The organism is Sporosarcina highlanderae (assembly GCF_030433715.1).
Taxonomy (GTDB): Bacteria; Bacillota; Bacilli; order Bacillales_A; family Planococcaceae; genus Sporosarcina; species Sporosarcina highlanderae.
The window spans coordinates 1-57,671 of the sequence record NZ_JAROCC010000001.1 but is presented as its reverse complement, the minus strand read 5'-3'; the positions used below and the strand labels follow the sequence as shown (position 1 = coordinate 57,671).

Annotated in this window: 56 protein-coding genes and 2 pseudogenes (1 of these 58 running past the window's edge); 42 read left to right on the top strand and 16 right to left on the bottom strand. The window is 38.4% G+C overall.

What is annotated here, in order from left to right:
• Positions 1–54, top strand: the 3' portion of a protein-coding gene (locus tag P5G49_RS00275) for a transposase (protein ID WP_301241403.1). It extends 525 nt beyond the left edge of the window; only the last 54 of its 579 coding nucleotides appear in the window; its start codon lies off the left edge, out of view; the stop codon is at positions 52–54.
• Between the two features lie 309 nt (positions 55–363).
• The gene (locus P5G49_RS00270; RefSeq protein WP_301241402.1) at positions 364–684 is read left to right on the top strand and encodes a DUF2442 domain-containing protein; all 321 of its coding nucleotides are present in this window, start codon (positions 364–366) and stop codon (positions 682–684) included.
• A 146-nt stretch (positions 685–830) separates the two neighbouring features.
• On the opposite strand, the gene P5G49_RS00265 is transcribed toward P5G49_RS00270, so the two are convergent.
• On the bottom strand, positions 831–1,628 hold the full coding sequence (locus P5G49_RS00265; RefSeq protein WP_301241401.1) for a helix-turn-helix domain-containing protein: 798 nt from the start codon (positions 1,626–1,628) through the stop codon (positions 831–833).
• A gap of 178 nt (positions 1,629–1,806) precedes the next feature.
• Positions 1,807–2,322 (bottom strand): competence protein ComK, encoded by a 516-nt coding sequence (locus tag P5G49_RS00260; protein ID WP_301241399.1) that lies wholly within the window; start codon positions 2,320–2,322, stop codon positions 1,807–1,809.
• A 250-nt stretch (positions 2,323–2,572) separates the two neighbouring features.
• On the opposite strand from P5G49_RS00260, the gene P5G49_RS00255 reads away from it, so the two are divergent.
• From P5G49_RS00255 to P5G49_RS00245, 3 genes are all read left to right on the top strand, one after another.
• On the top strand, positions 2,573–3,070 hold the full coding sequence (locus P5G49_RS00255) for a sigma-70 family RNA polymerase sigma factor (protein ID WP_301241398.1): 498 nt from the start codon (positions 2,573–2,575) through the stop codon (positions 3,068–3,070).
• Between the two features lie 335 nt (positions 3,071–3,405).
• Complete coding sequence (locus P5G49_RS00250; protein ID WP_301241396.1) at positions 3,406–4,428, top strand: hypothetical protein; 1,023 nt, start codon at positions 3,406–3,408, stop codon at positions 4,426–4,428.
• Positions 4,418–5,155, top strand: coding sequence for a hypothetical protein (locus tag P5G49_RS00245; RefSeq protein ID WP_301241395.1), 738 nt, complete (start codon positions 4,418–4,420; stop codon positions 5,153–5,155). Before P5G49_RS00250 ends, P5G49_RS00245 begins: the two co-directional genes overlap by 11 nt.
• 72 nt (positions 5,156–5,227) lie before the next feature.
• On the opposite strand, the pseudogene P5G49_RS17535 reads toward P5G49_RS00245, so the two are convergent.
• A pseudogene (locus P5G49_RS17535) lies at positions 5,228–5,314 on the bottom strand (DUF7713 domain-containing protein); the annotation flags it as partial.
• A 1,855-nt stretch (positions 5,315–7,169) separates the two neighbouring features.
• On the opposite strand from P5G49_RS17535, the gene P5G49_RS00240 reads away from it, so the two are divergent.
• From P5G49_RS00240 to P5G49_RS00225, 4 genes and pseudogenes are all read left to right on the top strand, one after another.
• Positions 7,170–7,439, top strand: a complete 270-nt coding sequence (locus tag P5G49_RS00240; protein WP_301241394.1) for a hypothetical protein — start codon at positions 7,170–7,172, stop codon at positions 7,437–7,439.
• Positions 7,440–7,562: 123 nt separating this feature from the next.
• Positions 7,563–8,021 (top strand): DUF2441 domain-containing protein, encoded by a 459-nt coding sequence (locus tag P5G49_RS00235; protein ID WP_301241393.1) that lies wholly within the window; start codon positions 7,563–7,565, stop codon positions 8,019–8,021.
• 584 nt (positions 8,022–8,605) lie between these two features.
• A pseudogene (locus P5G49_RS00230) lies at positions 8,606–8,737 on the top strand (UDP-glucose 6-dehydrogenase); the annotation flags it as partial.
• A 134-nt stretch (positions 8,738–8,871) separates the two neighbouring features.
• Positions 8,872–9,711 carry a TIR domain-containing protein gene (locus P5G49_RS00225; protein ID WP_301241392.1) on the top strand — a complete coding sequence of 280 codons (840 nt, stop codon included), beginning with the start codon at positions 8,872–8,874 and terminating at the stop codon, positions 9,709–9,711.
• A 1,292-nt stretch (positions 9,712–11,003) separates the two neighbouring features.
• On the opposite strand, the gene P5G49_RS00220 is transcribed toward P5G49_RS00225, so the two are convergent.
• Positions 11,004–11,258, bottom strand: coding sequence for a hypothetical protein (locus P5G49_RS00220; protein WP_301241391.1), 255 nt, complete (start codon positions 11,256–11,258; stop codon positions 11,004–11,006).
• Between the two features lie 670 nt (positions 11,259–11,928).
• On the opposite strand from P5G49_RS00220, the gene P5G49_RS00215 reads away from it, so the two are divergent.
• Together P5G49_RS00215 and P5G49_RS00210 are read left to right on the top strand one after the other, a co-directional pair.
• Positions 11,929–12,171: a hypothetical protein gene (locus tag P5G49_RS00215; protein WP_301241390.1), complete on the top strand. Its 243-nt coding sequence runs from the start codon at positions 11,929–11,931 to the stop codon at positions 12,169–12,171.
• Complete coding sequence (locus P5G49_RS00210; RefSeq protein WP_301241389.1) at positions 12,168–12,386, top strand: hypothetical protein; 219 nt, start codon at positions 12,168–12,170, stop codon at positions 12,384–12,386. The genes P5G49_RS00215 and P5G49_RS00210 overlap by 4 nt, the downstream gene beginning before the upstream one ends.
• Before the next feature lie 405 nt (positions 12,387–12,791).
• On the opposite strand, the gene P5G49_RS00205 is transcribed toward P5G49_RS00210, so the two are convergent.
• The 3 genes from P5G49_RS00205 to P5G49_RS17470 form a co-directional block, all read right to left on the bottom strand.
• Positions 12,792–14,516 carry a CAP domain-containing protein gene (locus P5G49_RS00205; protein WP_301241388.1) on the bottom strand — a complete coding sequence of 575 codons (1,725 nt, stop codon included), beginning with the start codon at positions 14,514–14,516 and terminating at the stop codon, positions 12,792–12,794.
• Between the two features lie 417 nt (positions 14,517–14,933).
• Positions 14,934–15,485, bottom strand: coding sequence for a DUF7713 domain-containing protein (locus P5G49_RS00200; protein WP_301241385.1), 552 nt, complete (start codon positions 15,483–15,485; stop codon positions 14,934–14,936).
• A gap of 81 nt (positions 15,486–15,566) precedes the next feature.
• Complete coding sequence (locus P5G49_RS17470) at positions 15,567–15,902, bottom strand: beta-eliminating lyase-related protein (protein WP_363322149.1); 336 nt, start codon at positions 15,900–15,902, stop codon at positions 15,567–15,569.
• Between the two features lie 748 nt (positions 15,903–16,650).
• Between P5G49_RS17470 and P5G49_RS00195 the strand changes: the two genes are divergently transcribed.
• From P5G49_RS00195 to P5G49_RS00185, 4 genes are all read left to right on the top strand, one after another.
• Positions 16,651–17,298: a hypothetical protein gene (locus tag P5G49_RS00195; protein WP_301241383.1), complete on the top strand. Its 648-nt coding sequence runs from the start codon at positions 16,651–16,653 to the stop codon at positions 17,296–17,298.
• 784 nt (positions 17,299–18,082) lie between these two features.
• On the top strand, positions 18,083–18,316 hold the full coding sequence (locus P5G49_RS00190) for a restriction endonuclease (RefSeq protein WP_301241382.1): 234 nt from the start codon (positions 18,083–18,085) through the stop codon (positions 18,314–18,316).
• The gene (locus P5G49_RS17465) at positions 18,316–18,585 is read left to right on the top strand and encodes a restriction endonuclease (RefSeq protein ID WP_363322148.1); all 270 of its coding nucleotides are present in this window, start codon (positions 18,316–18,318) and stop codon (positions 18,583–18,585) included. Before P5G49_RS00190 ends, P5G49_RS17465 begins: the two co-directional genes overlap by 1 nt.
• A gap of 5 nt (positions 18,586–18,590) precedes the next feature.
• The gene (locus tag P5G49_RS00185; RefSeq protein ID WP_301241380.1) at positions 18,591–20,144 is read left to right on the top strand and encodes a PDDEXK family nuclease; all 1,554 of its coding nucleotides are present in this window, start codon (positions 18,591–18,593) and stop codon (positions 20,142–20,144) included.
• Between the two features lie 796 nt (positions 20,145–20,940).
• Here the strand turns inward: P5G49_RS00185 and P5G49_RS00180 are convergent.
• The gene (locus P5G49_RS00180) at positions 20,941–21,870 is read right to left on the bottom strand and encodes a DMT family transporter (protein WP_301241378.1); all 930 of its coding nucleotides are present in this window, start codon (positions 21,868–21,870) and stop codon (positions 20,941–20,943) included.
• A 158-nt stretch (positions 21,871–22,028) separates the two neighbouring features.
• Here P5G49_RS00180 and P5G49_RS00175 point away from each other — a divergent pair, with 158 nt between their 5' ends.
• From P5G49_RS00175 to P5G49_RS00140, 8 genes are all read left to right on the top strand, one after another.
• Entirely contained in the window at positions 22,029–23,066 is a 1,038-nt protein-coding gene (locus P5G49_RS00175) for a LacI family DNA-binding transcriptional regulator (protein ID WP_301241375.1), read from the top strand.
• A 103-nt stretch (positions 23,067–23,169) separates the two neighbouring features.
• Positions 23,170–23,787, top strand: a complete 618-nt coding sequence (locus tag P5G49_RS00170) for a bifunctional 2-keto-4-hydroxyglutarate aldolase/2-keto-3-deoxy-6-phosphogluconate aldolase (RefSeq protein WP_301241371.1) — start codon at positions 23,170–23,172, stop codon at positions 23,785–23,787.
• A 93-nt stretch (positions 23,788–23,880) separates the two neighbouring features.
• Positions 23,881–25,002: a glycoside hydrolase family protein gene (locus tag P5G49_RS00165; protein ID WP_301241370.1), complete on the top strand. Its 1,122-nt coding sequence runs from the start codon at positions 23,881–23,883 to the stop codon at positions 25,000–25,002.
• 31 nt (positions 25,003–25,033) lie between these two features.
• Positions 25,034–25,984 carry a sugar kinase gene (locus P5G49_RS00160; protein WP_301241369.1) on the top strand — a complete coding sequence of 317 codons (951 nt, stop codon included), beginning with the start codon at positions 25,034–25,036 and terminating at the stop codon, positions 25,982–25,984.
• Between the two features lie 21 nt (positions 25,985–26,005).
• Entirely contained in the window at positions 26,006–26,533 is a 528-nt protein-coding gene (locus tag P5G49_RS00155; protein WP_301241368.1) for a TRAP transporter small permease, read from the top strand.
• A 30-nt stretch (positions 26,534–26,563) separates the two neighbouring features.
• On the top strand, positions 26,564–27,565 hold the full coding sequence (locus P5G49_RS00150; RefSeq protein ID WP_301241367.1) for a TRAP transporter substrate-binding protein: 1,002 nt from the start codon (positions 26,564–26,566) through the stop codon (positions 27,563–27,565).
• 38 nt (positions 27,566–27,603) lie between these two features.
• Entirely contained in the window at positions 27,604–28,890 is a 1,287-nt protein-coding gene (locus P5G49_RS00145; RefSeq protein ID WP_301241365.1) for a TRAP transporter large permease, read from the top strand.
• 310 nt (positions 28,891–29,200) lie between these two features.
• Entirely contained in the window at positions 29,201–29,833 is a 633-nt protein-coding gene (locus P5G49_RS00140; protein WP_301241362.1) for an S-layer homology domain-containing protein, read from the top strand.
• Between the two features lie 105 nt (positions 29,834–29,938).
• Here the strand turns inward: P5G49_RS00140 and P5G49_RS00135 are convergent, their stop codons facing one another.
• The 4 genes from P5G49_RS00135 to P5G49_RS00120 all read right to left on the bottom strand — a co-directional run bounded on the left by P5G49_RS00135 (position 29,939) and on the right by P5G49_RS00120 (position 32,935).
• A complete protein-coding gene (locus P5G49_RS00135) occupies positions 29,939–30,064 on the bottom strand; it encodes a hypothetical protein (protein ID WP_301241360.1) in 126 nt (41 codons plus the stop codon).
• A 153-nt stretch (positions 30,065–30,217) separates the two neighbouring features.
• Positions 30,218–31,312, bottom strand: coding sequence for a CAP and S-layer homology domain-containing protein (locus tag P5G49_RS00130; protein WP_301241358.1), 1,095 nt, complete (start codon positions 31,310–31,312; stop codon positions 30,218–30,220).
• A 511-nt stretch (positions 31,313–31,823) separates the two neighbouring features.
• Positions 31,824–32,156 carry a helix-turn-helix domain-containing protein gene (locus P5G49_RS00125; protein WP_301241356.1) on the bottom strand — a complete coding sequence of 111 codons (333 nt, stop codon included), beginning with the start codon at positions 32,154–32,156 and terminating at the stop codon, positions 31,824–31,826.
• A 20-nt stretch (positions 32,157–32,176) separates the two neighbouring features.
• Positions 32,177–32,935, bottom strand: a complete 759-nt coding sequence (locus tag P5G49_RS00120; RefSeq protein WP_301241354.1) for a helix-turn-helix domain-containing protein — start codon at positions 32,933–32,935, stop codon at positions 32,177–32,179.
• A gap of 345 nt (positions 32,936–33,280) precedes the next feature.
• On the opposite strand from P5G49_RS00120, the gene P5G49_RS00115 reads away from it, so the two are divergent.
• From P5G49_RS00115 to P5G49_RS00075, 9 genes are all read left to right on the top strand, one after another.
• Complete coding sequence (locus tag P5G49_RS00115) at positions 33,281–33,829, top strand: competence protein ComK (protein ID WP_301241849.1); 549 nt, start codon at positions 33,281–33,283, stop codon at positions 33,827–33,829.
• 31 nt (positions 33,830–33,860) lie between these two features.
• Positions 33,861–34,424, top strand: coding sequence for a GNAT family N-acetyltransferase (locus tag P5G49_RS00110; protein ID WP_301241352.1), 564 nt, complete (start codon positions 33,861–33,863; stop codon positions 34,422–34,424).
• 113 nt (positions 34,425–34,537) lie between these two features.
• Positions 34,538–35,065 (top strand): hypothetical protein, encoded by a 528-nt coding sequence (locus P5G49_RS00105; protein WP_301241350.1) that lies wholly within the window; start codon positions 34,538–34,540, stop codon positions 35,063–35,065.
• A gap of 190 nt (positions 35,066–35,255) precedes the next feature.
• The gene (locus P5G49_RS00100; protein WP_301241348.1) at positions 35,256–36,116 is read left to right on the top strand and encodes a MurR/RpiR family transcriptional regulator; all 861 of its coding nucleotides are present in this window, start codon (positions 35,256–35,258) and stop codon (positions 36,114–36,116) included.
• Positions 36,117–36,317: 201 nt separating this feature from the next.
• Entirely contained in the window at positions 36,318–37,001 is a 684-nt protein-coding gene (locus P5G49_RS00095; protein ID WP_301241344.1) for an RraA family protein, read from the top strand.
• Between the two features lie 17 nt (positions 37,002–37,018).
• Complete coding sequence (locus P5G49_RS00090) at positions 37,019–37,906, top strand: DUF1932 domain-containing protein (RefSeq protein WP_301241343.1); 888 nt, start codon at positions 37,019–37,021, stop codon at positions 37,904–37,906.
• A 21-nt stretch (positions 37,907–37,927) separates the two neighbouring features.
• The gene (locus P5G49_RS00085) at positions 37,928–38,899 is read left to right on the top strand and encodes a tripartite tricarboxylate transporter substrate binding protein (protein ID WP_301241342.1); all 972 of its coding nucleotides are present in this window, start codon (positions 37,928–37,930) and stop codon (positions 38,897–38,899) included.
• Between the two features lie 40 nt (positions 38,900–38,939).
• Positions 38,940–39,386 (top strand): tripartite tricarboxylate transporter TctB family protein, encoded by a 447-nt coding sequence (locus P5G49_RS00080; RefSeq protein WP_301241341.1) that lies wholly within the window; start codon positions 38,940–38,942, stop codon positions 39,384–39,386.
• 14 nt (positions 39,387–39,400) lie between these two features.
• Positions 39,401–40,906 (top strand): tripartite tricarboxylate transporter permease, encoded by a 1,506-nt coding sequence (locus P5G49_RS00075; protein ID WP_301241340.1) that lies wholly within the window; start codon positions 39,401–39,403, stop codon positions 40,904–40,906.
• A 120-nt stretch (positions 40,907–41,026) separates the two neighbouring features.
• On the opposite strand, the gene P5G49_RS00070 is transcribed toward P5G49_RS00075, so the two are convergent.
• Both P5G49_RS00070 and P5G49_RS00065 read right to left on the bottom strand, forming a co-directional pair.
• Entirely contained in the window at positions 41,027–41,359 is a 333-nt protein-coding gene (locus P5G49_RS00070; protein WP_301241338.1) for a helix-turn-helix domain-containing protein, read from the bottom strand.
• Positions 41,360–41,945: 586 nt separating this feature from the next.
• A complete protein-coding gene (locus tag P5G49_RS00065) occupies positions 41,946–42,368 on the bottom strand; it encodes a hypothetical protein (protein ID WP_301241337.1) in 423 nt (140 codons plus the stop codon).
• Positions 42,369–42,802: 434 nt separating this feature from the next.
• On the opposite strand from P5G49_RS00065, the gene P5G49_RS00060 reads away from it, so the two are divergent.
• Positions 42,803–43,738, top strand: coding sequence for a hypothetical protein (locus P5G49_RS00060; protein WP_301241336.1), 936 nt, complete (start codon positions 42,803–42,805; stop codon positions 43,736–43,738).
• Between the two features lie 356 nt (positions 43,739–44,094).
• Entirely contained in the window at positions 44,095–45,930 is a 1,836-nt protein-coding gene (locus P5G49_RS00055; RefSeq protein WP_301241335.1) for an S-layer homology domain-containing protein, read from the top strand.
• A 167-nt stretch (positions 45,931–46,097) separates the two neighbouring features.
• On the opposite strand, the gene P5G49_RS00050 is transcribed toward P5G49_RS00055, so the two are convergent.
• Positions 46,098–46,754 (bottom strand): TetR family transcriptional regulator, encoded by a 657-nt coding sequence (locus tag P5G49_RS00050; protein WP_435877162.1) that lies wholly within the window; start codon positions 46,752–46,754, stop codon positions 46,098–46,100.
• Between the two features lie 287 nt (positions 46,755–47,041).
• On the opposite strand from P5G49_RS00050, the gene P5G49_RS00045 reads away from it, so the two are divergent.
• The 5 genes from P5G49_RS00045 to P5G49_RS00025 all read left to right on the top strand — a co-directional run bounded on the left by P5G49_RS00045 (position 47,042) and on the right by P5G49_RS00025 (position 52,390).
• Positions 47,042–48,139, top strand: a complete 1,098-nt coding sequence (locus P5G49_RS00045) for a BCCT family transporter (protein WP_301241331.1) — start codon at positions 47,042–47,044, stop codon at positions 48,137–48,139.
• Positions 48,136–48,543: a BCCT family transporter gene (locus tag P5G49_RS17530; RefSeq protein WP_301241329.1), complete on the top strand. Its 408-nt coding sequence runs from the start codon at positions 48,136–48,138 to the stop codon at positions 48,541–48,543. The genes P5G49_RS00045 and P5G49_RS17530 overlap by 4 nt, the downstream gene beginning before the upstream one ends.
• A gap of 27 nt (positions 48,544–48,570) precedes the next feature.
• Positions 48,571–50,619, top strand: coding sequence for a CocE/NonD family hydrolase (locus tag P5G49_RS00035; protein ID WP_301241328.1), 2,049 nt, complete (start codon positions 48,571–48,573; stop codon positions 50,617–50,619).
• Positions 50,620–50,719: 100 nt separating this feature from the next.
• Positions 50,720–51,853, top strand: a complete 1,134-nt coding sequence (locus tag P5G49_RS00030; protein ID WP_301241326.1) for a M24 family metallopeptidase — start codon at positions 50,720–50,722, stop codon at positions 51,851–51,853.
• A gap of 24 nt (positions 51,854–51,877) precedes the next feature.
• Entirely contained in the window at positions 51,878–52,390 is a 513-nt protein-coding gene (locus P5G49_RS00025) for a DUF2179 domain-containing protein (protein ID WP_301241325.1), read from the top strand.
• Between the two features lie 178 nt (positions 52,391–52,568).
• Here the strand turns inward: P5G49_RS00025 and P5G49_RS00020 are convergent, their stop codons facing one another.
• Entirely contained in the window at positions 52,569–53,165 is a 597-nt protein-coding gene (locus P5G49_RS00020) for a TetR/AcrR family transcriptional regulator (RefSeq protein WP_301241323.1), read from the bottom strand.
• A gap of 155 nt (positions 53,166–53,320) precedes the next feature.
• Here P5G49_RS00020 and P5G49_RS00015 point away from each other — a divergent pair, with 155 nt between their 5' ends.
• From P5G49_RS00015 to P5G49_RS00005, 3 genes are all read left to right on the top strand, one after another.
• The gene (locus P5G49_RS00015; RefSeq protein WP_301241321.1) at positions 53,321–54,652 is read left to right on the top strand and encodes a short-chain fatty acid transporter; all 1,332 of its coding nucleotides are present in this window, start codon (positions 53,321–53,323) and stop codon (positions 54,650–54,652) included.
• A 31-nt stretch (positions 54,653–54,683) separates the two neighbouring features.
• Positions 54,684–56,201, top strand: a complete 1,518-nt coding sequence (locus tag P5G49_RS00010; RefSeq protein WP_301241320.1) for a class I adenylate-forming enzyme family protein — start codon at positions 54,684–54,686, stop codon at positions 56,199–56,201.
• Between the two features lie 74 nt (positions 56,202–56,275).
• A complete protein-coding gene (locus P5G49_RS00005) occupies positions 56,276–57,457 on the top strand; it encodes a thiolase family protein (RefSeq protein ID WP_301241848.1) in 1,182 nt (393 codons plus the stop codon).
• Positions 57,458–57,671 lie beyond the last annotated feature (214 nt).

Sequence of the window (57,671 nt, the reverse complement as noted above, 5' to 3'; positions counted from 1 at the left end):
GAATATGCGAGGTATTGTCGGGAGAGGGGGGAGGAGTTGTCAGAGTCTCGCTGAATTTTTGTCATATACTAGAAGGTGGTGTACGATGTTGCCTAAAATTAGTAAATTTGGTGGCGTTACAGTAGTGCTATATTACAACGATCATGACCCGCCACATTTTCATGTTGTCGGGGAATATAGAACAAGAATTGAAATTGCAACTGGGAATACCTGAAAGGTGATAGCCCATTACCTTCAAGTAAAGACAATGATGTGGTAAAATGGCTGGAAAAATGGCGAGATGATATTATGAAAGGGTGGAACGATTGCCGTGATGGGAAAGCACCCAACAAAATTCCACCACTCTACTGAGGAGGTTTTAAAATGGTTTTAGTCAAATCGGTAAAACCACTTCCTGACGGCTGGCTATATATCACCTTTGACAACGAAGAGAAGAAGATTGTTGATATAAAGCCTCATATGAAAGGTGTACTGGAAAAACTTAAGGACTCTGAGTTCTTTAAACAGGTATTTGTTGACCCGGAGCTTGAATCAGTTAGCTGGCCAGAAGAAATAGACCTCGACCCGGACAATCTTTACAAGCAAGGCATTAACATAGGTGTAATTGAAAATTTATCTAAGATCTTGTCTAAAGAAAAATTAGCAGGAAAGATAAAGCATAATCGAGTACCAGGTTCTCATTGAATTCGGAATTGTTTCAGAACCTGGTACCTTTTTTAATGTTTTAGATGATGGGTCATGTTAACTCCTCCTTCACCTCTTATATAGATAGCAGAAGGTAAAAAGGATAATCCCTGAGAAAGTTTTTTATAAATAAGCCCAAATACCCATTAAGGACAATCAAACTCCTGCACCGGCACATCATACAGCATGAAAATATTATTGAAATATTTATCATCGATTAACTTGTCCAACACACCTTTAAAATACCCCGGCAAGTTGTGGATTGATTTCTTTTTTGTTGCCATGACAGTGATCATCAGCGCACGATAGGCAAGGTCCTCGAACACATGCTTGTCGTCCTTATAAATCTCAAATTTCAACATCCGTCCTGAAATGGCTCTGTGGATTCCATAGAATTCACGGGCTAATTTTTTCTCTCCGATTGTTCCGGCAAGGAAATCTTTCATCCGACTGAATAGGCTTGTGGATAACTTTTGCGACTCCACTGGAGACGTGTTTGTAAGATCTTTAGGTTTTAATAGAGATTTAGAAAGAAGAGCTTGGTCCTTGGACATCTCCTTGTTTTCCTCATCGTCATGCGGTTTATTGTCATCATCCCGACTGACCATTATCCCCTGGTCATCGAAGGGTAAAATGGTGTAGATGTTGGCTCCAACCCCGCTCATTACTGGGCGGATGTAGCGGACTTTTTCGATGATGCCAAGCTGGACAAGTTTCCGGATGGCGCGTCTGACAGTGATGTTTGATTTACCTGTGGCGGCCTCAATCGTTTCATGCTTCAAATGGGCTGCTCCGTATTTGACTGAATAGCGGCGGATGATCTCTAACACTTGGCGATTCGATTTCGTCATTTCATGCCAGTGGCGTGTGACATGCTGCTCTGCGACTGCGTCCAATTCTTCGGTTGTGTTGAAACGAGAGTGTTGTTTTAAGTAATGTAACATTTAGATATCCCCCTTCACCTTCTATATAGATGTGTGGGGGCGAAAGGGATACTGTGTGGAAGAATTTATTTTAAAAAGTTGTTTTTGGGGAGTAGGAAAGTGATTTACAACATAAAAAAGAGGCATTACAGATTTTGGTGGACTGTAGTGCCTTTTCCTATTGGATTATGAATAAATATTAATTGGCGGCATTGTATTTTGAATTTGGGTCATTTACAACAAACATTGGCTGTTCGGATATGTATTGACGTTTGGATTGTTGTACATGGCTGAGTAGTGTGTGGAGCCGCAACTTCTGTTTTTTGATTGTGTAGAGAGATTCTTTTACATTTATGGTCATTCCATTTTTGAAAGTAAGTTTCGTATTCTTTTTATCCACCATTTCTGTAGCAAAAAAATGACCAAAGATCCAAACGCAATCAGGATGTTTTGAAGCCTTTGTCGGAAACACACCTACTTCGTCTGAGATGAGGAATGGTGGTTTCTTGCCGAAGTCCATAAGTGTTCTAACTGCCTCCTTGCGCCCTTTCTTGGTTGAGTGGTAGCGCAAGCATGCCCTGTTAAGTAGTTCGATAGGACATGTTTCCGATAAATAGATTCCGTGCAATGTAATAATCTTGGACAGATACTTCCCTGAGCTGACTTTTTCAAGTGCCAAAGCCCGATGATCAAGTAGTAAACTATCATCTATCATGCTATATCCTCCTTTCTAATCACTTCACCTTTTATTTTATCTTATTGCTTTATAGAATAATAGTCTAAAAATGTCGAAAATACATATTTATTTTAAAAATTGTCTACAAAAGACCTTGAATGCCCTATTTATATACCAAGTATGGTAAGCCAAACGTCATAAATGCTCATTGGTGTCTATAGTTCGTTCCTTCTATGATGGAGGTACCCGGGAATAAACTGAATCGTGCACGATCGGAAAGGTCAACCAAGTGTTGAATTTTGAAGACGTGTTAACTCAATATGAACCAATGATTTCCGCTTGTATTCGACAGTTGAATATTTATCGCGGGCATGAACAATTTCGGCAAACGGGAAGGGTTGCCCTTTGGCTGGCATGGGAACGGTTTGATGACGAGAAAGGGGATTTCACACCGTTCGCCTATCGGTCGATTCGTGGTGCGATGATGGACGAGATGAGGAAGGAAAACCGATTTGAGGAACATCACATGCCTACTGGAGTTGATAAGTTGACTTATTTGATCGATGTGAATGAGACGGAGGAGAATTGTGGGATTGGACGTCTCGAGAATGTGATTGAATCACTAACAGAAAACGATAGGAAATTACTTCAATGGCTGTTTATAGATGCATGCAGTCAGGCTGAATGTGCAAAGAGATTCGGCATTTCGGTGCCTGGAGTGAAGAAGCGAAGGGAGCGGGTGTTGCAGAAGATTAGGGAGTTGTTGGAGAGGGGGAAGGGCTTTTGAGGTACCTGTGCGTGGTTGAATTCAGTTAATTTGCTACAATAATCATGGGTGTCCACTGCGCATGCATTGACACAAAATACCCAGCAACCGAGTTGATTATGTTGCTGGGTAATTTAATGCGGGATCGTTACTTCGCATATCCTTCAGACTGTATTTTTATTATGGGAGGATTTTCACCTTTCTTGGCGAATAGTGTCAATAGGAGATGAGAAAAAGTCCGAAGGCAGCGAACATTCGCCACTAATCATGATACCTTGCCAACACCATCACTATTGTACAAAAGCAATTGCTATAAGGAGAAATTCTACAGGTAAACCAAACAAGGATGTGTAGATATGAACAAGTCTGAATTTATTAATGGGATAAAAAGTTTAAATAAGCAATCGTCTTGGCAGGAAATTCAAGACTATCTTCTATTTGATATGAAGAAATTGGCTATCCTAGATAAAAGTAAGTTGGAGTTAAAGAAAGATTACTTTAAAGACTCCCAGATAACTCTTGAGTACCAAGATGAGAAGACGGAATTTATTAATAACTGGTTGCGTTATAAAATCGCCACCAAACCCAAATTAAGTCTATACACAACTTCATTTGATTGTGATACTACGGAGGTAGTGAAAACAGTTTTATTTGAATCTTTGATTACAGAAGTCGATAGTTTGCAATATAACGGAATTAGGGGATTCATAATTAATGATGAAATTAACTTAGAAACAGACACTATGCATTCATTCGCTACTACATTTAATAGTTTTCTTAGAGACGTCCTAAAATATGTGGAGCCGTATTGGGTGGAAAACTATATAAAGAAATATGAATTAACTGAAACGGAAGATGTTTATAGAGATATTTATTTTCTGGAAAACATCAATAGATGGTATGAGGAAATGAGTTTAAAGGACAAATCAATTTATAAAGCATTAGAAAAGTTCGCCGAGCACTCACATACAATTGGGAATTTTATAATGGTGCCAAAAGGATATAATGCAGGTCGTTACTCAAGAACAGGTGATTACTGGGATTTAACATTAATAGATCTTAAAAAAATTATAGCCCAGGAAAATTGTAATCTCGATTATAAATGGTATGCGGAAAATTATCATTTATTTAATTTGGAGAAATACTTCAAGAAAAACGTGAGTGAATATACTATTGAAGAAAATGAGCCAATACTCTTATTTGAAAATCATTCATTCCAGCATAAAAAACCTATTGGAGAAGAAGTTAAAGAGTTTGCAAGTAATGTTACTTCTTTAATTAGTGATAGAGGTTTAAGTCTTTTGATGAAAATCAATCCATCCCTTATGGATAATAAAGCAGTATTATCAAATTTAAAGGAGAGAAATTATGCAAGATAAAATTAAAGCTTTACTGTTTGATTTTACTGAAGATAATTTGAATGTCCATCAAGCAAGTAAAGCAGATATAATATCCGGAAGAAATATTTTAAAAGATGGCATACAAATTATAAACGGTGAATTTAGCGATACTCCCTTTGTTCAGATAATTGAAATAGATAGTTTTGTTCCTGATAAGGTGGAAAATGTCCAAATGAGTAATATTCTTGGGATAGATGAAAGTGAACTTTGTGTCTACTCTATTTATTCTCGTACTTTCAAAGAATCTCGTTCATTTACAAGAGGTGAATTAAGTTCGGGGTATCCTGGGGATTTTACTATTCTCACAAATAAAGCAATGTTTGAAAAAGCTAATCCAATCTTTGAGATACGTTTTAAAAAAAATGAGAAATGGTCTTCCTGGCAAGCAATAGCCGGGAAATTTATTGTTGCACAGAACTATAAATTTGGTCCTGGAGGAATAGCGGAGGTTTATAGTTCAATGTCTGAAAAGGTAATAGAAACGTTTAGTCATGATTTTCAAATCCGATATAGTGGATCTGGCGTATCGGAATTTGGGATGGTAAATTCGCTTCATAGAATTATTAAAGATCCGATTCATAGCGATATTAGAAAAATTATTGATCCATTCACCTTTCAGATTCTATTTGATTCCCAACTCATTCAAGAACTTTCAAGTGAAAAAAGCATTGAAGCTTGGAGGAAATTTGAAGAGCGTTATTGTTGATCGTGAATGATATAGGATACCAGGTTCACAGTGAATTCGGAATAGTTTTAGAGCCTGGTACCTTTTTTCATTTCATTCGTCCCACTCATCCGTCAAATCCTTCATTTCGATCTTTACCTGAAAGCCTTCAAATGCCTGCAAAAGACGGCCGACTTCTTTCCATGTATATGGGGTTTGCCGTCTATGATGACGAGCGGTGCTTCGCTGTGGGTTTCACGATAGGACAGCACGCCTTTCAAGTGATCGCCTTTGACAGTGATGTACGGCACGCCACTTAGATACTCTCTTGTTTTGAGATAAGTCTTCGACAGGCCCCGTTTGGTCTTTTCTTCATTTAATTCGGAGTTGTTTCAGAGTCTGGCACCTTGTTTAGTATTACATAGTGAAGGAAGATGTCGAGGAAACGACAAAACACTATGGTGTTACTACGGATATGATTAGAATTAATTTCGGGTACCAGGTTCTCAATGATTTTAGAATTATTCCAGGTCGAGTAGGTCGGGTCCTTTTCCATATGGAATTGGACACCTTCCTCTAACAGAACTTATCCCGACTTTTTTTTATAAGCTATCAAAAACAAGGAAATAATATATGTTTTTGATGGCCTATAGATTGAATCCTCGGAATAATTTCAAGTACCATGTTCTCAATGAATTCGGAATCGCTTCAGAACCTGGTACCGTTTTTAATCTGAATTAACATAAATGTTTCTCGTACAGATACCTTTACAATTTCATAAGGTGGGAATTGCTACTATAAATAGAATGGAGCAGCTGAACGAATCTGAAAACATCTTAGGCACATTAACGAAATAGAAACATACTGGGGAAGTCCAGGGAATACCTTCTTATAATATTGAAGTGTCTGGCAGAAAAATGTAGTCGACATTGCAAGAGTAGTAGCAAGCAGCTAAGAAAGAGCAACTTGCTATAGTTTAAAGTGACACTCACTTTTATTTGCTTAGGAGATAAAAGGGATAAACCTAATTAAAGAAGAATGGAGGAGATTTATTATTCTGCCTATACCTTTAAGACACTTGGATATTATCTGAACGAAAGGTGAGTGCTATACATTTTTTGAATTTGGTAATAATTGCGGCTGTGGTTTATGGGGCATATTTGTTTAGACGCGGCTTTAATATCGAAAAGATTAATGAGCGTAGCATTGAGAAAAGGGTGGGAAATAAGAGTAAAGAGAAAAAGTAGAGTGGAATAAAAATGGGTGCCTACAGGAACACCTGCTAACCGCATTTTAATCGCCTTCAATTTCACCTCTTCTAGATAACTAACTCTAGTTCCAATAGAAAAAAATTTCGGGTACCAGGTTGAGCGACCGAGCAAGGTTGCAGCATATAGCGGGTGGATTCCCGCCGGGTAAGAATTAGCCATTCGCCCGTAGCGAGTCTTGGAGGATGAGGGGTAACCTTCATCTTTAAGCGTAGACAGTTAGGCGGCTGGCCGAAAGCCAAATCGATGAAGGGATTGCGCTCCGTAATACCCAGTTAAGAAGGCTGATGTGTTAACCTGTAATAATCACTCATCTCGGTGGAGATTGATCTGATCGGTAGCACACCATGCAGCTCCACGCTGGCCGCCTGACTTGAAGTCGGAGATTCGAACCTGCCATTCCTTTTTCACTTCAAGATTTGTCATTGGATTACCTGCATGTTTATTGATCTATGAAGATTATTGCATGGCTAATCTTGAATTAATTTCAGGTACCAATTTCGGGTACCAGGTTATCATTGAATTCGGAGTTGTTCCGGAACATGGTACCTTTTTTTAGAGTTAACAAGCAGGATTATATGAAAGTCAGAGCCCCCTTTTAAGAAGGGTTACTTTTCATAGGGTAGCCGAAGTTATAATCTGATGTAGTGTGAACGGATGAGCACTTTAGTCCAGCTTGCATGCCAAGGAATGTGGAAATAGGCATCTGCGATAATGTGCTTGTTTACACCATAACAAGAATAGAACCATTTAGCATAATTGTGAAAAAAGAAGGGGTTCCTCCGTTTATGTCGAAAGATATACAAAACAAGGAGGGGGTATATTTGTCTATTAGCCTAAAATTGGTGGAAAGTAAAGAATACGAGCATGATGGTTATGGAGCGGGGAGCGGTTCGATTATTAAAGAGGAATATTCATGTCCTTGCGGTAAGGGAAAGGTTTTTTACGAAAAAGATGATATACCTGGATATAGAGATAAGTCAATCTACAGCAATTGTGATACTTGTAATGAAAAATATGACTTCGGAAGAGGCACGGCGGTAAAAAATAATGTATGAAAGCCTTCACAAGAGTTGGACCATATTGCCGAGCAACTATAATTTGAATAAATGAGGTTATTAAAGATTTCCCATCCTCTTGTGGAATAACTAATAGAAGGAAAAAAAAGGGAGGAAATTTACTTGGAATACTTTCATGTTACAAACGTAGAACTACCTAAGGGATTGTTCCTGTTACCTTGTTACGGGGAAAAAGTAACCAGCCCTGACTATTACCGACGTGATTCGATGTCTCACGCCCAATATTTGAGAGAGATGATCATTGAAGAAGTTAGGGCTATAAATTATCCAGAAAAACCGTCCAGGTTAAATGCAGTTTACTTATTCGATGACATTAGACTGGCCATGCAATATAAAGAGGGGCAGAAATATAAATATATTTACCAGGTCGAGGTCGAAGGTGGTGCTTCTATTCACAAAGGTGATATGACACTGATCGATATGACGGTTTGTCGATCGGTTAATGAAATCCGAACATACGCTAAATCCTATTATAGTTCCGAGAATTCCATGAACCCGTTACACGAATTACTTCTTGATGGCAAAGTGATGGTGGTGGATCGCATAAAAGAGCTCGTATAATTGAAAACGTGAAAATAGATTCCTGTGTGATATGTTAACATGGATGCAGGTAGACCGGACTGCACCTGGTCGTCACACACCTTAGGTTCGGCCTGCTTCTTTTCTAAGGTGTCAAGAGCAGGGGGCTGGAACTGGGTTCTGTTCCTTTGGTAGTAGTAATAGAGTATGCAGCTATGCAAATTAGAAATGTATTCGGTTTAAACTAAGTATTTTTCGGGGAGCTTTTTCCATGCATTAATGCAGGCTTCTCGTTGAATTCGGAAATGTGTCGGAACTCATTACTTCACATTTATTGATTACAGCCACCCGATTTTACCACTCGTGATATCTTTTTTGCCACACAACTGTAAACGAGAACGTTAGTTCAGTTTACTATTTTCAGATTATCCCAGCACAATAGCTGGAGTATTGTGCTCATCCAACCGCGCTTTTTCGAAATATGAAAAAACTTTTCCACATCGTGGGGCAAGCAATCGGTATATTAATTTAGAGTAGAAGGTTCTCGTTGAATTCTAAATCAATAGGAAAAAAGGTACCTTAGACTAACTATAATGCTGTCATAGTGATTAAGTCGACTATACCCGTTACCCGTTGGCTATACGGAATCCCTACGTCAGCGTTTTAATACTGATAATTTCCTGTACTCTTCGGAGTTTCTTCGGAAGGGACGAGCTCTCTATGATAATCTTTATCCGTCAAGGGACATTTTAGGGGAGCACAAGTTTTTTACCAACACAGGGGGATTCCCTGCCGAATTGCACTTTTTTAGGATAACTATCTTAGCTGTTTCACTTAAGGAAACAGCTATTAGGATCTAACGTTAATTATTGCGAAAAGGGGATTCAATTGAATGTTATATCAAGTGTTTATGGAAGTAACAGATATTCCAGGTGCAAATCAAAACCTAAATTTATATGAATATGACAAGGAAAGTAAAAATAAGATTATTGAAGAAATTGTTCTACCATTCTTAGAAAAAGAAGAACTACAATTTAATGGCTATTTTTTAAAAGCTGAAAATATAGTTAGAATAGTAGTGAAAACTACGGAAGTTCCTATAAAAACAATAGTGCTTAGAAAAGAAAATAAACTATCCCCGGGTTTAATTTGGATTGTAACAAAGGAGGAAGCATTTGGAGATGATGAATTTACTCATGATGTAACACCGGAAATAATGAAAGAAGCTAAAACGAGAATCAATGAATCCCCCAAATTTTTTATAAGTCCTCCCTTAGTTGAAATCGATAATAAAAAAGTATTTATAGTACATGGACACGATGAGAGTGTAAAACTATCTGTCGCAAGGTTTTTGGAAAGGTTAGATTTGAAACCCATAATTCTACACGAACAAGCTAGTGGAGGAACAACGATAATTGAAAAAATAGAGAATCACATAGATGTAGGTTTTGGAGTTGTACTTTACACTCCTTGTGATTTAGGAAAAGCTAAAGATAGTGAAGAGCTCCAAATGAGGGCAAGACAAAACGTTGTATTCGAACATGGCTATTTAATCGGAAGATTAGGGAGATCTAATGTGTGTGCTTTGGTTAAGGATGATATTGAAAAACCAAATGATATATCAGGAGTTGTATATATTAATTACAATTCAGGGAACGGCTGGCACATGGAATTATTTAAAGAACTAAAGAATGCTGGTTATAAATTGGATGCAAATAAGTTATTTGTATAAGCTATTAATATTTATGAGAGAATAACACTTGACCTATTACTTTACCGATATTAAATAAACGTCTATGGTGTATGATCTCGCTCCTGAACATAATAGCACCTTCTTGGATTGAAATGAATTATTTGCATGCCGTTATTCATAATAGGGCAGAAAAAGAATTTGGAAAAACCATACTTAGTTCTTCCAACTAAAGAAACGATAATCAGTTAATTCTGGTATATGGGGTCATATTCAGTATTGCTAACTGTAAATAACGATAATAAATATACCACTGCACAATTAATTTATTGTGACATGAATTAGTGACAAGTTCCAGCCCAGAACAACTTTTGGTTAAATGATGATTTTCCTTTTTCGAGAAGAGTAGATAAGAGGGAAGAATCGATAACAATACATCCTTCTACAAGAAGAATTGGACAGAAATCCGCGATTTTTGATTCAACCATCATGAATGTTTCATTATGTCGCCCAGCCACCGATTGAATCCAGTTGCTGGGCATTTAAATTCAAAAAAACAACCTCCATAAAATTCATAACGCCCTTACCGGCAAAACCACATAAATATTAGCATCAATCCCTCCGTTCACAGGATGGAGAAAATGAAACTTTTGAATAATATTCAGCCTAACCAGCTTACTGATTGCCCTGCGTACTGTTGCATTAGATCTCCCTATTGCTTCCTCAATCGTTTTACACCTTAATTTTGCAGCCCCCTCCATTTCCGATGCAGTGCCGAAGCGTGAGTATTGTTTTAGATAACGTGTCATTCCAATGACTGTAAATGAGAAAAAAGGCCTTCTAACCGCTTTCGGTTAGAAGGCTTTTGCCATATCAGGAAACATAATTGAATCGAATATAAAAAATATTCAACACATTGTGTATTAGTAGTTAATCTATAAGTAACAACTTGGGTCGACAAACTAACTTAATGAAAAAATAACCCTATTAAAAAATAGGAGTATAAGAGTACAATAGGGATAGGTCCTGCGAGTCTGGTATGGTTCTAAGTCCCGACCTTAATTGTATTCGAGATTGTTCTTATTACCTTTTTAAATGTTTTTATTATTTAAGCGACAAGTTTAAGTTTGACTGGATGATTTGTTTTCTGGAACTACAGGAACATAGGACCTTCTCCCATAATACCTTAAACGCAATAGAAAACTGTGTATAAATATGTGGTATAAATTCACCAGAAGCACCAATAATGAAAATCAATAGATCCATTTTTATCATATCCTCTCTAAGCTAACTATCCAATCATAGAGCGACTGAGCTTTTAAATAAATAGTACCCTAAAATCCTCTCTGCCCAACTTCTTGAATTAGCCCCCCTTCACCTTTAAGATAATCTAAAAGAGATCCAATCCTTTCTAATACTGATGTTTTATAACCATCATCGTATCTGTCCTTAAAGTAAACCTCATATTTGTCCCGTATCTCGACAGTCGATATTTTCATATTCTCAATCTCGCCGCTTGATAAAAAATGGTATAAGATAAGTAAATACATTTGTTCATACTTATTCATGATCACTTTTAAGTTAGGCATAATAAATCCTCCTTTGTAATTTAAATTAAAGTATTACATTCTTATATAGCGACGGCGGTCTTTATTACAGTGCCTGTATTCAAATGGGCTAGGTAATGTAAATATAGATATCACATCTATAAAGGTTATTAAAAACTACAAAATATTATATTGTGGGTTTGCTATCGCTTTCCTATCATTCTATTCAAGCTAATGGTTGTCTTATGTTTCTAAAGTAATATTGTTTTGTAAAATGATTTTAATACCCCGATACCAAGAGAAGAATTCGATATAATTCTTTATTCATATTAGCAATTATTTGTGTTTATTCTTTTCCAGATATGTTTGGCTTTTTACCGTACCCGTTTTTCGGGAGGGACGTGCTCTCTATGATAATCACTATCCGTTAAATTTCGGGTACCAGGTTCTCATTGAATTCGGAACTGTTCCAGAACCATGTACCTTTTAATTCCTTATTGAATGTTAAACACACAGAGTGACACACAATAGCCTTTACAAGGATTACGATTATTTACATGCAAGTTACTACTTGCTGCTGCAACAGTTAATACAGGTGAAAATGTAGATATTTCTTCGTATTATAGCGAATTGCCACGGAATGAATTAGTTGCGAACTTTATCATGATTTATGCAGATCTAATTGGCGCTAAGGATTACGAGTACTATTATCATGAAGCCGTACAATAAGATCATCGTTGTTTTCGATTATATTAAAACACCTGAACAACATTATTACGCTGCGGATACATTGTTTGATCATAACAATACAGGAGAAAATGCGACTTTAATTTCAAATTCACTTCAAATCGCATTAATATCAAAGAATTCTACAATTGTTCGTAATCCTCAAGCCTTAATGCAGAATTTAGAAAAAGTCCTTGTTGAAGACAAAAAGAAGAAGACGATCGGTTGAAGAAAGAAGGTATTAAACTCACAATGGACGAATTAGGTTTTTTCGGTCCAGATGGCATTGTAGTCACACCATTTGGAAATACAATTGATCTTTATAAAAATCTTACACAAATGGGAGACTTTGTTTCGGTCAAGGAATATGTGGGGCGTATGGAAGCTGCTTTTAAAGGATCATCAAACCAATTATTAATGGATGTCTCCTATGGTGCTGATTAGACTCAAACTGCCAAGTTCCGTAACTTGTATAACAATCTATCTCCCGATGCTTCCATATCATACGGTAAAGGAATTACCATTGGGTCCTCCACTATTGCAGATGTGAAAGCAGCCTATGGGAACTATCCAGCATCCAGAACCGGTACCAGCTATGGCAGCTATGAAACAGTGATGCTCACTAATAACTTAACCCTAAAGGGAACAACTATCAGAGGAACACTTACGTTTACGGGGTATTCGGAAACAGTTGATGCACCTAATAGTGGGCTATTGATAATGGGGATGGAGTTTAAGTTTTAATCTTGGGGCTGAACCGCATTTTTGGGTACCTGTCCAGAAACAGATAAGAATCCAGCCAGTCAAAACTTGGCTGGCTGGATTCTTATTTTTGTTTTTCTTCGTTAGTCAAAATGGCACAGTTATGTCTATCTCGATTGACCATTCTTTCTTATTAAATTCTATCGCATCTTCAGGATAAGAGTATATCATTCTTATTTTCGTGTTTATATTTTCTTCCCAATTAATCCACGGTGCTATATTGCCAGTGGGGGGATGGCTAATATGATATTGAATCTGATTAATAAATTGTGACGCTTCGTTTTTTGAAAATATTTCAATTAGGTTTTGCAGTGTTTTAAGCAAATCCTCATCGATATAGGGCGACATTGTATCGGTTATATAAATACTTAAATCAAACCCGGAATCATTTGTATTATATTGGTTTATATTAGCAACGGTTTTATTGGAAGAATTAAAGATATTATACTCAACCATTGATTTGTCATTTGTTAAGTTCTTGGAATTAAAATGTAGGTCTGTGTTTGAAAAAGCCTTCTTAAGATTTGTTTCCACGTGAACGATTTTCTTTTCATTTGGGGATACAAAATTTCTCATCGGATCAATTATCTTTTGAGTTTTTCCCGTTATACTAATAATGCTGTTTTTATTGTCAAACTGTGATGTTATACCAAATAGATCCTTTAAGACGGAGAAATGAATATAGATATCCCCGTTTTCATAAATAGGTCTGTTTTTCAAAGGTATTATTCTCTTGTTCTTTGTTGCATTTAAACTATTGGCTTGGATAAGAAAGGAATCAGTAGGCGTTATAATTGTAGCAGTCCTCTTTTTTTCATCAACATTGACCTCGTAATTCAAACGCTTTAAAAGCTCCGTAGAGGACAAGTATCGCATATTAAACCGCTCTATATTGTATATGCCGTTCTGAAATTTATTGTTTAATTTCACACCCGGGAAAGTGCTACCAAAATATATGGTGGGAAACTTTTTTGTAGTGAATGTCCACTTTTTGGAAAACATTTTTGATTGATTCTCTTTTTTGTAGGAAACTTCCATCGTATATTTTTCATCAAAGGAAAGCTCATAAGTCGGGAAAAAGTACCACACATCTGTGGCCTCGACCAAAAGCGGAATTTCATTCCCCTTGCTATCTGACAATGTTGCCTTAACATCATCGACCCAAAAATTAGGGGCAAATGAAAGGATATAACCCGACTTATCCAGTTTAAATTGCTCTAAAGGATTTGGTGTTTCATGTCCATAAAACCCGATTTCGACGTTCTTCATATTGTTGTATGGGAAAATGGCAATTTGCTCTTTAGTATTCTTCATAGTTGAAGTCATATTAATAACGGCGTTGCCTTTATATAAACCGACACCAATTTCAGTTGTATTCGGATTAATCAATGGCGAACGGTGATATGCGGTATCTAACCAAACATCAATGGCATCCTTTGATGATGATTGTTGAGAAACTATGACTTCCCCTGCATTTATATTACCTCCGGCAGCTGACACCCGTTGTGTAGGAGTTTCACCTGTAAATCCCTTTTTGCCGGGCGTTTGTCCATGGATAGAAAGACCATCCAGTTGTGTGTTATTGATATCTATATATTTCGCATGGCTGGTGGCGGCTATCGTTAAGTAAGGGTTCATCTTGACTGGAGATAGCCCTAATTCTGCCCGAATACTGTTTAAATATCGTTCTGCATCTAATTGGTCCTTAGTGTAGCTATAATTCAAGAATTTCACATCATCATTGGCAAAGCTTCCATTTGGCATTGCAATCATCAGTAATGAAAGGATTAACAAGACTCGAATAAGTTTCAAAAGATCTCCCCCGAAAATGTTAGTTTGACAGACTAAACTCGTATATTAAGTATACTCCAGTATTTGAAAGAAATCAGTAACGTTTATCAGACTACAAGAAAGATTCATTTAAATTTAGAAACTCAGCATTTTGGTGGTTAGGTTCTCCTTGAACTTCGAATTGTCCAAGAAACTGACGCCGTTTTATTTTTCATACGTCAGTCTATATTGTGCAAAAGCATGTAGCTTTTTGTGACTTTTTTACATTGTATAAATTGTTACTATTGCGACTGTTTTTTCAACTTTATTAATCTTGTGATGAAAAAGAGAAAAGCTTACTGATGGTCCGCAAAGTATTATCTCCTCTTTTCGCATCGATTTTGAATCCGATTTATGATCAGCAGTTCGGCAGGCGGCACTAGAAATATACATACAATTTCATTTGTCCCACTCATCCGCCAAATCCTTCATTTCAATCTTTACCTGAAAGCCTTCAAATGCCTGCAAAAGACGGCCGACTTCTTTCCATGTATATGGTTTGCCGTCTATGATAACGAGTGGTGCTTCGCTGTTGGTTTCACTATAGGAAAGCACGCCTTTCAAGTGATCGCCTTTGACAGTGATGTACGGCTCGCCACTTGGATACTCGCCTGTTTCGAGATAAGTCTTCGACATGCCCCGTTTGGTCTTTTCTCTGAGTTGGTCGAACAGTGCATGTTGATCGGCAAATAGCTCTCCATCCACTGCAAATTCATAGCCATGTTCCCATCGTTCTCGGGCTGTCAGCAAAATTGCCGTAGCCATGATCTGACGTTCGACTTCAAAAATACGTTGAACACCATTTTCATCGTACATGGAAAATATTTTAGGCAGCTTTGGGAGATCCACCCCGAACTCCTCCGCCATCGAAGCATTATAGCAATCCATACAGAGCGGCTGTCCGTCGAACTGTACGCGCACCGGGGCGATTCCACAAATTGTACATTCCATCCAAATCACTCCGTTTTTATCTTCATCTTATCACAAAGTACTTAACACTATTTTCAAGTTCTCATTGAACTCCAAATTGCTTCAGAACCTGGTACCCTTCAAAATTATTCCGGCTTGTTTCATGCCTCCGCCAAGTCTTCGGCAGTTTATTTTTGCCTCTTTGATAAATTCTTTGGTCCCTACAAGAGCGGACCCGAATGGACACCCCAATCCTTTTGTGAGGCAAAATTGAGCAGTATCTACATACATGCAAAACTCTGACGGCTCTACCCCTAATTTTATAGAAGCATTAAAAATTCCCGCTCCGTCCAGATACACAGGTAGGTTATAATGCTTCGCGACTTCTTGAAATTCTTTCATGATTTCAAGGGTAACGATTTGTCCTAAGTTTAAGTTGTACATATTTTCTAAAGAGATTAAAGCTGTTTAAGCCCTTTGGATACTCCTATAGGGAATAAAAAAGGATGAAGGATTTGAGGATAATATTAGGCAAGCACTCAAAGTCCATGCCCCTGATGGCAACGAACGGAAGAGGATAGAACAAGTTAAGGAAGAGATGCAACAATTGTATTATTAGCTCTACGATACGGTAGAGGATGAATGGTGAAAAGCATGGTGGTGATTCAAATCAGATAAAGGCTATAACAGACCAAATTGTGGATTTGAAAAATTAGATTTATGGATTTGAGGATATAGAACAAAGAGGTCATGAAGCGGAAAAAGACCTAGCATGGTTTCTGGAAGAAATAGAAGGCATTCAGGCATTTAATCTATAGATAAGGATAAGATCGAATTCCATCCAGATATTTTTAGTCGAATTGTTGAAAAGGGAGTAATTCATCCAGGGGGAAGAATTGTCTGCGATTTGAAGTTTGGTATGCAACTGACAGCAACTCGGAATGAAAAGATGGCGTGGCGGTTAAGGGAGAAGGGCAAGCCCCATAACAGGAAAAAGTGAATATATTATGCAAAAACAAAAACCACTGGGTTAGCTTAATCGGCCACTTAGTGGGTTATAATTTTTTGTGACTTTTATAGAAAGGGCTATGCATTTAAATGAAACAATGACCTAATATGTTTCTATATTTACAAGGTTAGGAACGCCCTATTATTCTAGTAATATTTTCTATGGGTGAGCATATATCTTAAAAAAGGAGGGATAATGGTGTCTATTAAGATATTATTACGTATGAGACCAGAGGAAAGTATGTATAGAAAAGCTTTAATAGATCTTGTAAAAAATGCAAGAGGGAATTATGTTGTACTATCATCAGGATATTTTCAATCAAATGTAGTTGCAATGGTAAATGATCTATCAAATACAATTGATTACTTCCTGTCTGCATCAATGAAAAATAAAATAATACTAGTAGGAGCTGACTTTATAAGCTGTGATGGAAAGACGGATTGTAATCATTGTGAATTTTATAACTTTGTACAGGCACTAGAGAACAAATATGCCAGTCAAGTAATTGTCTATGATGTACCAAACATGACAAAGTTGAAGAAAGGAAGAGCAAATCCTTGGCATGCTAAAATGGCATTTAAATTTGATGGAAATAGCCCGACTGCAACAATTATAGGGAGTAGTAATGTTACTAGTTCTGCTGTATTTGATTGGGGTACTAATGGGTTTTGTAAACATGAGTGCGACCTTTATATTTCAGAACATGATATTTCCTTATCTTCAAGCTTAGAAGACCCCTTATCGTGTATCAGCGTTATACTAGATGATCAAAATCCTTATACAGAAAAACAGCTATTAGAAACAGCTTACCAGGAAATAAAAGAGGTAATTGATGAAATAAAATGATAACGTTATGAGTTAAGGAAGAAGTGAAAGTCACGTAAAAGAAAAGGCAAATAAGAGCCATTAAGCCTCCAGCAGAGTATATGTTTGATACCGCTTCTGGGTATTTTTTATTTGAAGGAAATAATTTTTCTCTTCATTTTTTCTATATAAATTCCCCTCATCACTAATTTGGATACGTTAAAATATAGACAAAAAGGAAATTGGTTGATTTAGTGGAAGGTACGGTTATTTTTAAAAGCAAACCTCAAAGTCTTATCGAAAAAGATTCACATGAACAAATAGATTAATTTCAAGTACCAGGTTCTCATTGAATTTGGAATTGTTCCAGAACTGGTGCATTTTTTTAATGCGGATTTTTGAGCCAGCAAGTGCGGGCAAAGTAGACACCATCTGCGGGATGGATAGAAGATGATATAGCATTTTATATACTTAAGTAGGACCTTGCAAAAAACGCATTACACTGATCGTTAATGACATAATAAATTGACCTGGATTGATTGAATTTTCGATACCAGGTTCTTATTGAATTCGGAACTATTTCATAAGCCTTTACCTAAAAAAAACGATTAATTTCCTAATTTTAAGGTGCCAGGTTCTTATTGAATTCGGAATTGTTCCGGAACCTGGTATCTTACACTAAGGGTTTATTTATGATTGTATTAGATCATCATAAAGCACGGAAAAATATTTCATCTAAATAAAAGCATTAGATCAATAGGAGTAGAGTGGTATGAGACTGGATTTCTTTGATGGATTCAAAATGGGATTAGATTTACTTTGATCTATGTTAACCGCTGAACCTTTATTAACTTTAGGAATAATAGTATTTTTTGGCGGTTCCCTAATTTTTGCATTGATAGTTAACACGCTGGGGGAAGGAAAACTCAAAAAGTCAGGTATTTTAGAGGTTGATAAAATGTCAGGCAGGAAATTTGAAGAATATCTTCAGGCCTTGTTAAAAGCAATAGGTTATTATGTACAATTAACACCAGCAAGTGGTGACTATGGTCGGACCTAATTTTATCAACAAAAGGTAAGAAAATTATTGTCGAAGCTAAGAGATATAAGAAAAATGTTGGTGTAAAAGCTGTACAAGAAATAGCTTCAGCAAAAAGCCATTATAAAGCGGATGAATGCTGGGTGATTACTAATAGATTCTTTACCGAACAAGCTAAAAAACTAGCCAGTTCAAACCAGGTACGGTTGATTGATCGCAAGCATCTAATGAATTGGATGCTACAAGAAAACAAAGGTGATAGAGGGCCCGGTAGGACAATAGGGGGGTGAATCTTTTGGCAAGCAACAAACTAACTATTGAAGATATGCATTTACTAGTTTCGTCACGTGGAGGAAAGTGTTTATCAGAAAAATATGTAAACAGCCAAACCAAACTAGAATGGGAGTGTTCAGAAGGTCATAGATGGGAAGCTGTTCCAGCAAAGGTCAGATACGGTCAATGGTGTAGACAGTGTTCGGGAAACGTGAAAAAAAGCATAGAACAAATGTATGAGTTGGCAGCAAAGTATGGTGGCAAATGTATGTCTACAGAGTATGTAAATAACATGACCCCGCTTGAATGGATTTGTGAAAAAGGCCACTATTTTACAGCGTCATATTCAGGAGTAATGCAATCTATCAATAATGGAGGTTTTTGTTCTATTTGTGGTCGTCTTAGGGGTGCAGAAAAAAGAAGGAATAATACGATTGAAGAAATGAGAGAAATTGCAGTTTCAAAAGGAGGTAAGTGTCTATCTAATCAATACATTAATGCTCACCAAAAACTTACTTGGGAATGTGCTAATGAACATACATTCGATATGAATGCAAATGACGTGAAAAATGGTCACTGGTGTCCTCATTGTCACTTTTACCTTAATGAAAATAAGTGCCGATATATACTAGAGCAGCTTACAGGCAAACGGTTCAAGAGTACGAAGAAAGTATTAAATGGGTTGGAGTTGGATGGATATAACAGTGAGTTAGACGTAGCCTTCGAATATAATGGCGTTCAGCATTATGAGTACATAGAATTTTTTCATAGAACTTATGATGAGTTCATAAAAAGAAAAAAGTATGATGAACAGAAACATCAGCTATGTAATGAAAAGGGAATTAAATTGATTGTCATTCCCTATACCATCACAGATGATACTGAACTAGTGACCTTTATTTTCAAAAAGCTAAATGATTTTGGTATTAAACCAATTATTGAAGTAAAAGATTTTCATTTTAAGGGATTTTATCGAAAGTCACCCATGATAAAAGAACTTTCAGATCTTGCTAAAGCTCGAAATGGAAAATTGCTTTCTAAACGATATCATAACAATAAAACTAAATTACTCTGGGAATGTGAATATGGGCATCAATGGGAGATGCGACCTAATGATGTTAAGAACGGACAATGGTGTTCAACTTGTAACGGAAGCCATAAACTAACAATAGAAGAAATGAATCAAATCGCTAGAGACAGAAATGGGTTATGCCTCTCGATCGAGTATATTAATAATAGAACAAAGCTAAGATGGCGGTGTGCAAAGGGGCATGAGTGGGATGCAACTCCTGATGCGGTAAAACGAGGTACTTGGTGTGAGATATGCTCTAAAAAAGAAAGTGGGAAAAAGCGTAGACTTAAAATTGAAGAGATGCATTCCATTGCTAAAGAACGAGGGGGGAGATGTCTTTCAACAGAGTATATAAATAACAGTACTCATCTGCTGTGGGAGTGCTCTATCGGACATACCTGGAAGGCAAATGCCAACAACATTAAAAGTGGTACTTGGTGCCCTCGTTGTAAACATAAAAAAGGCGAAACAACAAGAAATACAGAACAACTTAGCTTGTTTTAGTTTTACATACTTTACCAAGCAACTTGTGCCCATACAATTCAGTATTAAAGGATGCCTGACACCTCTTCGATTTCGATTTAGGTTCTATTTTGAGGTTGAGGGAAATGAAATTGATTGCTTACCAATAGACCAAACGGGAAAAAACATTAAGGAGTTTGATTGCCGTCCTTATTGCCGGTTTCTCATTGAATTTGGAAGACGGGAGGGAAGATGCAAGGTATTGTCGGCAACGGGGGGAGAAAGGGAAATACTGTGTTAGATTAGCGATGGATTTCTTCTTATTATCACTCAATTTTCGTATCTTTTGGAAGTGAAAATTAAAAACGGTACACCTGAAGGGTGCTCATCTTCTATGATCCAGTTCTTATCGAATTACGAATTGTTTTAGAACCAGGTACCGAGCACTATAGTGTTAATGATGAAACTAAGCTATGACTATTTCCTATATAATTCTATTCCGACAGTGAAACATATCTATTCCTTTCTTCAATTTATTAGTAGTTTTAGATGATGTGTAGGAATCAGAATTAGAGGGTTAGCAGAATATAAAGTATTCCGCCAAATCGGATTTCAAAACTTCTCATGATAGATGGATCTATTGAGAGGGACTCCAACGGACATTAATCATAAAAGGATTAAATTATTGATGAGAGAATCCCTAAATATCGTCAAATGCTTGATTTCCTAGAGACACCACTGATTAAAATTATTATAACGGGTGTTTGAGGAGTCAACACCCATATAGTATTTGATAGGTAATTTATATCTATTAGTTGACGTAATGATTAATTTAGGGCTAGGGTGGAGACGTTTGTTTTTTTGTGTAGTTAATAATAATAATACCAAAGGCTACGAATCCAATAGCCATGATGAACATCAGATTAAAACCTTCCCCAGGTATGAACCATGCTGAAAGAATAGTCCCAAATACAGGAGCTAAAAACTTATAGATACTCACTTCAGAGGCCTTATTATATTTTAAAAGGGCAGCCCATAGAGCAAAGGCAACAGAAGAAAGAACGGCAGAATAAATCAGCAATCCCAAGCCAAATGGGGTAAATACAATGGCGTTTTCACCTATTTGTGGAAAACCAATGAGTAATAAGATAATCGCGCCAATGGTTAACTGCCATGCTGTTAAAGTTAAAGGTGGGATATCTGTTGCTAATTCTTTTGTCAAAATCACCGCAATCGCACTTGTGAGCCCCGACAAGATCATAAAACCTTCACCGGTAAGTTGAAAATCAAACTGAACATTTTGCCCCCAATTTGCAAGAACAATCCCCGCAAATCCTGCAATAATTCCCACTGTCTTTTTCCAATTCATATTGTCATTTTTATAGTAAAAATGGGCTAAAATCATCGCGAGAAAAATTTCACTTGATGATAAAATTGCACCTTCCATTCCTGTAACATTAGATAAACTAACATAGAAAAAATAATATACACCGGTCGTTTGAACGATTCCCAACAAAAATAATAGGAATAGTTTAGAACGCTTTACTTTTAATAGGCTACGGTTGGTAAGGAATAGGAAGAATAATAGGATGAGACCAGCCAACAAAAAACGCATTCCAGCAAAAACAAGTTGTGCTGCCGTATCCCCTTGGGCGATTTGCAACTCACTATTGCTAATTTTGATAACTGGAAAGGCGCTGCCCCATAGCAAGGTACATATAATGGCAAATACAGTGACTCCCCACTTATTTTGGAATAATGTTTTCAATATCGATTACAACTCCTGTCTATTTCAAGCTGACTAAAATTTTTTAAATGTTTTTAATTTCCCTCTTGAATCTGAACACCTAATATTATAATATATATATAAATCGATTTAGTAAACCGGTTTAGTATAACCTAAATTGGTTTAGTTAGGAGGAGGCTATGGCTAATAGAGGTGTTACAATCGCTGATGTAGCAAATAAAGCTAATGTATCGAAGAGTACAGTTTCACAGTATTTAAATAATCGATTTGAATATATGAGCGAAGAAACGCGTATTAGAATTCAAAATGTGATTTCGGAATTGGATTATCAACCAAATATAGTTGCTAGAAGCTTAAAAATGAAAAGCACATCAACAATTGGGGTAATTGTAGCGAATATCTTGCATGCATATTCTACACAAGTTATACGTGCGATTGAAAATGTTTGCAATGGCAACAATATCTCTACTATTATTTGTAATTCCGATGACAATCCTAAAAAAGAGAAAGAGTATATTGAAACGCTATTGTCTAAACAGGTTGATGGTTTAATTATTCTACCGACTAATGGTAACTACAAATTGTACCAAAGGCTTGTAAAACAAGAATATCCAATAGTTTTTTTAGACCGTTTAGTTGAAGGGATAAGCACAGATGTTGTTTTATTAGATAATGAAAAGGCTAGCACAATCGCAGTTGAACATTTTGTAGAACAAGGCTATAAAGATATTGCGATTGTAACTACCTCAATTATTGACAATATTACCCCCAGAATAGAAAGAATTAATGGTTATAAGAATGCACTCAAGAAAAATGATTTGATTGTAAATCCTGATTATATTGTGGCAATGGAACTGGATTCTTTAGATCGTGGATTAGATAAAGTCTTTTCTTTGGATAAAAAGCCTGATGCCATTATTTCTGGTAATGACCTTACGTTAATGGAAATTTTGAAATATGCATCTAAACAAGATTTGAAGGTTGGAGAAGACTTTGGATTAATAACAATTGATGAGGTGTCATTTAGTTCATTTCATTCACCTACATTAACTACTATAGCCCAGCCTACATTAGAAATGGGAACAGAGGCTGCTGAAATTTTACTATCTAAAATAATAAATAAAAAACCTGAAAAATCGCCGAAGTTACATCGACATGAACCTTTATTAATTATCCGCGAGTCAACAAAAGAAAAGAAGCATTTTAGGGATATTTAAGTAAGCCGCCGTTAGTGATTCCCATCAGATAATAGGAGATATCAACAATTTTGACTTGACGTTTATGAAAGGACATATCACGGAGTTTGAAGGGGTGAATGAAATGCAATTGGTTAAAATACTTCAACTAATCACTAAGTCAAAGATAGTTGCAGTAATTCGAGCAGGCTCAAGTGACATGGCAATTGAATACTCTGAAGCCTGTATAAAGGGTGGAATAACTAGCGTGGAGTTAACTTACACCACCCCCCAAGTAGAAAAGGCAATAACTTATCTGTCTGAACACCATCCACATATATTAACGGGGGCGGGCACAGTCTTAGATGCAATTACTGCCAAAATAGCTATAGATGCTGGTGCAAAGTTTATTGTAAGTCCTAGTTTTGATAAGGATACAGCATCTTTATGTAATCTATATCAAATACCTTACATACCTGGCTGTATGACTGTAACAGAGATGACTACTGCATTATCTGCTGGATGTTCGTTAATTAAACTGTTTCCTGGTGGAATTTATGGCCCATCATCAATCAAACAATTTAAAGCCCCATTACCACAAGTGTCAATTATGCCTTCAGGGGGAGTGGATTTGGAAAACATTGAGGACTGGTTCAGTAATGGAACGGAAGTTGTCAGTGTGGGCGGTTCGTTATTAAAAGGAAGTTTGAATGATATCGAAGATAGGGCTAAAAAATTTATTAATATAGTATCAAATAGGTAGGAAAATTAGTGAGTAAATTAATGCTTTTTTACACTTATGTAAGCGCTATACTTTCTGTCAATTATCATAACAAAAATACGAGGAGATGGAAAAATGAACTTAGTAGATGTATATAACAATGGTTTAAAAAAGGTTGTTCACCTAAAAAATGAGTTGGATGGCCGTTTCCCTCACATCACTAAAAATGGAAAATGGCTAACTAATACAGACGGACATTGGACTGGAGGATTTTGGACTGGTTTGCTGTGGTTGAATTATTTAGGAAAAAAAGAAACAGTAGAATTAAAAGAACAAGCTGTGCAACAAGCCTTGAAATTAGCAGTTCGAATGGATGACAACAAGACACATGATATGGGCTTTATTTTTGGACCAAGCTGTGTATTCGGCCACAACATAGAAGCAAGAGAAAGGTTTGTGGAGATGGCAAGAGCCGGAGCACATAATATGGAAGATCTTTTTGAAGAAGAGGTTGAACTAGTTCGTGCATGGGATGAACCAGGATATGAAGGTAATGCTATTGTTGACACAATTATGAATGCCCCTATCATGATTTGGGCTGCTCGAGCTGAGGATAATGAAGTCTTATATGAAAAAGGAATAAGACTTGCCAACAGCATAATGAAAAATCATATACGTGATGATTATTCTATTTATCATATGGTTAAGTGGGATACAAAAACATTTGAAATTATTGAAAGGACTACGCATCAAGGGTATTTACCTGAGACATGTTGGTCAAGGGGGCAAGCATGGGCTTTATACGGTTTTGCAAATATGTACCGGTATACTGGGAATAAAGCTTATTTAGATACAGCTAAGAATTTAGCTAACTATTACTGGAACAATGTAGATGATGAAACGAAATTACCACGCTGGGATTTTCACTTTAAGAATGTCGAAGAAGAACCAATTGATGCAGCGGCTTCTTCTATTGCAACATCTGGAATGTTATTGATCTCACACTTGTTAAAGGAAGAAAACGAGCAAAAATCACTACTTTGGAAGGAAAGGTCTAAACAAATTATTGATTCAATGGTTGAGCACTGCTTTTTCCAATCCTACGATAAATTTGGAATTATAGAGAAGTCCACTGTTGATAAACCAAGGAACTCAGGGGTTAATGAGTCGGCAATGTATGGTGATTATTATTTTATGGAAGCTCTTTATAGATACTTGAATTATGGGGATGAGGAGGCTATTTCCTTGTTGTACTAAAGCGTAAGTATATAAAATCAGGAGGAAAAACATGGATGTTGTAACATTTGGAGAAATGATGGCGGTATTTAATCCGGATAGAATTGGGCCTATTAATTCCATATACACTTTTCATAAAAGTGTAGGTGGAGCGGAAGGGAATGTTGCGATAGGTCTATCCAGGTTAGGGAATAAGGCTGGGTTCTTTAGTAGAGTAGGAAATGACCCGTTTGGAAAAAATATAATTTCCTTATTAAGAGCCGAAGGGGTAGATACATCAAGATTAATAACTGATGAAGATTTTCCAACCGGTTTATATTTTAAAGAGAAGAGAAACTCGAATTTAATGAATATCTACTACTATAGAAATAACTCAGCTGCAAGCAGAATGAATGTCGATGACTTAGATATAGAATATATAGCAAATGCTAAGTGGTTGCACATAACTGGCATCACACCTTTATTAAGTGAAAATTGCAGAGAATTGGTACTTAAAAGTATTGAAATTGCAAAAGAAAGTAATGTAAAAATAAGCTTTGATCCTAATATTAGAACTAAACTCATGGATGATAAGGGCTATGCATTCGATATTTTTACTCAAATTGCTTCTGCTTCAGATTTAATTATGCCTGGCATATCGGAAGGTAAGTTTCTGACTGGTGAAGAAGAACCAGAAAAAATTGCCAATAAATTATTAGAGTTAGGAGCTGAAAAAGTAGCTATAAAATTAGGAGAACAGGGTGCATACTTCAAAAATACTATGGAAGAGGGCACCGTTCCAGGTATTGAAATTAGAGAAGTGATAGATAGTGTAGGGGCTGGAGATGCTTTTGCTGCAGGGGTGCTATCAGGTTTATTAGATAACTTTACGTTAAAAGAGGCAGTAATACAGGGTAATCAGCTAGGTGCTTTGGCGGTTATGTGTGAAGGGGATATAGAGGGATTACCAACGAAACAGGAGCTTGAAATATTTAAACATGATAAAGATGATGTTTTCAGATGAAGGACTGAATAGGAGGAGGAGGTGCAATTAGAAATGAACACCTACACTAAAATATTGGACAGGCTAAACAAATTTTTATTAATACTTTGCGTGTTCTTGTTAATGGTGATGGTCGCAGCTGTATCTTTTCAAGTGTTATTGAGATTCTTACCAGGTATGGGAATAAGAATTTCTGCCCCGTGGACTAGTGAATTACCAATCTATTGTATGATTTGGCTGATATTTTTAGGGGTGGCAGTTGCAACGAGACATAATAAATTAATTTCTGTAGATGTACTGTTAGGAAAACTTCCATTAAACGGGGTAAAATTAGTAGTTTATATTGCTACATTACTATCCCTATTATTCTATATTGGTCTATTAATAGCTGGGTATGAGTGGGCTGTATATGGAATGAGCGAGACTTCTTCAACAATGGGTATTCCCATGTCATATGTATACGTTTCATTACCTGTCAGTGCATTTGTCATGATTTTAAATACAATTGCTTACCTATTAGAAATCCCCAAGAAGAATTTATTAAGTGTAAACGTAGATACAGAAATATAATTTACTAATAAAAAGTGAGGAGATTATTCCATGAAATTAAGATTATTAATGATTTTGATTGTGTTGTTATCAATCGCTCTTGCCGCTTGTGGTAGTAATGGGTCAAAAGATGAGAAAGCTTTATCCGATAAGGTTATTAAACTAAACTTTAGTCATATTGTTTCTGAGGAATCCGGTTTCCATGCATACGCATCCAAGTTAGCTGAGATAGTAAATGAAAAAACAGACGGTCAGGTACAAATTGATATATTTCCTAATGCACAGTTAGGTGGAGAAGCACAAAGTATTCAAGCAATCAGAAATGGCAATCAAGATATTGCTTTAGTGGGCACTGCTGCACTGACGGCGGTTGCTACAGAGTTTTTAGTATTTGATGTACCATACTTATTTAACGACTTAAATGAAGCAAACACATTTTTGCAAAGTGAATCTGGGGACTCCCTTTTGGAAGGATTATCTGAATATGGAATAGTCGGTTTAGGCTACCATTCCGCTTTGGAAAGAAACGTCTTTTCAACAAAAAGAATGGAAACTTTAGATGACTTTAGAGGTACAAAAGTTAGGGTTGTACAATCAAATGGTTATATTTCAACCTATGAGAAGTTAGGTGCACAACCAACACCAATGCCATACGGCGAAGTATATCTATCGCTTCAACAAGGTTTAATTGAAGCTGCTGAAGGTTCTGCAGACGACTTGGTAAGGGACAAGCTGACTGAGGTTACCTCTTACTTCAGTTTAACAAAAGCTCATTATTATCCTGTAGTTGCTATTATGTCTGAGAAAGCATGGGGAAAACTAAGTGAGGAACAGCAACAAATCTTCAGAGAAGCTGCAGATGAGGCCGCAAAGGCAGGGATTGCAAAGTATACGGAAGACTACGATTATGCTATAAAGTCTATGCGAGAACAGGGCATGGAAATAGTAGAACCAGACATAGAAAGTTTTAAAGAAGCAACAAAAAGTCTGAAAGAGAAATATAAAGCAAACAATAAAGACCTAAGCCAAGATTTATTAGACTTATTGAAATAAATGACTAAGGAAATATCAAACAAAAAAGGGGTGATAAAGTGATCACCACAGTATTTATAGCCTTCTTCTTACTTTTGTTTTTAAGTGCACCTGTAGCTATTGCCTTGGGAGGATCTTCTTTATTGGCTCTCTTATTAGAGTCATATAGTTTGACAACCATACCGCAAAAAGTATTTGAAGGATTGTCTGGATTTACGCTGCTAGCTATACCGTTTTTTATCCTTGCAGGTAATCTAATGGGTTCGGGGGGAATTGCTAAGAGGCTTGTTAATTTTGCCTCAGTACTTGTTAAAGGGGTGACAGGAGGAGTTGGAACCTCTACAGTTTTAACAACAACGATATTTTCAACAATTTCTGGTTCTTCATCGGCTACTACTGCGGCAATTGGAAGTATCATGATTCCCAACATGGAGAAAAAAGGATACGCAAGGAACTTCGCAGCTGCGTTAAGTGCAGCTGCGGGTGAAATGGGGGCTGTTATCCCGCCATCTATTGTAATAATCATGTATGCAATGGTAAGCGGAACCTCAATAGGGGGTATGTTTCTTGCTACAATTATTCCTGGACTTTTAGTTGGGGTATTCTTAATACTGGCGAATTACCTGTATGTTCGAAAGGCTGGTATTGACAAAAGGAAAATAATAGTTTCCAAAAAACAATGGTTTAAAGAAATTTTCATTGCTTTTAAAGAATCAATTTTAGCCCTATTATTGCCAGTATTAATATTTGGGGGAATATATTTAGGTTACTTTTCTCCTACCGAAGTCGCCGTTTTAGCTGTAATCTATAGTTTTATCTTGGGTGTTTTTGTCTATAAAGAAATTAAATTAAAAGATGTCCATAAAGTAATTATGCAATCTGCTATGTCAACTGCTATTATTATGATTATTGTTGGCTTTGCATCAATATTTGCATATGTATTAACAATTAACCAAGTACCACATAAAGTAGCTGAATTTTTATTAGGTGTCACGGATAACCAAATATTATTCCTATTATTATTAAATTTATTACTGCTGATTTTAGGTATGTTTTTGGAGGCCTTTTCGGCAATTATCATAATGACTCCAATTCTATTGCCAGCAGCAATATCATTTGGCATTGACCCTATTCATTTTGGCGTCATTTTGATATTAAATCTAGCCTGTGGTATGATCACTCCACCTGTTGGGGTTAATCTCTTTATTGTATCTGAGATTGCAAAAGTACCATTTGAAAAATTAGTTAGGCCGGCGTTATTTCTGATTGCCTTTCTATTAATCAACGTGCTTTTGGTTACGTATATACCAGCTTTATCGACTTGGTTGCCTTCGTTATTAAAGTAATTTACCAAAGTAATGCATTAAGTGACTCACACCTATTATTTGGTGTGGGTCATTTTAAACTATAGATAAGATTTTATTTGAACTTTACAATGAAATTAATTTTGGGTTCTTATTGAATTCGATTTTGTTTCGGAACTGCACCTCTGAAAGAAGTTACGGGAAGATAGAATTGCGAACTGTAACATAAGTAAGCTCCTTTTAACATGTTAGTAAAGAATTTGTCGGAATGTGTCGAAAAAGTGGTTTAGTTTTACTCCTTCTTGTCTATTTATAGTATAGAAATAATAGTTAAATAGAAGGAGGAAGAAAGGTGAATAAGTGTCTGAGACTTTTATCTATGGTGGCAGTGTTAGGATTGTTATTTAGCGGATTTTACAGTTCCAACGTATCAGCTCAAGGTACCTTCACAGATATGCATCCTAATATGGAGTCTTACCAGTCGGTAATGGGGCTGCATGAAAACGATATCATTCATGGGTTTAGCGATGGAACTTTCCGTCCTTATGATCAGGTGACACGAGGCCAAGCTGCTAAAATGGTCGTACGTGCCATTAACTTGGATCCAGGACAAGAAGTGCCGAATCCGAACTTCAGTGATGTACCGACCGATCATGAGTTTTATCCGTATATCGCCGTCCTTGCTTATCACGGTCTAATGGGTGGTTATGGTGATGGCCGTTTTGGTATTGAAGACAAACTTCAACGTGGCCAGATGGCAAAACTGATTGCCCATGCTTACAATATTGAAAGGCACCCTTGGAAATCTGGACAGTTTAAAGACGTGGATGCCAACGCTTTCTATGCCCCATATCTTACAGGATTAATTGAAAAGAACATTGCGACTGGAACAAGTCCAACTGAATTTTCTCCAGGAAAATTCGTCGACCGTGGTCAAATGGCGATTTTCCTTTATCGAGCAGAGCAGACGAGAGGGAAGAATTGATAACAATAGTTACAACTCGTAATCATTAGAGAGAGTAAATTAACGGAGTTGGAAAGTAGGAATTAATAAAACTCAAGGATGTTGTTAATTCAACATCCTTGAGAGTCAATCTTCTGAATAGCTTATTACCATTTGAACTTTAGCAAATTCATAACTCCCATTTCTTTCGATGTATGAGAAATCTTTCATCCCCATTTTGTTCGCCAAAACCAACAATACTTTTTGATCCATCCAACCCCCCCTTCCATTGATTACTTTATAACACGAAATAGTTTTTTATAACGAAAAGTTCGTTTTATCAAACGTTTACTCCATTAAGATTAACTTTTGGCATTCAAAAAAGTGGCAGCCTTTCTTGGCCACCACTTTTTGTTTGCTATCAAGTTACTCCCAGCTTCTTGAATCGGTAAAGTTATTTACCCAGTATATACGATAGTTGAATATGTGTGTCCGGCCATAGACCCCTATAGATATAGTGTCTACATATTCATCTAAGATATTTTCCCTATGCCCCGGACTCATCATCCAACCTTGCACCGCCTCTTGGCCAGATCTATAATTCATCGCAATGTTTTCCGCATAACCACCCTTGTGACCGAAACTTCTCATCATCTCACTTGGGCTACCGTACGTCGGGGATCTGTGGCTGAAATAATTTTTATCGTACATTTCCTTCGCTTTCATTTGCGAGATTTTTGAAAGCTCCAGGTTCAATTTCAAAGGTTTCAAACCGTGTTTTTCACGTTCCTCATTAAGGTACTTGAAATTGTCTTGCACAAGTTTTTCTATTTCCTTTTCAGTCAACAACCTTGCAACGTATGGGTTATCCAAGTTTATATTGTCATTCTCGCTTATTTTCGGCGGTTCTACATATACACCATTCGGGCTCACTTTCGCCTTCATCGCCCGATCGATGAACGCCGCCAATTGCGCCCTTGTCACTTTTCCGGAAGGGTCATATTTTGTTGCGGACACTCCCGACGTTACGCCGGTTGCGGTCAACCTTTTTACATAGACTGAATGCCAGTCTGACGGACGCACATCATTGAACGCCAATTCTTTCTCTTTCGTGAATCCAAATCCCAACACGATGATCTTTGCCATTTCTGCTCGAGTCAGGTGATTGTTCGGATTGAATTTATTTGCATCCGTGAACGTCTTTTGTTCGGTCAAGACAGTGACATAATCATACGCCCAGTGTGCTTGAGGCAAGTCCGCGAAACTCGGGGTGAACATCGTTTTATTTTTCAGTTCCAACGCACCGTGGATGATCTTCGCGGCCTCGGCTCTCGTGACAAAACGATCCGGTTTGTATGTTCCGTCACCGTATCCCGATATGACTCCTTTATCCGTCAACGTTTTGATATGGTCATATGACCAATGATTCTTATTAACGTCTCCAAGTTCACTTGCCTCTGTCTTTATTCCAAAACCAATAAATAATATTATCGTCATCACTATCATGGTTACAATTTTCAAATGATTTCCCTCTCATTCCCTTTATCTTTTATATGACTTTTACTTTTCTCACCATTGGATTTATCCAAATAAATTATTTTGCATAGATAGAAATATTCATGCCTCCCAAAATAAAGCGGTGGCAAACCGTGAATAACCTTGTAATATGTACTACTTAATCCTTTGCAAAGTCGAATCTGCGCGTGTTTACTTTGTTTCATTAGAATAAAACTACTTATCATCAACGTAAACCAAATCCCTATTAGCAATGGTTTACTTTCTGTGCAGCCGACCTAATTATCAATCCATAACACTTTTAAGTAACTCCCACCTACCTTCCGCTTTTTTCATAATTTCTTCAATTCTACCATTCCGTTTAGTGTTTTAATAGTTCGAATTTCATGTAAAAGAGATATCACTTAAACATACTACTTTTTAATTTAGATAAATCTTATGTATTCTTGAATTAACGTTTTACAAATACTGCAAACGCTAAAATAGCTACCCAACAACAAATAGATAGCCATAGTATTTAAACTGCCCGAACCGGTAAAACAACATAAATATTAGCATCAATCCCACAGTTCACAGGGTGGAGATAATGAAACTTTCGAATGACATTAAGTTTAATCAGTTTATTGATTGCGCGACGCACTGTTGCATTAGATCTCCCAATAGCTTCCTCAATCATTTTACACCTCAATTTTGCAGCACCGTACTCCTCTGAATGACTGACAATGACATCAAGTACCTTGCGATCTGACTTTGTCATTTCATTCCAATGTAGCGTAGTGTGCTCTACAGCTGCTCCCTCCATTTCTGAAGCAGAGTCGAAGTGTGAGTATTGTTTTAAATGGTGTGTCATATTAACTCCTCCTTTACCTCTTATATAGATAGCAAAAGGTAAAAAGGACACTCCATGCGAAAGTTTTTTATAAATAAGCCCAAATACCCATTAAGGACAATGTAATGTAATCCCCCAACCGACACATCATACAGCATAAAAATATCATTGAAATATTTCTCATCGATTAACTTGTCCAACACACCTTTAAAATACCCCGGCAAATTGTGGATTGCCTTTCTTTTCGTTGCCATAATAGTAATCATCAATGCACGATAGGCAATATCTTCGAAGACGGGCTTGTCGTCCTTATAAATCTCAAATTTTAACATCCTGCCTGAAATGGCCCTGTGGATACCGAAGAATTCACGGGCTAATTTTGTGTCTCCAATTGTTGAAGCAAGAAAATCTTTCATCCGACTGAATAGACTTGTTGATAACTTTTGCGACTCCATTGGAGACGCGCTAGTAAGATCTTTAGATTTTAATAGAGATTTAGATAGAAGAGCTTGGTCTCTCGAAATCTGATCTAATTCCTCGTCGTCATGCGGTTTATTGTCATTGTCCCGACTGTCCAATTCCGCCTGGTCATCGAAGGGTAAAATGGTGTAAATGTTGGCGCCTAACCCTCTCATTACAGGGCGAATGTAGCGGACTTTTTCGATGATACCGAGCTGGACAAGTTTCCGAATGGCGCGTCTGACAGTGACGTTTGATTCACCTGTGGCAGCCTCTATCGTTTCATGTTTCAAATGGGCTGCTCCGTACTTGACTGAATAGCGGCGGATGATGTCAAGCATTTGGCGATCTGATTTCGTAATTCATTCCAGTGGCGTGTGACATGCTGCTCTGCGGCTGCGTCCATTTCAACAATTGTGGCAAAACGAGAGTGTTGTTTTAAGTAATTTAACATTTTGATATCCCCATTCACCTTCTTTATAGATGCGTGGGGGAAAAAGGGATACTGTGTTTGGGAATTTATTTTTATTAACCGTGATTTAAACAAAAAAGATCTGTAAATAAAGAACCGATATTTGAAAATTGATAGTTGCAATTAGTGGTTTTTCAATTTTCGGCTGCAATAATTGAGTTATTGACAGGCAAATAAAATTTTCTTGTTTTGAAAAGAATTCGACTTTCTTGTGATGGAGAATGGTGTGCTGTTCAAAGTTGGCCTGGGAACGACGCAACTTGTTGATTATAGTCTTCGATGCTACGGGTCGAGCCTTCGAGGGGCGAAGGATGGGGCACGGATGCTATTAGGGGAAATATCGATGTCCCCTATTGTATTGGGACTTGGGAAGAAGCTGTACTGCTTGCCGACTAAGTCGCCGTATAAGGAAGACTGCGTTTGGATGGCTGCAAGTCATGTAAAGGAATATACGGTTTTTAGTAAGAAGATCACGTGCATTGTTCTGAATGATAATAGTGAGTTTATATTGGAATCGAGTTATTATGCGTTTGATCAGAAGATGAAACGGACGTTTATGCTGAAAAATAAGGTTGAAAGCCAGTTCGGGATGGGAAGGAGAGGAATTATAGGAAGTTTGAGAAGGAATAGTGGTGTGGCCTTGCAACACGTTCTTAGCAGGCGTAACACGAGAGCTGAATTCCGTAACCTACTCTTCAAAAGTGAGATGCTTGAAGGAACAACCCAGTGCATAAAAAAATGGGTTGTTTTTTTGATATACTAAAGAGATTAATGATTAAAAGGAGATTTTGAAATTGAGTATCCAAATCAGACCCGCACAACCGACAGATGCGGATAAAGCCGTCCCGCTCATTATCGACGCAATTGGACACATCGCCAATCGGTTGACAGGAGCAAACGAAGAAATAGTGGTCACGGAAAGGTTAACTGAGCTATTCATTAGAACCGACAACCGGCACTCCTACCTAAATACATATATTGCGGAGATTAACGGCAATGCGGCGGGGATTATCGTCTTGTATCCCGGGGAAGATGCTCCTGTCCTTGACCGTAATTTGACTAATTGGCTGATGGAAAAAGGTGTAGCGGCTCCTGAAATCGATGCTGAATCATTACTAGGTGAATTGTATATCGACACTGTTTGCATTGATCCTACTTTCCGCGGTCAAGGAATCGGAACTCAATTATTCAATTTCGTAGAAGAACTTGCAAAGCAGCAAGGTTACACCCGATTAGCCTTAAATGTAGAAACTCAAAAAGAACCTGCACTCCGACTTTACAAACGGCTTGGATATGAAATTGTCTCTCCTTGGACAATTATTGGGGAGCCGTTTTATCATATGGTGAAAATGATATGAGGATCATGGGTTTGACACAGATGTCATGAAATTTTTAATTGTGTACAAAATTAATAGAGAGCAGTATAATAATCTTTGATATATAGGAAAAATAAGGAATTGGATGTGGAGTTATGAAATGCTACAAACACAACAAATTAGATGCAGTTGCAACCTGCAATAACTGTGGTAAAGGTTTATGCAATGAATGTTCAGATGAATTTCAACCTATATCTTGCCAAAGATGTGCCCTTCAAAATAACGAAACTTTTAAATCAGGACTTATGGTACAACTTATCGTACCGATTGTTATTTTTATTTCGATTTTCGTATTTTCTTTAGTTTTTATGTTTTCGGCGTTGAAATCCTTAGACGATTCGATTGGTCCATTATCATATCTATTGTTTTTTATAGGGGTTCTTATTAATTCCTATGCTATAGCGACAGTTCCGTTTGGTTGGAGGTTTTTAAATAAGCTAACCCCTGACGTATTTTTATTCCTGCCTATCGCTGGTTGGTTATTCTATTTTGGGGTTAAATTTGCAATATCTTTATCTTTAGGGTGGATAATAGCACCGTTTGCAGTTTGGCGGATTAAAAAAGATCTTAAATCTATTAATTTGACTAAACAGGATGTTTTGATGGGAAGAGGAGTTATTTAAAACTTGAAAAATCACGGTTCTGCTTCATAGAACCGTGATTTTATTATGTTTATTACTTTTTCGGCACCTGTGCATCATTGAACCCAGAAATCACTTCATCATCTTGGAGATTTTCAATTCATGTAGTAGTATATACATTATAAAATTAATATGTAATAAATATTCCATTTTGATGAAAAGGGTGAGGGATTTGAGCAATCCGATTGAAAAGTTGAAAATCAAGATGCATGAATTAACGGATACACAGAAAAAAGTAGCGGATTTTATTATTAAAAATCCTATGGATGTTGCATTTTATACAGTGGATCAATTGGCCGGTATTGTCGGCACTAGTACAACTACCATTATGAGGTTAACATTTAGCTTGGGATATTCTGGATACTCCGAATTTCAAAAGGGATTGCAGGAGATATTGAGAAGTAAGGCTGCTCCCCATACCAGACTTGAAGCAAACATGAAGGATTTGACAAAGAATGATTTATGGCTACAGTACGTTGATTTTCAAATAAATAGTATCCAGAATACATTTGATGTGATCACAAATGAATCCTTGGAGAAAACAATAAAAACAATCCTGAATGCACGAAATATTTATTGCACGGGAGTAAGAAGTGGATTACCGGTAGCACAGTATTTGACGCATGGGTTAAATCGATTGTTGGGGAATGCGAAATTACAAAATGCAGATCAAAGTGATTGGATTGACGATGTTGCGGGATTTGACTCTACCGATTTAGTAATTGCAATAAGTTATCCGAGATATGCACGTCGCATTGTGGATTTAGTGTCTCATGCGAAAAAGGCGGATGCTACAGTTATCGCTATTACCGATAGTTACTCATCGCCTTTAGCGAAGCATGCAGATTTAATCTTACCTTGCAATTCAAGCAGTCTCTCATTTCACAATTCAATAACTACATCAATTTTCCTATCAGATTACTTAATAACAGCAGTAGCCGCACAGAACCATGAGAAAATTAAATCGCGATTGGATAAAGTGAATGATATTCTAACTGAAATTAATTATCACCATTTACCGTCAAGCCACTAATGTCATAGATTTCCTTAGACAACTCTCTATTTTTAGGGTTGTCTTTTTTATTTTTCTTGCAAATTCATAAATTGTATTTACTTTTCTAAAACCGGATGCTATTCTAAACATGTAGAAGGTAATAAATATTACACATATAATAAAAGTAGAAATTTTTACACCTAACTTGAAAGCGCTTTATTAATACAAGGGGGAGAAATAATGGATAGTTGCAATTTTAATATACCGAATGATTTACTTAATCGAGTTTCGCAACTAAATTCTACATTGCTATGTGATGGGTTAGTTAATTCGGGTGCGATGGATTATATGATAAAACCAGTTACCGCTGAACAAAAAGTTAGTGGCCCTGCGTTTACGGTTTCATTGGAACCCGGAGATAACTTATTTTTACATGAAGCTATTCATACCGCTCCAGAAGGTAGTGTATTAGTTGTGGATGGGAAAGGCTATGAACACCGTGCATACTTAGGCGAGTTAATGGCTTTTGCGGCGAAAGCCAAAAATCTTAAGGGCATCATTATTGATGGGCTCGTTCGTGATTACGATGTACTATCCAAAATGGAATTTCCTATTTTTGCGAAAGGTTTTATTCCAGCAGGTCCCTTTAAAGAAGGTCCTGGATCCATAAATCAAAGAATTTCTTGTGGGGGTATTGTCGTAAACCCCGGTGATTTTATCATTGGGGATACAGACGGAGTTGTAGTTATTCCGCGAGATGAGTTAGAGAATACAATTTTGAGTGCGGAAAAGAAATCAGCTTATGAAACTAGCAGAGTCGAAGAAATTTTAAAGTATTCAAAGTTAAAAAGTGAAAGTTTACCTGTAAATAGTATCGAACCTACTTGGTTAAGGGAAAAAATGAAGAAATTTGAAGGCTGTTAATTGGGAGATGATTTGAAATGAAAGTAGGGTTTATTGGTTTTGGTGAAGCCTCATTTAATATAGCATTAGGTTTTAATGAAGAAGGAATAGAAGGTATTATTGCATTTGATGCTTCTCTTAACAATCCTGTTTACGGGAAGATTATACAAGAAAGGGCTGAAAAAGCAAATGTGAATCTACTCCCGAATTTGGAGGATGTAGTTCAACAATCCACTGTTATATTTGCAGCGGTTCCGGCGGACAAAGCACTTGACGTTTGTACAGCTACATTACCTTTTTTACAAAGAAATACGCTATACATTGACGTTTCTGCATCAAGTCCGGATATTAAAAAGGCAATAAGTGAAAACGTTATTCAAAAGGGAGCTCTATTTGTAGATGCGGCATTGATGGGACCACTGCCAGTTTATAAACATAAAGTACCGATTTATGCGAGCGGAAATGGTGCTGATCTAATGATCAAATTGCTTGCAGGTTACCAAATGGATTTAACGAAAATCAGTGACATTGCTGGTGAAGCATCAGCTGTAAAATTAGTTAGAAGTGTATTTATGAAGGGTTTGTCAGTTTTAGGTGTGGAGATGTTGGAGGCAGCAAGGAAATTGGAAATTGAAGAATTAGTAATTCGTTCAGTTTCAGAAACGATGGATAAAACGGATTTCGAAAATACGTTGAATCGTTTGGTGACAGGGACGGCTATTCATGCAGAGAGAAGATTCACTGAGATGTCTGGTTCCAATCAAATGTTGGAGTCCATTAATGTGAACGCAATCATGGCGACTGCAGTACGTGAAAAACTTGAATACATGGTTGAATTTGGATTGAAAGAGAAGTTCGACGGGGTGACACCATCATCCTACAAAGACGTTTTGGATCAAATGGCTCAAAAGCAGTCTACAAACTAAATTATACAAGGGGGATTAACGATGAGAAAAAGTTTCACTAAAGTAATTTCATTTATGGTAATGGCTTTACTAGTAGTATTGGCGGGTTGTTCGAATGATAAGGCCGGCAATAAAGACGGATTGGATTATCCGACAAAACCAATTAAGATAATTAACCCGTTTTCGGCCGGGGGTCCTGCGGATAATACATCTCGAATTCTTGCAAACCATGCGAAAGATATCGTTGGTAAGTCTTTAGTTATTGAAAACAGAGATGGTGGGGGCGGTAGTATAGGCCAAACAGCTGGTGCGAATGCAAAGCCAGATGGCTATACATTAACGTTAATCACTTCTTCTATTGTAAGCAATCCAATTTTCAACAACGTTTCCTATACACATGAAGACTTTGTTCCAATTATCATGACTGTTAATGATCCGTTCTTTTTAGTAGTTGGGAAAGATGCACCGTATGATGATGCTGAATCATTCCTCAAATACGCGAAAGAAAATCCGGGTAAAATCAGCGTAGGCGTTTCAGGAGCACAAACAGTTCCGGCGTTTACAAGTAAAGAACTAGCAGAAGTTGCGGGTATCGATATAACAACAGTTCCATTCGACGGTGAGGCATTAGCGGTTGCAGCTGTTGCAGGTGGACATATCGATGCATTGATCGGTAATTACTCAGGTTTCGAAAGCCAATTAAAAAGTGGTGCAATGAAAGCGATTCTACTATTTGATAGCGAGAAATCAGATTTGATTCCAGATGTACCGACAGCAAGTGAACATGGATTAGATGTCGTGTCAGGTTCATGGAGAGGATTTGCTGCACCAAAAGGTACTGATCCGGAAATTATTGAGTTCTTACAAGAGAAGTTTAAGGAAATCATTGAGCAAGAAGAATATCAAGAGCAAATGACAAATTCAGGCATCAATATTACGTATAAAAATGCAGAAGAATTTAAAGCGATTATTGAAGATACTTATAATAAATATATGAAATTCGCAGGAAAGTGATTAAAGATAATCAATCTATCATTATAAAGTAGGTGATTTAATGTTTAGAATCAATGGTATTTTGGCGGGAATCTTCTTTCTTTTAGGTTTGTTTGCATTCTTTTATTCCTTCCAATTTAGTGAAGTAGCGGCATTTTGGCCAAAGTTTTTCGCTGTTGTCCTTATGGCTTTAGCAATAGCTCTAATTGTGGACACCAAACTTAAGCCTGACCGCGAGCAAGTTTCTGAAAATACGATTTCAACAAGAGAATATAAACTTTTGGCAATCATTGCAGCATCAACGGTTATTTACATGATTGCGTTGGATTTATTGGGTTTCACAGTATCATCTATTGTATTATTGTTTATCTTATTTTGGATTTTTGGATACCGACAACTTAAGAATGCGCTTATTATTTCTATTGCATCCTCTGTTGTTGTAACAGTAATTTTTCAGGTTTTATTAAATGTACCATTACCACAAGGGCTTTTTGAGAATTTTTATTAAAGAGGTGAAACGTATTGTTAGAAGTATGGTTATCAGCAGCGGGGAACGTTTTTACACCGACTAATATATTCGCCATTCTTTGTGGTGTGTTATTTGGAGTATTCACCGGGGCATTGCCTGGATTAAGTTCCACCATGGCACTCGCGATATTAATTCCATTTACATTTTCGATGGATCCAGCAACCGGACTAATCTTATTAGGTGCAGTCTATTCTGCATCGGTTTATTCTGGTTCAATTTCAGCGATTTTATTAAATACACCTGGAACGCCGTCTGCAGCTGCAACGGTGATTGACGGTTATGAAATGACCAAAAGAGGGGAAAGTGCAAAAGCATTAGGAATTGCAGCGATTGCCTCTGGTTTCGGTGGGATTGTAAGTGTAATCGCATTATCGGCTTTCGCACCATTTTTGGCCCAACAATCTTTACGATTCGGCCCACCAGAATACTTTGCTCTCGCTGTGTTTGGGTTGACAATTATCTCAAGTTTGACAGGGAAAAGCCCTGTGAAAGGTTTATTGGCAGGGGTTTTCGGAATTTTGATAGCAACTGTCGGCATGGATCCGATTTCCGGATATCCAAGATTCACATTCGGTCATCCTGCATTATTGGACGGATTCGCATTGATTCCTGTATTGATCGGATTGTTCTCAGCGTCCCAAGCATTTAATTTAATGATTTCCAGTAAGTTATCAAATGATGAGGGAATAGAATTTTCACAAATCCCAGCAGTGGCAGGAAAAGTAGTTCCGAAGTTTAAAGAATTATTGCGATTAACTCCAAATATGGGTCGTTCCTCAATTATCGGAACCATTATTGGAATAATCCCTGGGGTAGGAACAGATCCAGCAGCCTTTATTGCTTATAATGAGGCGAAAAGATGGTCTAAAGATAAAGATTCATTCGGTAAAGGATCCATTCACGGAGTTGCTGCACCTGAATCATCAAATAATGCAGTAACAGGCGGTTCACTGATTCCGTTGTTATCACTTGGAATACCTGGTAATGCGGTATCTGCGGTGTTTTTAGGTGGACTACTCATTCATGGATTACGACCTGGTGCAGAGCTGTTTACACATAGTGGAGATGTTGTGTACTCCTTATTTTTCAGCCTATTCGTTGCGAATATCCTAATTATTGTTGTTGGAATTGGTGGCGCAAGGATCTTTTCAAAAGTATTAGTCGTAAAGCCAATTGTGTTAGGACCAATAATTCTATTGTTAAGTATTGTTGGCTCGTACGCAATTCATAATAACGCTTATGATATTTGGGTTATGCTGTTATTCGGAGTTATTGGTTTCATCTTGAGAAGATATGGATTTCCACTCGCCCCAATTGTTTTGGCGATTATTCTTGGGCCACTGGCAGAAACAAGCTTTAATCAATCTATGTTAATCTCTCAAGACAATTTCGGCATATTCTTCAACAGACCTATCTCAGCTGTACTATTAATCGTCGCTGCAATCACATTCGTTTCACCGTTTTTGAGTGGGGTTGTGAAGAAAAAGAAAGTAGCCTAAGTAGTATAAAAAATCAACCCATCAGCCCAATTGCAGTTGGCCAGGCACCATTAGTCGCCCAGCAACCGATCGAACTCGGTTGCTGGGCATTTGCATTTAAAGAAACATACTCTGTTAAATTCATGGCGCTTGAATCGGTAGAATGACATAGATATTAGCATCAATCCCACCTCTGACAGGATGGAAATAATGAAACTTTTGAATGATATTAAGTTTAAGCAGTTTGTTGATTCCACGACGTACTGTTGCAGTAGATCTCCCTGTAGATTCCTCAATCGTTTTATACCTCAGTTTTGCAGCTCCATATTCCTCTGAATGACGGACAATGACCTCAAGGACCTTCCGATCGGACTTGGTCATTTTGTTCCAGTGAAGGGTAGTGTGCTGTTGTGCTGCTCCCTCCATTTCCGAAGAAGTGTCGAAGTGTGAGTATTGTTTTAGATGTTGTGTCATGTTAATTCCTCCTTTACCTCTTATATAGATGGGAGAGGGGCAAAAGGATACTCAGTGTGGAAGAATTTATTTACAAAAAGTTGTTTGTAGGGGAATGAGAATGCGATTTTCAACATAAAAAAAGAGGCATTTACAGATGTTGGTGGACTGTAGTGCCTTTTACTATTGGCTTATGAATAAATACTAATTGGCGGCATTGTATTGTGAATTTGGGTCATTTACAACAGACATAGGCTGTTCGGATATGTAAAAATAATTAATTTTAAAACCGCATATAGTGGAGGGCCACACAGTGTTCAAAACAAAGAAAGGTTGATGAGATGAATCATTTTGAAACTGTTAACTTAACACTTTACAATCGACTGTACCCCTATAAAAATGGACGAGACCCAAAAGATTTGGATGATATGATTAGTCACTACATGAGATACTTTGCCAAAGTTCATAAGAATCATAGGCACAATGAGAAATATGAATTTAGTCAGGAAGATATTGAAATGATGTATTACCATATTTTTATGGATATTTTAAGAAGATAAGGAGTTTGACTGTGTGGCAGACGCTGTTAGATTCTATTGTTTCTAATTCAGGAATTAATAAATCTGCTCTTCGTGATGTAGGAGGAGTTCGTATCCGCTTCTGAACAAGGATGTTCTGCTAGCCACTCGTGATTCCTCTCTATATATCTATAGGCCTTGCTCCAGGCTGGATAGGAAATGACGCTATTTTCAAGAATTACTTTATCCATGAAATTACTAAAATCAATCGACCCCCATGTGCCTGTAAAGACTTGATCTAAACCATGATATATATAAGGTGACGTTGTTTCGTCAAAGTCCGATAAGATTAATGCTGCGACAAACTCCATGCTAACGCTTCTTCCAAAGCTGACAGTTTTGTTGTACTTTTTGATCTGTGAACTGAAGATAGTATCTACTAAGACTACAAGTTCACGCTTGTTGTATTTTTTAACCTCTTCCAAAAAAGCAATGTCAATTGCGGCCTTCATAATAGATCACTCCATGTTTAATCTTCTTCTGTGAATTTAAGTACGGATATATAATTAGTGTCAATTGTACCATGACTATAATACTGATTCATAGAGGCTTTGATTCGAAATAATTTATACTTTTAGTTCAAAAGGTCTTTTGAGGTACCTGTGCATGGTTGAATTCAGTCTATTCACTACAATTGCATAAATATAGATTTGCGGAGTTATGAAATTGATGTTTATTTCATAACTCCGTATTTTTATTCAAATTGGTTGAATTGTCATGAATGTTTGGTGCACAGGTACCTTTACAATTACTCCGTATTTTTTTATTTTTAAAGGATTGTATAAAGAAATGTCGAATTATATCACTATATCGGTGATTTCCCTGAAACAGGCATTAGTAAATTGTTAGGAAAGCCGAGAATAATTGTATTGAGGAGAACTTGATTATGCAAAACTATAAAATACGACAGTCTCTCATTGAATTAAAATCTAAGAACTTTGCATCAGTGAAAATAACCCCGACTTTAGTCGCGAAAAAGATAAGTGCTATAGAGGAAAGTATTAGGAGTCGATATCCTGAAGAGTGGAGGAAGAGTTGGGAAATTAAATACCCCAAAAATATCTATAGTAAAATGGGATATGATGTCACTGAGTTTTCGTTTGAATATGATTTTTACGACAGAGTTGGCACAATCTACGTGAACGAAAACAGTGGATTAGATGTAGATTATTATTCTGACGTTAGCTATTGGGAAAGTGTCCATGATGGTGAGATTAATCCAAATGAAGAAAGTGAAATGTATGAGGAATACCCGGAATATGATAGTTTGTACGATATTGAGCCTAAGGAAAAAGATAGCTCGCAATTGTTGACGGAAATATTAAGTTCCGACATTCCTGATATGCTCAAGCAAGATGCTGTATTTAGCGTAGTTGGAAAAGGAAATATAGCCTTGGATGAACTATCAAACCAATATATTAAATCCATGATCCATGAATACTTTGATAATCAAGCAGCGAGACTTGGATTAACCAAGGGAAATTCTTTGTATAAAGTGTGGCTTGAAGATACTAATAAAAAACGGTTTTTCAGTTTTCACATGGGCGCATTCCCGTCAGATGTATATAATGAAAAAAATGTAGAGTTTTATAATGAAGTCACAGACCAAAAAATCCTAATGATGCTTGACTTATTATCTATCTCAGGTTACCGAATTGATAAAGAAACGAAAAAAATCCTACAAGGTAAAGAGATATATTCGAAAACCCAATGGCACGATATTGGCTACGTAGATATACACCAAGACTTTTTCACCGTATATTATTCTGAAAACCAACTAAAAATCGGTCTTTGTGGAGGATCAGGAGTACAGAATAAGTAGTTTCAGGTACCTGTAAGTAGGGTACCTGTGCATGGTTGAATTCAGTTTATTCACTACAATTGCATAAAAATAGATTTGCGGAGTTATGAAATCAAGGTTTATTTCATAACTCCGTATTTTTATTCAAATTGGTTGAATTGTCATGAATGTTTGGTGCACAGGCACCTTTACAAAATAAGGAAATTATTCCCGAAGTGCCTATTACTATACCACCATATATAGTATAATAGTTTCCGATTTACTTTATTGAATATTTCCATAACCTTAAGATGTTTAAGGTGGAAAAGGGGGAACAGTTAGCAACTCGCATTATTTCCGTTAAATACTTGATAGTTAAATGTAAAGGGGTTTTTATATTGAGAAAAGAAAATTGGTTGTTTTTTATAGCATTCCTACTATGCCTTTCAGTTAGCATGCAACCCTTATATGTACAAGCTTCCACTTCATTTAAGGATGTGCCAGCAGCTCACAAAAGCAAAATTAACTTGTTGGTGGACAAAAAAATAATAACTGGTTACAAGGATGGCACCTTTAGACCCAACGAAAACGTGAATCGAGGACAATTCGCATTATTTATTTCCAGAGCACTTGATCTTCCTAAGCCATCCAATCCAAAATTCTTTAAGGATGTTGGAGAAGATTCAGCTGTGTTTGATGGCATAAATAAGGCACAAGCAGCCGGGATTATTCAAGGCTATGCCGATGGGAGATTCAAGCCTGGAGAAACAATAACACGCGGTGATATGGCAATTATGCTGGATCGAGCTTTACAATATAAGGGCAATTATAAGGAAACAAGTACCTTGACATACGCTGATAAAAACCTTTTTGGTGCAACCTCTTCGAAGGCAATCAGTCGGCTAACTCATTATGGAATTATGGGTAGCCATGCGGATAATAAATTTGCACCGAAGGCATATGGAAATCGCCTTCAAACCGTTTTATCAATCTATCAACTATTGGGAATTAAAGGCATTATTGAGGTGGAATTAGATCTTTCAAGAGGAAAAGCTGTATATCCCGAATTGGTTAAGACTTCAACAAATAAAGCACCTGTGACTGATCTTACGACAGGAGGGGATTACAGATATGAAAATGCATTCTCCATTTCAAAGCGTTATTTGTTTAAAGACGCGAATGGGAAAATAAATCTATTGGAAGTAGAAGATGGAACGATTCACGTACAACAATACACATCAGGTTTTTCGAAGGTTTCACAGCAAAAAGTGAAAATGGAATTGTCCCAATTCGGAGGTTTTCATTATGGAGAAGATGGAAATCACTACATCATTTTTGGTCAAGACAATTATGAGGAATCCAATAGTAAAATCGTGTATCGAATCGTTAAATATGATTCTTCTTGGAAGAAATTGAGTCAAGTAGATATTTCGGACGTTTATGTCACTAGACCGTTTCATGGCAGCAACCTGACAATGGATAGCCATGATGGGAAATTAGCGGTACATACGGCAAGGGAAAGATACAGAAATACTAAAGATGGCCTACGACATCAATCCAATATTTCATTTTTGATTAATATGAAAGATATGAAGGTACTGTATAAGGCAGGACAATGGCCGAATAATCATGTAAGCTATTCCTTTGCAACTTACGTCAAGTTTGATGGAGATAAAATTGTATACGCCGATCATGGAGATGGTGCACCTCGATCATTTGTATTACAGGTTACGGAAGATAATTTTGTTACAAAGAAAGAAGAATTAATAAAGTTTCAGGGTGAGAGTGGAGAGAACTATACGGGAGGATACCTCGGCGGTTTGGAAGTTTCAAAAGATAATTATTTAGTAACCGGTTCAAATAGTGTCCAGTATAGGGATAATACACAAAATGTATTCTTAAGTGTAATCCCAAAACGCAAGGAGTCCAAACCAAAAACAGTATGGCTCACAAATCATAAGTCGAACACAAACGTGTCCATTATCGAGACACATTTATCCAAGATTAATGATAATAAATTTGTTGTTTTATGGAAGGAGATCAACAGGGGAGATATTTTACTATACTACGTAGTTGTGGATGGTAGTGGAAATATGCTGAAAAAGCCGAAAGCACTATTGGATGTTCCCAATATAGGTCATATGCAACCCCTTGTAGTTGGGGATACGATTACATGGTATAGCAATGGTTATTATTCAAATACATTGGATTTCTATACCCTAATCGTCGAATGACATAAGTGTAGGGTACCTGTGCATGGTTGAATTCAGTCTATTCACTACAATTGCATAATTATAGATTAACGGAGTTATGAAATCAAGGTTTATTTCATAACTCCGTATTTTTATTCAAATTGGTTGAATTGTCGTGAATGTTTGGTGCACAGGCACCTTTACAATATTCATGCTGCATTTTCTATGATTTGTAGAATGTATTTCATTGTTTTTTGCTCTGCTTCTTCGAGTGTGTAGTCCATACGGTTGTTTAGTATGTTGGTTAGCATTCCTTGCCATAGTAAAATTGTCATTTCGTTGAGCGAATCGACGAGTTGCTCGTTGATTTGGCCTTCTTTCGCAGCTTGCTGCAAGAGTGATTTACCGCGTTTTGTTACATTTCGTTCAAATAAGATCGGCTTCAACTCGTCAGGAATGTTGATCAAGTCGGATGGGTACATCTCATAATATCGTTCAATCAGCGTTTCGGGATGATCGCCAAGATCCATGATAAATATTGCATGGAAAATAGCTGGTTGTTTGAAAGAATGTTTGCAGAAACATTCCCATGAAAGAATGTATTTCTCCAAAGGCGTCTGTCCCTTGTTCATATAAACTGAGACTTCTTCCGTGTATTCTTTCAATAACTTCATCGATGCGAAGAAGATCAGATGTGATACTTCTTTAAAATAATTGTATATGGTAGCACTGTTGTATCCTGCGCGGTCGGCGACTTTCCGGATGGTTACCTGATCGATGCCTTCTTCCTCAATAATCTCAACTGTCGCTTCGGTAAAATACTTCCACATTCTACTCATTTGAATTTTTTTATTGCCCAACTCCATACACCCCGTTTCTCCATTTATGCGAATCCCGTTTTCTATCAGTATACAATATTTACATAATCATTTTTTTTAGAATTTTATTGTTCTTACTATTTTGCTGTGATAGAATAATCGATATTAATAAGTAATCATGATTAGTATATCTTCTCTGATTACGGTTGTCATTTCAATTTGTCAAAGGATGTAGTTTCAACAAATCGAATTTGAATGCTTGTAGGCCTGTTTGAAAGCGTTTGCAAGGGATGATGACCAAATATGTTTTGGAAATAAGAATGGGAGTGGTGAAAATGAAGAAAGTACGAATCGATCCATTTATCTTTTGGGCATCTATAGTCACCATTGTGGCTGTTACAATTCTGCTTGTTATCAACCGTTCGACTGCGGAACCGTATTTGGATAATTTGATGACGGGTATTACGTATAAGATGGACTGGGCATTTCAGTTTTTAACAATTGGTTTATTCGTCATCTTAATCTGGTTGGCATTCAGCCGATATGGATCTATCAAGTTGGGTGAAGGTAAGCCGGAGTTTTCAACATTTAGCTGGGGAACAATGCTTTTCACTGCTGGTATGGGGACTAGCATCATGTATTGGTCAATGATGGAGCCGATCTTCTACTTTACGGGACCGCCGTTCGGTATTGAACCGGAAAGTGCTGAGGCGGCAGAATGGGCATTGACGTACGGCCTTTTCCACTGGGGCATCTCGGCATGGTCGCTATACGCATTTCCTACTGTTGTCATTGCCTATTCGTATTTCATTAAAAAACGTCCATCTTTAAAAATGAGTGTGGCACTTAGTGGTGCGCTTGGGAAATATGCAGATGGCTGGGTTGGGAAGTTTATCGATATACTTGTCATTTGGAGTCTGGTCGGAGGATTAGGAACATCCCTTGGATTAGGGGTTCCGATGGTGTCGGCCGTTGTGGGTAGCATTTTTGGCATCGAACAGAGCATTGCTTTGGATGCCATCATTGTAATTTGTATTACAATCATTTATTCTGCAAGTGCTTATTTAGGTCTTCATAAAGGGATCCGCCGCTTGAGTGATATCAATGTCTACATGGCATTAGCGCTTGCGATTTTTGTCTTCATTGCCGGACCGACGTTGTTCATCCTGACGTATTTTACAAACAGTTTTGGAATGATGATCCAAAATTTCGCGATGATGAGCTTTTCTACTGATCCGATCAACCAAGGCGGATTCCCACAAGGTTGGACAGTGTTCTATTGGGCATGGTTCGCAGCAACTGCACCATTCATGGGTCTATTTGTTGCAAGGATTTCGAGAGGGCGGACAATTCGACAATTGATAACCCATATGCTTCTTTGGGGCTCTATCGGAGGTTGGATCTACTTCATGGATTCGGTGGGTACACTATGAATTTACAGTTGCAAGATATTATTCCAGTAAAAGACATTTTGGCTGATAGTGGCGGACCTGCTGCAGTCGTGGCAGTCTTGAAATCTCTGCCGTTAAGTGCAATTGTATTGCCATTCTTTGTTCTACTTGCCGTTATCTTCCTATCCACATCGATGGACTCGGCGACATATATCCTTTCCGCAATCGCAACGAAGGAACTTGTCGAAGGGCAGGAGCCTCCAAGATGGCATCGCATGGTGTGGGGAGCAATCCTTGCAACGATTTCAATTTCATTGCTGCTGATCGGCGGTTTACGGGTAATTCAAACATCAGCGGTCGTTGTTTCCGTTCCAATCTTTATTTTCTATCTCTTGCTCATCGTATCTCTATTAAGATGGTTGAAGCAGGACTTTCCAAAAGCTTAAACAGACATCACCAAGGAGGTTTTCAACATGGTATTTAACGTTCGTGAATCAAACCGAGTAATTCGTACAGAGTTTCCAAGGAAGGTTATGGAGTTGAATAATATATGGATTCCGATGTCGGACGGCACACGCCTTTCTGCTCGAATTTGGTTGCCTGAAGATGCAGTAGAAAATCCCGTTCCTGCGATACTTGAATACATCCCGTATCGAAAGGACGATTTCACTGCTCTACGCGATTCCCTGAGGCATCCGTATTTTGCAGGCCACGGGTATGCAAGTATCCGGGTCGACTTGAGGGGATCAGGCAACTCGGAAGGAATTTTGTATGATGAATACTTGAAACAGGAACAGGATGATGCATTAGAGGTTCTCACTTGGATTTCCGAACAACCTTGGTTTACAGGCGGCATCGGCATGATCGGTAAATCCTGGGGCGGCTTTAATGGGCTTCAAGTGGCGGCGAGACGCCATCCTTCATTAAAAGCAGTCATTACGCTTTGTTCGACGGATGACCGTTATGCGGATGATGTCCACTACAAAGGGGGGGCGATGCTTGCGTCCGATATGCTTTGGTGGGCGTCCACAATGCTTGCCTACAATGCACGTCCCGCAGATCCGGAAGTAGTCGGGGATTCGTGGCGGGATAATTGGTTGGAGCGGTTGGAAAAAACACCACCTTTCGTTGAGGAATGGGTAAGGCACCAGCGACGTGACGAGTATTGGAAGCATGGATCAGTTTGTGAAAACTATGATGATATCGACATTCCGGTGTATGCTGTTGGTGGTTGGGCAGACGGGTATACGAACGCCATTCCGAGATTGCTTGAAGGATTGAAAGGACCCCGTAAAGGGTTGATCGGCCCTTGGGCGCATGAATATCCCGAAATGGCAGTCCCAGGACCACAAATTGGGTTCCTTCAAGAATGCCTGCGCTGGTGGGATCAGTGGCTAAAAGGCATTGAAACCGGCATTATGGATGAACCGATGTTACGAGCATGGATTCAGGATGGCGTTCCGCCTCAAACCGATTATTTCGTACGACCTGGCCACTGGGTAGCCGAAGAACAATGGCCGCCAGTCGGTTTGGAGGATAAACGATATTACTTGGGTGGCTCTCACTTAGTCACGAAAGCGGAAAATGGGGGGGACATCAAAGTGGAAAGTGTTCAACAACACGGACTCCATGCAGGTGTGTTCTGTCCATTCGGTCAACCTGGCGACTTACCGGGCGACCAAAGGAATGAAAACGGCTATGCGGTTGTATTTGATTCTGAACCGGTTGAACAACCAGTCCATATTTTAGGGCACCCATCATTCCATGTTGAGCTTTCATCAGACAAACCGAATGCATTGATAGCTGTGCGATTGAATGATGTTGCTCCTGATGGCTCATCGACACGAGTGACATGGGGATTACTGAACCTAACCCACAGGAACAGCCATGAGTTTCCGGAGCATCTTGAACCGGGAAAAAAATACAGCATTACAGTTGAAATGAATGCCATCGGTCATACATTGGAAAAGGGGCATCGTTGGCAATTGGCAATATCGCCGACATACTGGCCACACGCCTGGCCATCCCCAGAAGAAGCGACACTCACTGTCTATCCTTCAGAAAAGACATTTTTATCATTGCCTGTCCGGGAACCAAAAGCGATTGACTTGAAGTTACAACCTTTCCAACAACCGGAGACAGCAGAAGTTTTAGAAAAGGATATTTTACGGGAAGCGAAACGCACACGTGTCATTTCACATGATGTTGTGACAAACGAGTGGATTCTTGATGATTTCTCCGATGAGGGTGCAAGAAAACTTCATTGCAATGGCATTGAATATGGTAGTACAAACCGTAATGTCTTTACAATTGAAGAAGGAGAACCGCTTTCCGCAAGGGTACAATGCGATTGGACGTTAACAGTCGGAAGGGACGAATGGCAAACAAGTCTTGAAACGACAAGCGTTATGACAGCGGATGACAAGAACTTCATTTTGATGAACCAATTGATTGCATATGAAGGAGAGGAAGAAGTTTTCAATCGTACATGGAAAACTGAAATTCCAAGAGAATTTGTATAAACGATGTGGGAAGGTGACTAGAACTAGTCTCCTTTCCACGTTCTTATGTGTTGTTGACTAATCACGATTATTTATTAATCAAGATAGAGAGGTTCTTAATATGGTCGTTCAAAAGAGAATCGAAGATATGAGACGGTATATGGATGAAATCGGAGTTGACCTTGTAATTGTCTGGGAACCTGACAATCAGTTCTATTTAACAGGGTTTCGCGCGATTTCCTATTCCCGTCCGATTGTTACATTGATTGACGGAAAAGAAATCCAATTGATACTACCAGGACTTGAAGAGGCGCATGCCGCACAAATGGCCAAAGTCGACCGAACTTATGTCTATTACGAGCAATATGGGTTTCGTGACCGAGTGTTAACGTACATCGATCATTTAACTCAAATTCTATCGACGTTTCCTTGTGGTAGTAAAATCGGGGTGGAGGTAGGTGTTTTACCTGCGTCGATCTATATGTATCTACTGGAAAAAGGATTTGTGCTTGTCGATATTGGTGAAAAAGTGACGAAAATGCGCTCTATTAAAGATTCGCATGAAATAGAGCTGTTGAAGGTTGCCGGCAATTTATCCGATTTGGCAATAGGGGAGTCACTACGACACGCTCGAATTGGGGTTAGTGAACTTGAATTTGATTCCTATGGGGATCGATTGTTGCTTGAAATTGCTTCGCAAGAATACAAGGATGAATTGATCGGGTATGCCGATTGGACATGTTCTGGCGTTGTGCGGAGTGAGATGCCCCATTTGTATTCGAGCACTCGGAAATTTGCTGACGGCGACGTTGTCGTTCATAGTCGCCAAGTATGGTTCAACAACTATCGGGCAGAAAATGAACGCACCTTTTTGATTGGGAACGTGACGGAAAAGCAGAAGGATTTATTGAAGTTGGCAATCGAGGCCCAGCAGGTCGGAATGGAGTTAATCCGCCCGGGAATCTTGGCGAGTGATGTGGATATCGCTACATTTGAAGTGTTTAGAAAAGCGGGGTATGCAGACTTTGTTCAACACCGTGTCGGTCATGGCCTTGGTCTGTCGGAACATGAGGAGCCCTATTTACGATTTGACAATGAATTGGTTTTACAAGAAGGGATGGTCTATACGATCGAGCCTGGAATTTATGTGCCCGGCGTAGGTGGATTCAGACATTCCGATACAGTCATCTTAACGGAAAACGGCAGCCGCTCAATCACCGAGTATCCTCGGGATTTCGAAAGTATGCAGTTTTAACTTATAACAGAGTAGGGGAAACGTATGCTGTCCATAATTCTTACGATAATCGTCATTAACTTGACGTATGTCTCGTTATTCACTTTGCGTGTCCTGTTTACATTCAAAGGACTACGTGTCATTGCCTCAGTTGTCTCGATGGTTGAAGTGTTTGTCTATTTAATGGGGCTGAAATTGGTGCTCGATAATCTTGATGAGCCTATAAATATTGCAGCATACTGTTTTGGGTGGGGTCTTGGTGTATACGTCGGAAGCCGGATCGAGAAAAAGTTAGCGTTAGGCTATACGGTTTTTGAGGTGGTCGTAAATGATACGGACACGGACATTTGCCGGTATTTACGAGAGAAAAACTACGGCGTAACGTCTTGGTTTGCAGATGGCAAGGACGGTAAGCGGCTTGTCATGAAGGTGCTTGCTAAGCGGAAAGAAGAGCAAAAACTTCGGAATACCATCCTTGAAGTAGCGCCAAGAGCATTTATAATCTCCTACGAACCTACTACATTCAACGGCGGGTTCTTAGTGAAGAATTTGCGGTAACGTAGTGATTTTTCGGAATTTTTTTGGTACCTGTGCATGGTTTAATTCAGTTTATTCACTACAATTGAATATATATACATTTACGGAGTTGTGAAATTAAGTTTTATTTCACAACTCCGTATTTTTATTCAAAACGGTTGAATTGTCATGAATGTTTGGTGCACAGGTACCTTTACAATTAGTTTGCTCTCAACCCATCGAGTATTACTTTGAACAGCTTCTTTTGTTCGTCGACTAAAGAAATTTTGCCGCGATGTAGGCTCCAGTCGTATAGGATACCGCGCATGGCATGGATTAATAGGGAAACAACTTCGCCGGCGGTGTAGCAATTCTTGAATTCCTTGTTCAGTGTCCCTTCTTCGCATAGCTTGAAAAGAATGTCATAGAGTGGGCGATCCGGGTCTAAGAAGTACGGTGAATGTTCTGTGCTCAATTCATGTTCATATATCGTACGGGTTACGTCCCATCCGATTTCATCTTGAATATAGTTCATTTGGAGGTCAAGAAAAAGTGTAAGTCGTTCGATAACCGTTTTATCGGAATCCAGCTGAGGCACAATGTGATCGACATAGAATTGGTCAATCTCCTTAAATTGTTCTACAAATACTTCGTGCTTGCTTCTGAAATGGTTGTAAAAAGCACCTTTCGACGTGTTGGTTTTCTGGACAATTTCATCGACCGTTACATTGTTGAAGCCTCGTTCATGAAAAAGGGCGATTGCGGTTTCAATGATTTTGCGCTTCGTTGCTTGCCCTCTTTGATGTCTTTCATTCATAGGATCAGACCTTTCGGAATATTTATATATATTGTATTGACAAACAGACTATAGTCTGTCATTTTAATAGTTACAGACTGCAGTCTCTATTATTCTAAAATTTTTGTATTTTGTAAAGTAGGGTGGAAGCGTTTTCGAAAAAAGGGGGGAGTCCAATGTTAAGATCGGTTTCACAAAGGTTTAAGGTTGGTGTAGAAAATTATTTGCCCAATGCATTCATTTTTGCAATTCTCTTGACGTTATTGACGCTAGTTCTTGGAATGACTGTCACGAAGCAGTCATTGTTTGAGATGACGGGGCATTGGTATGGCGGGTTTTGGAACTTTTTAGCGTTTACGACGCAGATGATCTTAATTTTAATTACCGGTTATGCACTTGTTAAAGCGCCACCGGTCGAGCGACTAATGATTCGTGTTGCATCGATTCCGAAGTCTCAAAAGTCGGCTCTTGTTATGACTATTCTTGTTGCGGCTGTTGCAGGTTATCTAAGCTGGGGGCTTGGATTTGTACTTGGTACGCTGTTCGCGATGGAAGTGGCGAAGAACGTAAAAAGCGCGGACTTCAGGATACTGATTGCAGCTGCCTATACAGGTACGATTGCAATCTTGCCTGCAAGTATTACGGTTACAGCTCCGCTACTTGTCAATACACCGGGCCATTCTCTTGAGGATAAAATTGGTTTGGTTCCACTATCGGAAACTATTTTCAGTCCAACGCTTTTGCTTACTGCGTTTATTGGCTTGTTTGTTGTCCTATACGCATACATCAAGATGATGCCGAAGCCGGAAGAAGTGGTGCCTTTTGAGGGAGAGGTCGATAATTTCACTCAAGTGGAACGGATTAAACCGACAACTGTAGCAGAGAAGTTAGACAGCAGCCGTATCCTCAATTACATCCTTGTTGGTCTTGGTGTTATTTGGATCATTCAATATTTTGGCCAGAACGGATTTAACCTGGAACTGAACATATTGAATTTCTTTTTCATCATCCTTGGACTTGCCCTTCATGGTACTCCGATGAGCTATATAAACGCAATCACCTCGGGGATGCCATCCGCATCAGGCATACTGCTTCAATTCCCGTTCTATGCGGGAATCATGGGCATGATGGTTGGATCAGGCCTGATAACCGTTATTACCAATGCGATTGTCGCGGTTTCCAATGAATATACGTTCCCGTTCCTGTCGTTTCTATCGGCGGCAATCGTTAATATCTTTGTGCCATCGGCTGGGGGGCAGTGGCAAATTCAAGGGCCGATCATGGTTGAGGCGGCTCAACAACTTGGAGTTCCAGTCTCGATTGCAATAAATACAGTAACGATTGGTGACCTTGTGACAAACCTGATGCAGCCGTTCTTTGTGTTACCGGCACTTGGTCTATCTGGACTTGGGCTCAAGGATATCTGGGGGTACTGTTTAGTCTCGATGATTTTACTATTTGCCGTCACAAGCGTAATCGTAACAGTCGCCCCGTTAGTATTTGGATAAATAGGGATTAGTCTTTATAGGAGGGTTCTTGATGCTGACACATGGAAATCAGACATTGTATACATTGCTTAAAAAGCAAGCCGGACGTTATGGAGAAAAGCCGTTTGTAGTATTTGAAGAGGAAACAATTTCCTACCGAGAAATGCTTGAACGAGTCAATCGGACGGCCCGTTGGCTGAAGGGCAATGGTATTCAAAAAGGAGATATGGTCGCCGTCTTTTTAGCCAATGCGCCGGTTTTCTATGAAATGTGGTATGCATGCGGTGCGTTAGGGGCTGTATTACTGCCAATCAATACAGCGTCAACGCCATCCGAGCTGGAATACTTCCTTGATCACTCGGAAAGTAGGGGGTTCCTCTATGATGAGCGGCTCGTGGGGGAGGAACATTTAGAGGTTGCAAGGGAAAGGGACCTTGTATTCATGCAATTGACCGGTGATTCATTCAACAAAGAGCGGGAGGAGCATTCTGCGGATGAAGTGAAGTGTGAGGCAGATGCATCTGACGTGGCCTGCATCATGTATACATCCGGCACGACAGCGAAGCCGAAAGGTGTGCTTATCACTCATGAGAACTATATGTTCGCGGGACATTCGTCGGTGCTCTACCAACAGTTGACGCCAGATGATCGCTACCTCATTTTCCTACCGTTGTTCCATGCGAATTCGCAGTATTACACGTCTATGGCAAGCCTCGTTGTCGGAGGGACGATAATTTTAAGGGAACGGTTCAGTTCTACAGAGTTTTGGGATGTGGTAGAACGGTACCAACCGACGGTAACGAGCCTCGTTGCTACGGTAATCAAAATGCTGTTGGAACTTCCTGAGAATGAAAAGGAGAAAAAGCATTCGTTAAAGCGCGCAGGTTACGGACTGTTTGTACCTTATCCAGAACTTCAAGCATTTCAGGATCGCTTTGATATCAAGCTTTATCAGTGGTATGGTATGACGGAAACGATGACAACGAATATTGTCACACCGCTCTATGAAGATATGATCAGGGACCGGGAAACGGGCATCGTCTCAATCGGGAAACCCGGTCTTGGTCATGAAGTGAAGATCATCGGGCCGGACGATGAAGAGATGCCTTTTGGCGAAGTCGGCCAGATTTTAATTAAGAGTCCATCGTTGATGAAAGGTTATTTTAAAAATCCGGAGGCGACCGCCCAGACTTTAAGGGATGGCTGGCTCTACACCGGGGACAGTGGCTACATGAATGAGGAAGGATTCATCTGGTTCGTCGATCGCAGCAAGGATTTGATCAAGCGGGCAGGGGAGAATATTTCATCCATCGAGGTGGAAAATGTCCTTTCGGAACATCCCGCAGTCCAAGACTGTGCGATAGTCGGTGAGCCGGACAAGCTCAGGGAAGAAATCGTTATCGCCTACGTCAAGCTGCATCAAGGGCAAGAGGTGGAACCAGAAGAGTTGGAGACGTTTTGTAGAAAGCATCTATCTTATTTCAAGGTCCCGCAGGAATTTCGGATTATCGAGGACTTCCCAAGGACATCGATTGGGAAGATACAGAAGAATTTATTGCGGAAAAGTTAAGGTGCCTGTGCATGGTTGAATTCAGTCAATTCACTACAATTGTAGAGGGATTTGATTTAGAAAGGATTGAGGTTATGAAGGATGTATATATTATCGATGGGGCAAGGACTCCATTCGCTGAATTCGGTGGATCATTCAAGAATGTAACTGATATTGAACTCGCTGTTCATGCTGTCGGGGAGGCACTGAGACGGAGCGGGATACTTGCCGAACAGGTGGAGGAGGTCGTATTCGGCAATGTGATTCATTCCAACAAAGCCTCCTCCTATCTCGCTCGTCATATTGGACTGAAAAGCGGTATTCCAATCGAAACACCCGCGCTCACGGTGAATAGGTTATGCGGATCAGGCATGCAGGCGATTATATCTGCGACCCAAACAATTCGGGATGGTGACGCCTCAGTCGCTGTTGCCGGCGGAACCGAGAACATGAGTCAGGCACCGCATGTGCTGCGAAACACGCGCTTCGGTTCTGCAGGTGGACCACCTCCGATTGACGATATGCTGTGGGATACGTTGACCGATCAATACACAGGTTGCGGAATGGGCATCACTGCCGAAAACCTTGCAGAGCAATACGACATCAGTCGCGAAGAAATGGATGAATTCGCGGTTCGATCCCACCAGAAAGCCGCAGCCGCAAGGGAATCGGGAAGGTTCGAAAAAGAAATCGTTGGGGTGCCTATCAGAACAAAAAAAGGTGAGGTTCTGATTAAGGAGGACGAACACATCCGGCCGGATGCTGATTTGGAATCCTTAGCTCGTCTTAAAACAGCCCTTAAAAAAGATGGAACAGTAACCGCCGGAAACGCAAGTGGCATCAATGATGGTGCCGCTGCAGTAGTGCTTGCCGACGGCCAATGGCTCTCCGAACATCCGGAAATTCAACCATTAGCCAAAATAGTATCGTGGGCAACTGCAGGAGTAGATCCGAATATTATGGGAATCGGACCCGTTCCAGCAATGAAAAAAGCACTTGCTAAAGCAGGGTTGGATTGGGATGATATCGGTCTGATAGAAATCAACGAAGCATTCGCAGCCCAGTCAATTGCCGTTATCAATGAGTTAGGTCTTGACCAAGAGAAAGTGAACGTCAATGGCGGCGCTGTAGCCCTCGGGCATCCAGTCGGAACAAGCGGCACACGTATCACATACTCCCTCGCATTAGAAATGCAAGAACGAAATGTGCAATACGGAATTGCCTCGCTCTGTATTGGTGGCGGACAAGGGATTGCGATTGTGTTGGAGAGAGTTTGAGAGGTACCCACTACCGTTGCATAGATTCAATAACTTTACTCATTTTGTATTTTTTACCAATTAGTTAATTTGAATAAATTAAAAAAAGAGAACAGGGCTGTAAGACGGCTCAGTTCCCTTTTTTTTACATTTTATTAAATTTATTGTTTTTGACTTTTTCTTTTCTTTGCTTTATCAATAAAATGCTCTTGATTTATAGGACTAACAATCGCGA

Coding starts and splice junctions, on each gene's coding strand:
- P5G49_RS00165 (WP_301241370.1), top strand. CDS start 23,881: ATGAACTTAGTAGATGTATATAACAATGGTTTAAAAAAGGTTGTTCAC.
- P5G49_RS00270 (WP_301241402.1), top strand. CDS start 364: ATGGTTTTAGTCAAATCGGTAAAACCACTTCCTGACGGCTGGCTATAT.
- P5G49_RS00095 (WP_301241344.1), top strand. CDS start 36,318: ATGGATAGTTGCAATTTTAATATACCGAATGATTTACTTAATCGAGTT.
- P5G49_RS00120 (WP_301241354.1), bottom strand. CDS start 32,935: ATGCTTGACATCATCCGCCGCTATTCAGTCAAGTACGGAGCAGCCCAT.
- P5G49_RS00030 (WP_301241326.1), top strand. CDS start 50,720: ATGGTCGTTCAAAAGAGAATCGAAGATATGAGACGGTATATGGATGAA.
- P5G49_RS17530 (WP_301241329.1), top strand. CDS start 48,136: ATGAATTTACAGTTGCAAGATATTATTCCAGTAAAAGACATTTTGGCT.
- P5G49_RS00215 (WP_301241390.1), top strand. CDS start 11,929: ATGAAGCCGTACAATAAGATCATCGTTGTTTTCGATTATATTAAAACA.
- P5G49_RS00035 (WP_301241328.1), top strand. CDS start 48,571: ATGGTATTTAACGTTCGTGAATCAAACCGAGTAATTCGTACAGAGTTT.
- P5G49_RS00135 (WP_301241360.1), bottom strand. CDS start 30,064: ATGGATCAAAAAGTATTGTTGGTTTTGGCGAACAAAATGGGGATGAAA.
- P5G49_RS00260 (WP_301241399.1), bottom strand. CDS start 2,322: ATGATAGATGATAGTTTACTACTTGATCATCGGGCTTTGGCACTTGAA.
- P5G49_RS00060 (WP_301241336.1), top strand. CDS start 42,803: ATGCAAAACTATAAAATACGACAGTCTCTCATTGAATTAAAATCTAAG.
- P5G49_RS00045 (WP_301241331.1), top strand. CDS start 47,042: ATGAAGAAAGTACGAATCGATCCATTTATCTTTTGGGCATCTATAGTC.
- P5G49_RS00200 (WP_301241385.1), bottom strand. CDS start 15,485: ATGGAATGTACAATTTGTGGAATCGCCCCGGTGCGCGTACAGTTCGAC.
- P5G49_RS00250 (WP_301241396.1), top strand. CDS start 3,406: ATGAACAAGTCTGAATTTATTAATGGGATAAAAAGTTTAAATAAGCAA.
- P5G49_RS00090 (WP_301241343.1), top strand. CDS start 37,019: ATGAAAGTAGGGTTTATTGGTTTTGGTGAAGCCTCATTTAATATAGCA.
- P5G49_RS00245 (WP_301241395.1), top strand. CDS start 4,418: ATGCAAGATAAAATTAAAGCTTTACTGTTTGATTTTACTGAAGATAAT.
- P5G49_RS00070 (WP_301241338.1), bottom strand. CDS start 41,359: ATGACACAACATCTAAAACAATACTCACACTTCGACACTTCTTCGGAA.
- P5G49_RS00175 (WP_301241375.1), top strand. CDS start 22,029: ATGGCTAATAGAGGTGTTACAATCGCTGATGTAGCAAATAAAGCTAAT.
- P5G49_RS00065 (WP_301241337.1), bottom strand. CDS start 42,368: ATGAAGGCCGCAATTGACATTGCTTTTTTGGAAGAGGTTAAAAAATAC.
- P5G49_RS00085 (WP_301241342.1), top strand. CDS start 37,928: ATGAGAAAAAGTTTCACTAAAGTAATTTCATTTATGGTAATGGCTTTA.
- P5G49_RS00160 (WP_301241369.1), top strand. CDS start 25,034: ATGGATGTTGTAACATTTGGAGAAATGATGGCGGTATTTAATCCGGAT.
- P5G49_RS00015 (WP_301241321.1), top strand. CDS start 53,321: ATGTTAAGATCGGTTTCACAAAGGTTTAAGGTTGGTGTAGAAAATTAT.
- P5G49_RS00115 (WP_301241849.1), top strand. CDS start 33,281: ATGGAGAATGGTGTGCTGTTCAAAGTTGGCCTGGGAACGACGCAACTT.
- P5G49_RS00080 (WP_301241341.1), top strand. CDS start 38,940: ATGTTTAGAATCAATGGTATTTTGGCGGGAATCTTCTTTCTTTTAGGT.
- P5G49_RS00220 (WP_301241391.1), bottom strand. CDS start 11,258: ATGCCTAACTTAAAAGTGATCATGAATAAGTATGAACAAATGTATTTA.
- P5G49_RS00005 (WP_301241848.1), top strand. CDS start 56,276: ATGAAGGATGTATATATTATCGATGGGGCAAGGACTCCATTCGCTGAA.
- P5G49_RS00150 (WP_301241367.1), top strand. CDS start 26,564: ATGAAATTAAGATTATTAATGATTTTGATTGTGTTGTTATCAATCGCT.
- P5G49_RS00190 (WP_301241382.1), top strand. CDS start 18,083: ATGTTAACCGCTGAACCTTTATTAACTTTAGGAATAATAGTATTTTTT.
- P5G49_RS00125 (WP_301241356.1), bottom strand. CDS start 32,156: ATGACACACCATTTAAAACAATACTCACACTTCGACTCTGCTTCAGAA.
- P5G49_RS00010 (WP_301241320.1), top strand. CDS start 54,684: ATGCTGACACATGGAAATCAGACATTGTATACATTGCTTAAAAAGCAA.
- P5G49_RS00170 (WP_301241371.1), top strand. CDS start 23,170: ATGCAATTGGTTAAAATACTTCAACTAATCACTAAGTCAAAGATAGTT.
- P5G49_RS00020 (WP_301241323.1), bottom strand. CDS start 53,165: ATGAATGAAAGACATCAAAGAGGGCAAGCAACGAAGCGCAAAATCATT.
- P5G49_RS00025 (WP_301241325.1), top strand. CDS start 51,878: ATGCTGTCCATAATTCTTACGATAATCGTCATTAACTTGACGTATGTC.
- P5G49_RS00240 (WP_301241394.1), top strand. CDS start 7,170: ATGTCGAAAGATATACAAAACAAGGAGGGGGTATATTTGTCTATTAGC.
- P5G49_RS00265 (WP_301241401.1), bottom strand. CDS start 1,628: ATGTTACATTACTTAAAACAACACTCTCGTTTCAACACAACCGAAGAA.
- P5G49_RS00225 (WP_301241392.1), top strand. CDS start 8,872: ATGTTATATCAAGTGTTTATGGAAGTAACAGATATTCCAGGTGCAAAT.
- P5G49_RS00050 (WP_435877162.1), bottom strand. CDS start 46,754: ATGGAGTTGGGCAATAAAAAAATTCAAATGAGTAGAATGTGGAAGTAT.
- P5G49_RS00105 (WP_301241350.1), top strand. CDS start 34,538: ATGAAATGCTACAAACACAACAAATTAGATGCAGTTGCAACCTGCAAT.